General features: G+C 64.7%; 41 protein-coding genes, 4 pseudogenes and 1 riboswitch (2 of these 46 running past the window's edge). Of the genes and pseudogenes, 26 read left to right on the plus strand and 19 right to left on the minus strand.

What is annotated here, in order from left to right; translation table 11 throughout:
• The 3 genes and pseudogenes from C6A87_RS04420 to C6A87_RS04430 form a co-directional block, all read left to right on the plus strand.
• Positions 1-3799, plus strand: the 3' portion of a protein-coding gene (locus C6A87_RS04420; RefSeq protein WP_311116157.1) for a DEAD/DEAH box helicase. It extends 1463 nt beyond the left edge of the window; 3799 of the gene's 5262 nt are visible here — the last part of the coding sequence; its start codon lies beyond the left edge, outside the window; the stop codon is at positions 3797-3799.
• Positions 3800-4226: 427 nt separating this feature from the next.
• A pseudogene (locus C6A87_RS04425) lies at positions 4227-4508 on the plus strand (IS21 family transposase); the annotation flags it as partial.
• 41 nt (positions 4509-4549) lie between these two features.
• Positions 4550-4985 (plus strand): annotated as a pseudogene (locus C6A87_RS04430) (ATP-binding protein); the annotation flags it as partial.
• Positions 4986-5117: 132 nt separating this feature from the next.
• Here C6A87_RS04430 and C6A87_RS04435 read toward each other — a convergent pair.
• The 4 genes from C6A87_RS04435 to C6A87_RS04450 all read right to left on the minus strand — a co-directional run bounded on the left by C6A87_RS04435 (position 5118) and on the right by C6A87_RS04450 (position 10425).
• Positions 5118-6125, minus strand: coding sequence for a hypothetical protein (locus C6A87_RS04435; RefSeq protein ID WP_311116158.1), 1008 nt, complete (start codon positions 6123-6125; stop codon positions 5118-5120).
• 240 nt (positions 6126-6365) lie between these two features.
• Positions 6366-7001 carry a protein NO VEIN domain-containing protein gene (locus C6A87_RS04440; protein WP_311116159.1) on the minus strand — a complete coding sequence of 212 codons (636 nt, stop codon included), beginning with the start codon at positions 6999-7001 and terminating at the stop codon, positions 6366-6368.
• Between the two features lie 226 nt (positions 7002-7227).
• Positions 7228-9033, minus strand: coding sequence for a DEAD/DEAH box helicase (locus C6A87_RS04445; protein ID WP_311116160.1), 1806 nt, complete (start codon positions 9031-9033; stop codon positions 7228-7230).
• 3 nt (positions 9034-9036) lie between these two features.
• Entirely contained in the window at positions 9037-10425 is a 1389-nt protein-coding gene (locus C6A87_RS04450; RefSeq protein ID WP_311116161.1) for a hypothetical protein, read from the minus strand.
• A gap of 253 nt (positions 10426-10678) precedes the next feature.
• Here C6A87_RS04450 and C6A87_RS04455 point away from each other — a divergent pair, with 253 nt between their 5' ends.
• The 3 genes from C6A87_RS04455 (at position 10679) to C6A87_RS04465 (ending at position 13923) form a co-directional block, all read left to right on the plus strand.
• Positions 10679-11284 carry a hypothetical protein gene (locus C6A87_RS04455; RefSeq protein ID WP_311116162.1) on the plus strand — a complete coding sequence of 202 codons (606 nt, stop codon included), beginning with the start codon at positions 10679-10681 and terminating at the stop codon, positions 11282-11284.
• Positions 11285-11319: 35 nt separating this feature from the next.
• The gene (locus C6A87_RS04460) at positions 11320-13026 is read left to right on the plus strand and encodes an AAA family ATPase (RefSeq protein WP_311116163.1); all 1707 of its coding nucleotides are present in this window, start codon (positions 11320-11322) and stop codon (positions 13024-13026) included.
• A 480-nt stretch (positions 13027-13506) separates the two neighbouring features.
• Positions 13507-13923: a hypothetical protein gene (locus C6A87_RS04465; RefSeq protein ID WP_311116164.1), complete on the plus strand. Its 417-nt coding sequence runs from the start codon at positions 13507-13509 to the stop codon at positions 13921-13923.
• A 640-nt stretch (positions 13924-14563) separates the two neighbouring features.
• Here the strand turns inward: C6A87_RS04465 and C6A87_RS04470 are convergent.
• On the minus strand, positions 14564-15184 hold the full coding sequence (locus tag C6A87_RS04470) for a hypothetical protein (RefSeq protein ID WP_311116165.1): 621 nt from the start codon (positions 15182-15184) through the stop codon (positions 14564-14566).
• Between the two features lie 299 nt (positions 15185-15483).
• On the opposite strand from C6A87_RS04470, the gene C6A87_RS04475 reads away from it, so the two are divergent.
• From C6A87_RS04475 to C6A87_RS04495, 5 genes are all read left to right on the plus strand, one after another.
• Positions 15484-21201 (plus strand): DUF4011 domain-containing protein, encoded by a 5718-nt coding sequence (locus tag C6A87_RS04475; RefSeq protein ID WP_311116166.1) that lies wholly within the window; start codon positions 15484-15486, stop codon positions 21199-21201.
• 26 nt (positions 21202-21227) lie between these two features.
• Positions 21228-21806, plus strand: coding sequence for a DUF3320 domain-containing protein (locus C6A87_RS04480; protein ID WP_311116167.1), 579 nt, complete (start codon positions 21228-21230; stop codon positions 21804-21806).
• Positions 21807-22369: 563 nt separating this feature from the next.
• Positions 22370-22990, plus strand: coding sequence for a hypothetical protein (locus tag C6A87_RS04485; protein ID WP_311116168.1), 621 nt, complete (start codon positions 22370-22372; stop codon positions 22988-22990).
• Positions 22991-23038: 48 nt separating this feature from the next.
• Positions 23039-23179, plus strand: coding sequence for a hypothetical protein (locus tag C6A87_RS04490; RefSeq protein WP_311116169.1), 141 nt, complete (start codon positions 23039-23041; stop codon positions 23177-23179).
• A 194-nt stretch (positions 23180-23373) separates the two neighbouring features.
• Positions 23374-24756 (plus strand): endonuclease/exonuclease/phosphatase family protein, encoded by a 1383-nt coding sequence (locus C6A87_RS04495; RefSeq protein ID WP_311116170.1) that lies wholly within the window; start codon positions 23374-23376, stop codon positions 24754-24756.
• 207 nt (positions 24757-24963) lie between these two features.
• Here C6A87_RS04495 and C6A87_RS04500 read toward each other — a convergent pair whose 3' ends face one another.
• The 3 genes from C6A87_RS04500 to C6A87_RS04510 all read right to left on the minus strand — a co-directional run bounded on the left by C6A87_RS04500 (position 24964) and on the right by C6A87_RS04510 (position 28508).
• The gene (locus tag C6A87_RS04500; protein WP_311116171.1) at positions 24964-26514 is read right to left on the minus strand and encodes an SIR2 family protein; all 1551 of its coding nucleotides are present in this window, start codon (positions 26512-26514) and stop codon (positions 24964-24966) included.
• Between the two features lie 179 nt (positions 26515-26693).
• Positions 26694-26990: a hypothetical protein gene (locus tag C6A87_RS04505; RefSeq protein ID WP_311116172.1), complete on the minus strand. Its 297-nt coding sequence runs from the start codon at positions 26988-26990 to the stop codon at positions 26694-26696.
• A 66-nt stretch (positions 26991-27056) separates the two neighbouring features.
• The gene (locus tag C6A87_RS04510; protein WP_311116173.1) at positions 27057-28508 is read right to left on the minus strand and encodes an ADP-ribosylglycohydrolase family protein; all 1452 of its coding nucleotides are present in this window, start codon (positions 28506-28508) and stop codon (positions 27057-27059) included.
• 70 nt (positions 28509-28578) lie between these two features.
• On the opposite strand from C6A87_RS04510, the gene C6A87_RS04515 reads away from it, so the two are divergent.
• The 4 genes from C6A87_RS04515 to C6A87_RS04530 all read left to right on the plus strand — a co-directional run bounded on the left by C6A87_RS04515 (position 28579) and on the right by C6A87_RS04530 (position 33571).
• The gene (locus C6A87_RS04515) at positions 28579-29238 is read left to right on the plus strand and encodes an NrtR DNA-binding winged helix domain-containing protein (protein WP_311116174.1); all 660 of its coding nucleotides are present in this window, start codon (positions 28579-28581) and stop codon (positions 29236-29238) included.
• A gap of 5 nt (positions 29239-29243) precedes the next feature.
• Positions 29244-29356: riboswitch (SAM riboswitch) on the plus strand.
• Positions 29357-29385: 29 nt separating this feature from the next.
• Positions 29386-31071, plus strand: coding sequence for an ADP-ribosylglycohydrolase family protein (locus C6A87_RS04520; protein WP_311116175.1), 1686 nt, complete (start codon positions 29386-29388; stop codon positions 31069-31071).
• A 337-nt stretch (positions 31072-31408) separates the two neighbouring features.
• The gene (locus tag C6A87_RS04525) at positions 31409-32413 is read left to right on the plus strand and encodes a metallophosphoesterase (protein ID WP_311116176.1); all 1005 of its coding nucleotides are present in this window, start codon (positions 31409-31411) and stop codon (positions 32411-32413) included.
• 396 nt (positions 32414-32809) lie between these two features.
• On the plus strand, positions 32810-33571 hold the full coding sequence (locus tag C6A87_RS04530; protein WP_311116177.1) for a hypothetical protein: 762 nt from the start codon (positions 32810-32812) through the stop codon (positions 33569-33571).
• Positions 33572-33944: 373 nt separating this feature from the next.
• On the opposite strand, the gene C6A87_RS04535 is transcribed toward C6A87_RS04530, so the two are convergent.
• Positions 33945-35300 carry a hypothetical protein gene (locus C6A87_RS04535; RefSeq protein ID WP_311116178.1) on the minus strand — a complete coding sequence of 452 codons (1356 nt, stop codon included), beginning with the start codon at positions 35298-35300 and terminating at the stop codon, positions 33945-33947.
• A gap of 476 nt (positions 35301-35776) precedes the next feature.
• Between C6A87_RS04535 and C6A87_RS04540 the strand changes: the two genes are divergently transcribed.
• The 3 genes and pseudogenes from C6A87_RS04540 (at position 35777) to C6A87_RS04550 (ending at position 38056) form a co-directional block, all read left to right on the plus strand.
• The gene (locus C6A87_RS04540) at positions 35777-36001 is read left to right on the plus strand and encodes a hypothetical protein (protein ID WP_396836998.1); all 225 of its coding nucleotides are present in this window, start codon (positions 35777-35779) and stop codon (positions 35999-36001) included.
• 89 nt (positions 36002-36090) lie between these two features.
• Entirely contained in the window at positions 36091-36765 is a 675-nt protein-coding gene (locus tag C6A87_RS04545; protein WP_311116179.1) for an SIMPL domain-containing protein, read from the plus strand.
• Between the two features lie 200 nt (positions 36766-36965).
• A pseudogene (locus tag C6A87_RS04550) lies at positions 36966-38056 on the plus strand (fatty acid desaturase family protein).
• Positions 38057-38450: 394 nt separating this feature from the next.
• Here the strand turns inward: C6A87_RS04550 and C6A87_RS04555 are convergent.
• Both C6A87_RS04555 and C6A87_RS04560 read right to left on the minus strand, forming a co-directional pair.
• Positions 38451-40976, minus strand: a complete 2526-nt coding sequence (locus tag C6A87_RS04555; protein WP_311116180.1) for an SEC-C metal-binding domain-containing protein — start codon at positions 40974-40976, stop codon at positions 38451-38453.
• Between the two features lie 253 nt (positions 40977-41229).
• Positions 41230-42219, minus strand: a complete 990-nt coding sequence (locus C6A87_RS04560; protein WP_311116181.1) for a hypothetical protein — start codon at positions 42217-42219, stop codon at positions 41230-41232.
• 216 nt (positions 42220-42435) lie between these two features.
• Between C6A87_RS04560 and C6A87_RS04565 the strand changes: the two genes are divergently transcribed.
• On the plus strand, positions 42436-44163 hold the full coding sequence (locus C6A87_RS04565) for a VanW family protein (protein ID WP_311116182.1): 1728 nt from the start codon (positions 42436-42438) through the stop codon (positions 44161-44163).
• Here the strand turns inward: C6A87_RS04565 and C6A87_RS04570 are convergent.
• The gene (locus tag C6A87_RS04570) at positions 44127-44702 is read right to left on the minus strand and encodes an RNase H family protein (protein WP_311116183.1); all 576 of its coding nucleotides are present in this window, start codon (positions 44700-44702) and stop codon (positions 44127-44129) included. The two genes, C6A87_RS04565 and C6A87_RS04570, sit on opposite strands and share 37 nt — an antisense overlap.
• Positions 44703-44836: 134 nt before the next feature.
• Between C6A87_RS04570 and C6A87_RS04575 the strand changes: the two genes are divergently transcribed.
• Together C6A87_RS04575 and C6A87_RS04580 are read left to right on the plus strand one after the other, a co-directional pair.
• On the plus strand, positions 44837-45931 hold the full coding sequence (locus C6A87_RS04575) for a hypothetical protein (RefSeq protein ID WP_311116184.1): 1095 nt from the start codon (positions 44837-44839) through the stop codon (positions 45929-45931).
• 57 nt (positions 45932-45988) lie between these two features.
• Positions 45989-47140 carry a CoA transferase gene (locus C6A87_RS04580; RefSeq protein ID WP_311116185.1) on the plus strand — a complete coding sequence of 384 codons (1152 nt, stop codon included), beginning with the start codon at positions 45989-45991 and terminating at the stop codon, positions 47138-47140.
• A gap of 81 nt (positions 47141-47221) precedes the next feature.
• Here C6A87_RS04580 and C6A87_RS04585 read toward each other — a convergent pair.
• The 4 genes and pseudogenes from C6A87_RS04585 to C6A87_RS04600 form a co-directional block, all read right to left on the minus strand.
• A pseudogene (locus tag C6A87_RS04585) lies at positions 47222-48273 on the minus strand (HNH endonuclease).
• A gap of 392 nt (positions 48274-48665) precedes the next feature.
• A complete protein-coding gene (locus tag C6A87_RS04590) occupies positions 48666-49235 on the minus strand; it encodes a zeta toxin family protein (protein WP_311116186.1) in 570 nt (189 codons plus the stop codon).
• A 37-nt stretch (positions 49236-49272) separates the two neighbouring features.
• On the minus strand, positions 49273-49662 hold the full coding sequence (locus tag C6A87_RS04595) for a TA system antitoxin ParD family protein (protein WP_311116187.1): 390 nt from the start codon (positions 49660-49662) through the stop codon (positions 49273-49275).
• Between the two features lie 81 nt (positions 49663-49743).
• Positions 49744-50661 (minus strand): RNase H family protein, encoded by a 918-nt coding sequence (locus C6A87_RS04600; RefSeq protein ID WP_311116188.1) that lies wholly within the window; start codon positions 50659-50661, stop codon positions 49744-49746.
• A 146-nt stretch (positions 50662-50807) separates the two neighbouring features.
• Between C6A87_RS04600 and C6A87_RS04605 the strand changes: the two genes are divergently transcribed.
• The 5 genes from C6A87_RS04605 (at position 50808) to C6A87_RS04625 (ending at position 56879) form a co-directional block, all read left to right on the plus strand.
• The gene (locus C6A87_RS04605) at positions 50808-51476 is read left to right on the plus strand and encodes a response regulator transcription factor (protein ID WP_311116189.1); all 669 of its coding nucleotides are present in this window, start codon (positions 50808-50810) and stop codon (positions 51474-51476) included.
• Between the two features lie 59 nt (positions 51477-51535).
• Positions 51536-51913: a response regulator transcription factor gene (locus C6A87_RS04610; RefSeq protein WP_311116190.1), complete on the plus strand. Its 378-nt coding sequence runs from the start codon at positions 51536-51538 to the stop codon at positions 51911-51913.
• Entirely contained in the window at positions 51895-53196 is a 1302-nt protein-coding gene (locus tag C6A87_RS04615; RefSeq protein ID WP_311116191.1) for a sensor histidine kinase, read from the plus strand. Before C6A87_RS04610 ends, C6A87_RS04615 begins: the two co-directional genes overlap by 19 nt.
• Before the next feature lie 113 nt (positions 53197-53309).
• A complete protein-coding gene (locus C6A87_RS04620) occupies positions 53310-54866 on the plus strand; it encodes an adenylate/guanylate cyclase domain-containing protein (protein ID WP_311116192.1) in 1557 nt (518 codons plus the stop codon).
• Between the two features lie 357 nt (positions 54867-55223).
• On the plus strand, positions 55224-56879 hold the full coding sequence (locus C6A87_RS04625; protein ID WP_311116193.1) for an NERD domain-containing protein: 1656 nt from the start codon (positions 55224-55226) through the stop codon (positions 56877-56879).
• A gap of 12 nt (positions 56880-56891) precedes the next feature.
• On the opposite strand, the gene C6A87_RS04630 is transcribed toward C6A87_RS04625, so the two are convergent.
• The 3 genes in view from C6A87_RS04630 to C6A87_RS04640 are tightly spaced (at most 30 nt apart) and all read right to left on the minus strand, a layout consistent with a single transcriptional unit that may run on beyond the window.
• Positions 56892-57329, minus strand: a complete 438-nt coding sequence (locus C6A87_RS04630; RefSeq protein WP_311116194.1) for a hypothetical protein — start codon at positions 57327-57329, stop codon at positions 56892-56894.
• Between the two features lie 30 nt (positions 57330-57359).
• Positions 57360-57626 carry a hypothetical protein gene (locus C6A87_RS04635; protein ID WP_311116195.1) on the minus strand — a complete coding sequence of 89 codons (267 nt, stop codon included), beginning with the start codon at positions 57624-57626 and terminating at the stop codon, positions 57360-57362.
• Positions 57623-57671, minus strand: the final stretch of a protein-coding gene (locus tag C6A87_RS04640; protein ID WP_311116196.1) for a hypothetical protein. It continues 242 nt past the right edge of the window; the window shows 49 of its 291 coding nt (coding positions 243-291); the start codon falls outside the window, past its right edge; its stop codon occupies positions 57623-57625. Before C6A87_RS04640 ends, C6A87_RS04635 begins: the two co-directional genes overlap by 4 nt.

Below are 57671 nucleotides of genomic sequence, written 5' to 3' on the forward strand. Positions count from 1 at the left end.
TCGCGGAGTTTGGGCGTGCAGCAATCCCCAGTGCAAAGGTGTCGCGCAGCGCGGACCACATCGTGGAGTGGGCCGTATCTACAGCACCCCCCTCACCTCCTGCACGGACTGCGGCTCACGCGTTTTGGAGCTCCTCTACTGCTACGAATGCGGCGACGTGAGCCTCGGCGGCTTCGTGGTGGCTCGTATGGGAAGCGAGGTGTTACTGTCACCGACCGCCGTCAATGAATCGCAGGGCGGTAAGCCTGTCTTTCTCCGACCCGCAGCAGACTTTGTCTGGTATCGGCCCGGGATCCCCACCGAACTCGCCACGTGGACCAAGGACAAGATCGAGCTAGCGTTCGCCCCCACGAACTGGAACCCCGCGCTGGGAATGGCAACGGTTAACGGGCCAAACCCATCTGGGGTGACTCTGGTTTTCAAGGGCGCGAATGCCGAGGACCAGATCCCGGGTCTGCCTGATCGCTGCCCCGCCTGTGGCTACGCGCCCAGAAACCCAATGCGTAGGGGTGCGTTCCGCGCCGGCCAGGTGTCCTCGACGATCCGCGCACATACCTCGGGTGCCGCGGCCGCCACTCAGTTGTATCTGTCGCAACTGATCCGATCCCTGGCCGAGGGAAGGTCCGGATCCGGGCGAGTTGCCGATGCGAAGACCATTGTCTTCACCGACAGCCGCGATGACGCGGCACGGACAGCTGCAGGAGTAGCAAGGAATCATCACCGTGACCTGGTAAGACAGGTACTTCGCCGCGAGATCGCCGCTGGCCCAGATGTTTACGACAAACTTGACGCGCTTGTTTTCGATGCGTCGGGTGGCGCTGCCGAGAAGGGGTTTGGGCAGGCGGCCATGGCGCGGTTCAAACAGAAGAACGGCATGCCCCTCGATGATGCCGACAATGCCGCGCTGGAGGAGGCTTTGGCGAAGCTCGGCAGCGTCAGATCGGTCGGTTTTGTCGATATGTGCCAGAAAATCTCCGACGTCCTCATTTCGCTTGGTGCGAATCCTGGCGGCCCCGATCCTGACAACCAGTGGCTGGAGGACTCCCCGAATGCGCAAACGCCGTGGTACCGGGCATTCGAGCCGCCGCGGCCGGGGCTATGGGCGTCACCGCCGCTTGTTCAAGGGCAGGCCAAACTGAAGTCCGCTCTCCGCGACTCCGTTATCGATGCCACGTTCGACAGAGCGCGCCGTGACTTGGAGTCTGTAGGTATCGCGCTGTTGCATGTCGACGGATGGGAACCGGTCGACGGCCCCTTGAATGAAGACGCCCAGTATCAACTCGTGGGCAGCATTCTGCGAATCCTTGGATTGATGGGCAGGACGGAAGGCAGCAGCCGTCCAGGCGTGCAGGAGACGGCGGTGACGCCGTCGGCGATTCGCCGATTCGTCGAAACAGTCGCCGCCCGAAATGGAATCGACTTAGGTGATTTGCAGCAACAGGTGAATGCGATGATGAACGGTGAGGCGTTGCGGCGCGCGGTCGCCGGCTGGCTGTTGCGCACCACTGCGGTGGACACATCTTTAGTGTTTCAGCCAGCTGAAGGCCGAGTCTGGCGATGTAACCGGTGCAACTTCGCTCACCTCCACGAGAGTCTGGGGGTGTGCGCGAATCGGCAGTGTCATGCGACGGACTTGACCGTCATGCCGGCGACAGATGAGGCCGATTACTACGCCTGGCTGGCAAACCAAGAGCCGCGCCGACTGACAATTGCCGAGCTCACAGGGCAGACCAAACCGCTTGGTGTGCAACGTGACCGCCAGCGATGGTTCAAGGGCGCCTTTACGCCGGCTGAGAACGAGTTGACGCACGAGCTCGATGTTCTGTCCGTCACGACCACGATGGAGGTGGGCGTCGACATTGGGTCGCTGCGATCCACACTGATGGCCAACATGCCGCCCCAGCGGTTCAACTATCAACAACGTGTCGGCCGCGCGGGACGTGCAGGCCAGGCCCTAAGTTACGCGGTGACGATCTGCCGCGACCGAACTCACGACGAGTACTACTTCAATCGCCCGGAGCGGATTACAGGAGATATTCCTCCTCAACCGTTTCTGGACCTGGGCCGCAGGCGCATCGTTGAACGTGTTGTTGCGAGCGAATGTCTCTACGAAGCCTTCGCATCGTTGAGGCCTGGACCCAAGTGGACGCCAAACAGCAATCATGGGACGTTCGGGCAGACCAACGAGTGGGCTGACTACCGTGCTGAAATTGCGGGATGGCTTCTGGCTGCCGGTCAGGTCGATGCCATCGCGGATCGGCTCACCGCACACACTCCATTGCCCCGGGAGGAAGTTGTGGCTCTCAAAGAAGGTGTTCGACAGCAGCTGGTGGCTCAGGTCGATTTGGTTGTCGAGAAAGAGAAGGACTCGACGGACACAGAGCTGAGCGCGGCGCTGGCCAGATACGGTGTTGTACCGATGTTCGGATTCCCGACACGCGTGAGAACCCTCTGGGGACGTTCGATCACGAGCAGATCGGGCATGCAGGACTATGCAATTAGCGATCGGTCACTCGAACTGGCTGTTCGAAGTTTTGCGCCGACAGCTGAGGTGGTGAAGGACGGACTGGTCCACACGGTGGCGGGCTTCGCGGCTTACAAGCCGATGGGCAATACCGTCCGCGCCATGGACCCCCTGGGCGTTCCTAAGACAGTTGGCCGCTGCGAGAACTGCGAGAGGATGGAACTCACTTCGGACTTGATCTGCTCGGTCTGCGGCAGTCCCGAACATCGCATCGAATTGTATGAGCCACGGGGTTTCCGTACGAACTATCAACCGCGAGCTTTCGATGACGACCAAGAGGTGCTGAGCAGCGTGTCGCCGCCAAGCCTGGTCCCCGCCGGAATACCGACAAGTACAGGCGATGCGATGAACCTCAGGCTGGAGCTCTACTCCCAGAGCCAGCTCATCTCAATCAATGACAACTTTGGCCGCGGCTATGTGTTCCGGCCACAAGTAGACAACACCGTCCTGGCCGACACAGCGCCGCCCGGCGCCATCCCTATGAAGACAATCGGTGAGGTGCGCGTGACAGACGCACTCCTCATCACCCCCACGCGGCTGGAGATCGGGACCGGCTCCGTCGCGCTGTATGACGTCCCGTCAGGTCGCGCCGCCTACGCCTCCTTTTCAGAGGTGCTAAAGCGGGCCGCACAGGCGTGCCTAGACCTCGACCCCCTCGAGATCACTGCTGGTGTCCTCCCGTTGCGTCTGCCGATTTACCTTGAGGACGGCACTCAGCAGGATACGCAGGTGGGAGGAGCGGTATTCCTGGCAGACACCGCCGAGAACGGAGCGGGGTACGCCGTCGAGCTTGGTCGCCCGGAGCTGTTCACCACCATGCTGAAGAGCGCTTTGAATGAGCTGCGGTCGGCGTGGGAGCAGAAGGAGCATGGGGAGAACTGCGACACGTCCTGCCCAGACTGTCTGCGTTCGTACAACAACGCGCAGCGGCATGCGCTTCTTGACTGGCGTCTTGCGCTCGACATACTCGAGCTGGTGGTTGGGGATCCACTCACCGTATTTCGGTCTCTCCCGGCGAGTGGCGAATGGATGGACGCTGCAGCGGCAGCTCTCAATGGTTCTTCGCGGATTGAGTTCGATGGTGTTCCCGCGATCGTTCGCCAGGACAAGTGTGTCGTCCTCCGCCATCCCCTCTGGAGGTCCGAAGAGCACTTCTTCAGCAAGTTGCAGAGCTCCGCGGTGGAAGCAGCACGACAGCGGTACGCACAGGTTTTTACTCACGATCTGCGGGAGTTTCGCCGCAATCCCATCGCGATTCTGAAATATCTTCAGTGAAGATGGAGACGGTTAATCGGCGCGATAGCGACCGTGCTCTTGCGCTAATTGTACGAAATGCATACTAGATATGGTCTTTCAGGTAGTCATAATATGATCTTGAAGATTGACGCGTCGGGATATATGAAGGGCGGTCGAAGCGACCCATGACCGCGCCGACGCTGCACTGGTCGACACCATCGCTGCGATCCACGTCGGCTCGTGCCAAACCTACAGCGTGCGCTGGGAAGCGGAGTTGCATCACGGCTGCGGCATAGCGGTTAGTCGCAAGCGGGTCTGACAGTGTATGAGATCCTGGGCGCGCAGGGCGTGCACCGACGTTGCTGCTGCCGGCCCCGACCGGCTGCGGCCCGCTAGCTGAGGTAACGGCCCACCCAACGACAGACAGTGGTTACCGACGCCAGGAACCGTTCGGCCGCGCGCCGACGCGGAGGCGTTCCTGGTCTGTGCTACGGCGATCGGCAACACCCGGCTCGGGTCGGAGTTGGTGATCCTGCTCGCCCTGGGCGCGGCCCACGGCGAGGCGGCGTTGGTCGCCGCCGTGCACCCGGCGGTGGCGTTCCGGAGGTTCCGCGCCGCCGATGTGCGCTCCATCCTGGCCGCCGACACCGGAGCGCCGCAGCCCCGCCCCGTCGGCGATGCGCTGATCCTGGATCTACCGGTGGCACCAACCCGATCTCTGGCCGCCTACAAGATCACACCAGCCGACGCCGACGGCGAGGTGATCCCATCGCCAAGGCCCAACCCATCATGGGCTCTGAACCCGTTGCACCACCGTCAGATTCACCACTTGCCACCGATCTCGATGCGGTTTGCGGCGGTTGAAACTCGCTGCCGTGCGGCGCACCGCACCCGAAGTACTCGTTACCGCCAAGACCCAACGCTGGACGCCCGAAGAGGTCCTGCGGACCCTCCTCGAAACCGAGTTGGCAGCACGAGATGTCTCCAGCATCGTCAACCGCGCTCAGAGCCGCGGCGTTTCCCGTCCCCAAAACGTTCGACAGCTTCGACGTGGCCGCCTCCTCGATCCCACCGAAGACCTTTGGCTACCTCTCGAGTCTGGAATGGACTCGGGCTCAACAGAACCTGGCCAGCATCGGACGCGCCGGCACCGGCAAGTCCCACACCCTTCGGGTTCGGGACCGCAGCGATCCACGCCGGACACAAGGTCCGCTACGTCACCGCCGGGTTGGTTGCATAAGAAGTGCGTGGGGAACAATCCAGCAGGGTTAGGGTTGAACAACCGCTCAACTTCACAGTTCCGACTCATGGCGTACAGGCCGAGGATTCGTACCGAATAGCCTCGCCGCCGGATGGCCTATTCCGTTCGGACGATGCGAAATCTCGCCTCTTTGAACCCCGGGAAGGCGACGTCCATAGCGATTCGGGCGAGCCCTACGTCGGTGTACTGGGAGGGCTCGCCGTCGATGCTTGGCGGCGGGTCGTTGGCTTCAGCCTGCTCCGCGACACGCTTCCCTCGTGACAGCAGCCGTCTAAGGTCGTTGATGCCGCTGACATCTGATTTTGTCAACTCTTCGACGAAGTCCGAATAGGTTGCATCGTCACTGGGCCTGCGGTCTGGGAATGTCTGGCGCAGAAACGCTTTAAGCGTGCTCCTATTGATCGCGACGTCGGAGACATTGCCGACCGATCCCTCCTGCGACCCATGTTCGGCTACCTCCTTCACCGCGACTTCAGCATCTCTGTCAAGTTGAGCCGATGCGTGCTTAATCTGCTGGAACGTCTTGTCGGCCAGGTGGAAGAGTCCGACTAGGGCACCGAAGTCGCGCTTGGATTCGATGGGAACGCTGTTACTACCCTTGTATCCGAGATAGTGCTCGACGCTCGCCCACGCGTCCTGCAGAATCGTGCGCACCTGAATCTCGAAGGTGATCGCCTTGATTGGCTCGTAGATTCTGCCGCGCTGATTGGGTAAAATTTGGCAGTCGTAGTGCACAGCACGATAGCCAAATACTTCGGTCGATGAGCTGTTGGTCTTGTCCTCGTGGCTAACGACTAAAAAAGTCTTGCGGATGAGTCCGTCCACGATTGCCAAGTCGTCCAGGAACAAGCACACCACCCGAGCCGCCACGAAATCGTGCATGTCGCGAAATGGGTCGGCGTATCCCTTTCGGGTCACCTTCTCCAGGAAGCTGCGCCGTTCCTTAAGTCGGCTCGTGTAGTAGTGGATCTTGAGTCCTTGTCCGTCAAGAGCCTCCTGCATGGCGCTGTCGACCTCGCTGCGGAGCCTCGCGTAGACCGGCTGGCGATCGTCGAACGTGGCGGCCCAGGTGTCCAAATCGCCGTCTGGCAGCTGTGCGCTCATTACCCCATCATGCAGGGTGGCTGGTTGCGGCGCTGAACATCCGCCGACCGATCCACGTTCGATAAGTTCCGCCTGTTCGCGCTTCGGAGACGGAACAACGATCAGCTAGCCGCGTCGGCTTCTTGCCCGCAGCGGTGCGTTATCAATCGACTGGCTGACATGTGTTCCTGGCCGGCCGCTAGTTTCGGTCCGGCGCCCGGTGTCGCCACATACCCCGGACATCGTGACAAACCCCAGACATTAGGGTAGCCAAGCAAATTTAGGTGATGCGCTGTCCTCAGACAGCAAGTCGTCGACGGCGGTGTCCAGTGCAAGACCTCGGATGAGATCACTCGGGCCCAGATCGATCGCCGCAGAATCCCAGCGACCGCGCGGACTATTGTCCCGTGGCACCCTCTCGCTTAGGGCGTCCGCACGAAGGGTGGCTAGCGCGGCCAGATTGTCGGCGTGATCGAGTCCGACGAGAATTAGGGCCCAGCTGTTGTCAGTTTGACTCACGCGATACTCGTTGCGGGTCAGATGGATCGTCAGGCGCCCGCGTCGGACCGTCGTCTTGACTTCGAGGTTCCACCGCCGGGCCGTCGAGGTGAACTGCACGTCGTACCCGGCACTGTCGTCGTACTGCGAAACGTGGATCGTCGATCCGGGCCACCGAGCCTCGAGTTTTTGGATCAACGCCAACTCTCCGGCCAGCCCAATACGGTTGCGCGCCTCTAGGTCGACTTTGCGCTGAACGGTCAAGATCGCTGCCAAGGCGGTATCGGCGTCCAGGCCGAAGGTCTGGGCAAGCACGTCGGCGTCGAACGGTAGGTCATCGGCGCTGCCGACGAGGATGTCCGCGTCGGCTAACCACGGTGGGGCCAGCGAGTCGATCATGTGAGCGAATAGCGTCGACGGTGGCACCGTACGTCCGTCGGCGGATCGTATGAGGTGGTTATCTTCCACGAGCCCGTGTTCGGTAAGCCAGTCGAGCGCGGACGCGTACTGGGTAACCGAGATGTCGCCGAGGCGGGGACTGCTGCGGACCACGGCCCAGGCATGCCTTACCGAATCGCCGCTGGACAGTAGGCTGAGCCAGCGCTTTGCGGCGCGCAACACGCCATCAGCTGGGACCATGCGGATTCATCACGTATTCGGCAACCGCTTGGGCGTCCGCGGCACTCATGCCTCCGGCTACGGCTGGTTCTTCATCAAGGTCCGTGAGCGCCAGCACCGCTGGGTCATCCAGTATCCCGCCCATGAAGGCGAGCTTCGCGGCAAGTCTCTGCTCGATGACTTCGTCAATCGTCGCGTCTGCGACCAGCACGGTGATGCGCGTCTCGACATCGGGGGCGAGGCCGAGCCGGTGGATTCTGTCGAGGCTTTGCATGAATCTGCCGGCCGCGAAGTCGCGGTCCACGTAGACGGCGTCATGACAGTCGTGGTGCAGGCTGACGCCCTCACCCAGGGTCGCCGGATTGGAGAGTAAGACGAAGCATCCTTCGTCCTTTCGGAACTTCCGCAGCTCGGCTTCACGGTCCTCGGTGCCGCCGTGTATTAATGCCGGGTTGAAATCACCGAGGACGACGCCGAGCGAAGTGAGGTTGCGGACGAAAGTGGACCAGACGAGCGTCTTGCGACCCTTATTTGCATTGTCACGGACAATTTGCGCGACCTCCGCGTACTTCGGCGAAAGCTCGTGATGAGGCAGGTCGCGCATCAGCGCTTCCATGGTTGATCCGATCGCGGGCTGTAATGGGGGTACTCGGTAGGGCAGTGGCTCGTACCTCGATGCGCCCACCGATAACAGAGCAGGACTCGTCGCTGCCATGAGGAGGTACATCAGCACACGCCCAAGCGTTTCCATCCGGGTGGTCTCTCCAGAGAGGCGTCCCGACGCCTGACCGAGCAGCGCGTCGTAGAGCTCTCGGTGGTAGAAGGGCAGAGTCACCCGGCGCACAACTCTAGTCACAGGTGGCAAGTCGAGCTCGTGCTTGGTTGTCCGAACGAACAACGGGCTAAGCAATTTGCTGGCCGTGCGCAGGTCGTTCCCCTCGACCGCGTTTAGCACTGCCCGGCGACCCTGACCGGGCCAAACGAACGATAGGAGGTTCGCGAGGTCGGTGACGCCGTTGGGCGCCGGGGTGCCGGTGAGGATGAGTCGGCTCGCGGCGTATGGACCCAGCGCCAGACATGCCGAGCCCCAAGCTCCTAGGCCACCGAGTTTCATACGATGAGCCTCGTCGAGCACCATTAGCGTGGGTTCCGCCTGAACCCACCGCTGCAGGGCGGAGACGGCATCGGGAAGGCGCTCGTAGTTGACGAGCAGGATTGCGCCTGGCGGCGGGACGGGTCCCGACATGATCGCGATGTCAAAACCGTCGGCGAGGCATTCTTCCACCTCAAATTGCCAGCTCTCGAATGCAGACTTTGGGGACACGACGAGCATGCGCCGCACCTGTCCGGCTTTTCGGCGGGCTTGAAACACAGCTAACGCCGCGCGCGTCTTTCCCGCGCCGGGCACACTGAAATTTGCGCCATGCGCCAATCCCAGAAGCTTCCCGACATCGCGCTGCTGGAACCCGGTCAGGGGTGCATCCCAGTCCGTTCCGAGTGCTGCGGTCTCCAGCGGCGGTGAGATGCTGGACGGGTTGGCCAGGTGGCCCTCGGCGACGGTGCTGTCGCCTGCGTTGGTCTCGACGATCGCCAAGAGCTCCGGTTGCCAGCGAATGTCCTCGTCCCAAACCGGCCACGTCGCCAGTTCGACGATGTTGCTTAGGAAGTCGTCAAGATTAACCTCGAAGCTCAGGTTCGAGGTACTGCTGCTATTCGGGAAGCGAGTTCGTAGTGCAGCCAACACCGAAGCTAGGTCGGCGTTCGCGGAGACCTCGACCATGCTGGAACGCACGGCGAGCCGAAGTTCCAGCATTGGCTACGAGCCTGCATGCGGCAGGCGAGCAACTTGAACGAGCCAGTTCACGCCGTCGGTATCTGAATCGGCTCCCCTGGAGACCAACTGCGAGAGCTTGAGCAGGTTGGTTCTAAGGGCGGCGAGCTCGTCGTCCAGGTCTTCCGCGCGGAAGTTCGCGGTCGCGCGCGCTCCTGCGACGGCCTCGATACACAGCTGCAGGTTATCGTTGGCATCGGACAATCGTTCGCCGGGACCGAAACGTTTCTTGACGACGCGGCCGGTCTTCCCCGCCTTGTCCAAGGCTTCATTGACTGCCGCACGGGTCGAGGCTAGTGATTCGCCTGCCTCGGCGAGTTCGTTGGGCGTGACGGTAGCGCCGGCCTTCTCTATTGCCTTAGCTCGCAGCACCTTGGTCGTAAACTCGCGCAGAACCTGGACCTTCGCGCTCGGCGCCGGTGCCGGAATGCTGGTGCCCGGGATCGTCCGCTTAGGTTCGGAACTCGGCGGATCTTGCGGCACGATGTTCTTCAGGTAAAGGTCGGCGAAGTCATGATCGATCAATCGCAAATCAGTCTTGGACTTGTCCAATATCAGTGCCAACAGCCGCTGCTCGCGCAGCGCCTCGGCTTCATCAGCGGCTTTGATCTTCCGGGATTTATAGGTCCGGTACAGCTCTTCGAGCTTGCCCTGGTCGCCTTCGAAGTCGATCAGGTGCAACGAAGCTTCCTCCCCTCCAGCGGTTTTGACCCTGCTCCGTTCGATGACGTCTTCGATGAAATTCAGAATCCAAACCGACCGCTCGAACGTGGTGGCCTTGATTCGGAAGTCCTTCTGAATCTCCGCAGCTGGGCGACCGGCGGCCCTGCGCTCGTCAATTGCCAGCAGAAAGTTCATGAACGAGTAATCGCGCTTGAGGTCTTTTCGAAGCTGCAGTGATAGTTCGATCGACTGCAGGTCGTCGAGCCCCGCGTCCGGCGGGAGCACTCCTACGCGAATGTGCTCCTCGTTGAGATCCCGCAGCGCGGCGCAACGGGTATTTCCGTTGATCAGCACCCCGTCTTCGGTGATGATGCCAGGATCGGTCTGCCCGTGGTCTTTCAGGTCTTGCTTGAGCGCCGCAAACGTCGGGTCTTCCTTTGACGGGTCCATGGGGTCGCCAGCTAGCAGTGCGTGTAAATAGCGTTGTGCGCTGTCGCCGTAGGGGTCACGTTCTAGTTCAGAATTTCGCGCAGGGTCCAACGTGCGCTGCGCCCGAATTCGGTGAGTCAGGGGGTTGTAGCTGAGCAAACTTGTCGGCATCGTGATGACCGGGATGGCCTTCTGCTGATTGCGCCACTCAACGTTGACCGTCTCGAGGATGCCGTCCCCGTTCTTGGCAGACTTGAGCCGCGAGTCCACCACCTCACGCACGTGACGGTAATTGGCCGGTCGTTTAACGTCTGCCTCTGGCACTTTCACCCCTCGTACAGCACAATTCGTCAGTGGCCTGAGTAAAGCACAACACACTGAGTTTGTTCGCCACAAAGACTCTGAAGCCCGGTTGCCGTGGGCGCGGGGCAGCATCTAATACCCGAGAGGGGGTACGTCCGGGGTGAATGTTCCCGATTGGCGTCACGTAAATGCCGGTTCACGAACACGGGTTGCCCTCTGGCTCCACTCGGAGGTGGGCGAAGGTGGGGTCTTCACTAAGTCCGACCTGCGGGCGGCGTTTCCTTCAGTCGAACAGATCGACCGGCGTATGCGCGACCTCCGCGCGGAAGGTTGGATCATTGCGACCTATCGTGAGGACCGCTCCTTAGATCCCGATGAACTGCGGCTACGCACAATTGGCGGGCATGTCTGGGAACGCGGCTACCGGTCCCGGCAGGAGGGAGCGATCTCCGACATCGAACGCCGCAAAGTCTTCGCCGTCGACGGCTATGCCTGCCGAATATGTGGTGTTGCCGCCGGGGAGACCTACCCGGACGACCTGACGAAGGTTGCGCGACTCGCGGTGCAGCGCATCGCGACGCCGGGCAGTCCTGACGTGCGACTCCGGACGCTATGCGATCGATGCCGGGCAGGGGAGCGGCCTTCGGCCGGGTCGGGCGACGAGCAGACGGTGCTCGCCGAAATATCCGAGCTCGACGCTGATGGACTGGCGCAGCTGCGGAGCTGGATCGCCGCCGGGAACCGGACGGTGCCACCAGAGCAACGGATTTGGGCCCGCTACCTAACACTGCCCGCCGCGTCGAGAAGCGAGATCGCGCAAGAGCTTGGGCTTGATTGAACCCTCCGGCGGATGGCGATACTGTAAACACAACTATGATCGCGCAAATCGAATTGTCGAAGTTCCGGGGTTACTCGCGTTTTCACGCGACCTTAACGCCGCATGCGTTTCTGGTCGGCCCCAATAGCGCTGGCAAGTCCACGATTATCGAGGCTCTGGCGCTGGCCGAGAAGTGTCTGCGGTTGGCGCGGCGGCGGTCCCCGTCGATTCGGGTGCAAAGCGGCCAAGGTTCCCGCCGTGCGTATCCCATTCCCTCGCCCCCAGCCGATGAACTCGAAGACCCCGTGCGATACGAGTTCGGGGCGTCCGAGGCAAGCGTAGTCGTCACGTGGACTTCGGGTGCATCGCTGCACATGCTGTGGCCCGAAGAGGATGAGTACGGGCGCACGGAAGGAGTTTTTTGGCTCGAATCGGTTCCCGGTACACAAGCGGAATTCAAGTCGATCGCTGACAGATTTACGCCCATCTTCGTCGTACCCGTAGTCACGCCGCTCGATCAAATCGAAGAACTGAAGAGCATCGGCTACGTCAAGGACAAGGTCGGTAGCAGGCTTTCGAGCAAGCACTTCCGGAACAATCTCCGAATCATGAAGGCGGATGGCAATTTCGATGACTTCAAGGATTTCATCGGCCCCTGGTTACCCGAAATCGACCTTCAGGACATCGAATTCGTCGCCGCTGCGAACAGGTTAGCGCTGTTCTATACCGAGCGGCAGAGTCGCGTCCCGAAGGAAATTGCGTGGGCCGGTGATGGCATGCAGATATGGCTCCAACTGCTCTGGCACCTGCACCGTGCACGTGGCTCGTCGACCATCGTGCTCGACGAGCCCGAGGTGTACTTGCACCCAGATCTTCAACGGCGCCTAGTGCGGCTACTCGAGGATTTGGACTCACAGGTCATCATGGCCAGTCACTCCTCCGAGGTGATTACCGAGGCGCTGCCCGAATCGATTGCGTGGATCGATCGCAGGACCACTGCGGCTCGCCGGACCGGAGCGGCCAAGATGGTCGCAGCGATGTCGGACTCGCTCGGAAGCAACTACAACCTCTCGCTAGTGAGGACACTGCGCAGTCGGACGGTGCTGGCCGTCGAAGGCGCGACTGCCCGCACTCTCCGTGCAGTTGCTCGAACCGTGAGCGCGAGGTCGGTTGCAACCGAGACCGACATCTCGATCGTTCCCATTCGCTCATTTTCAAGCTGGGCTAGCGCGGAACCTTTGAAATGGATTGCTAAGGACATGCTGACCGGTGCCACCAAGCTGGCGGTGCTGCTAAACATGGATCTGCGGCCGGAATCCTTCAATAGGCAGATCATCGACGAGCTGCGCGGCGACGGCATATACGTACACATCTGGTCAGCCCGCGAAATGCTGAACTTCCTGCTGACTCCGCAAGTGCTCGCCCGGTCGTCCGGAACCGATGAGTACGCCATGGCCGACCACCTGCTCGGAGCATTCGAGCAAGCCAGGACTGAGGCGAGCGCGTGGTGGTCAAGACAGGACCGGCGATTCGGCGACGTGCGGCCTGAAGTGGATGTTATCGCAGAGTTCGACGACCGGTGGGGGCAAAGAGACGGACCGCTGAATCTCGTTTCTCCTGAGCGGGTAATCTCCGAGTTGAACCGATGGCTGGATGCAGAGGGGTACCGCACACTATCGAGTGAAAGCATCGCTCGCAGTGCAAAGTTGGACGATCTCCCGCTCGAATTGGTATCGACTCTGCTAGACGTGGAGGAGCTCTAGCACCTCCTCGCCGCGTCAGGCTTCGAGCATTGGAAGAGTCTGCTGCAGGATTAGGTGGCAGATTGACCTGCCCTACGTTTAAGTTCCAGGTTCGGTTACTAACTGACGGCCTGATACGAAAGGCTGACAGCCATGCCCCGCCCCTATCCGGCTGAGTTCCGGGCCCGTGCGATCGCGCTCGTGCCCGCCGATAAGCCCCAGAACAGCTGATGGTCTCGGCATTCATCCCGTCATGTTGTCCAAGTGGATCAAGCAGGACGACAATCGACCGCGGCTCACGACCCGGGGTTCAATCGAGTGAATCGACTGAGCTGCGCGCGGCCCGCCGTCGGATCCGAGAATTAGGATCCGAACTCGCGATCGTGCGCCAGGCCGCGAGTTTTCTCGGCGAGGACAAGCCTCACCCAAAAGGGTGTATCCGGTGATCGACCGAGTCGTCGACACCGGGCGCCCGTGCATCGCTGCTGTGTCATTCTCGGCTTGACGCGGCAGAATTACTACAAACACAAGCGGGCCGACCTGCTGCTCGATGACGCCTACGCCATCGCGATCGACGCCGCGGTCCCGGGGGACGTCGAGAAGAAGGCGGTCCCCATGCTGTGCCGCGAGGCGCTGGAAGTCGTTGCCTGGGACGTCTTCTCGGCGCGTCATGTCGCAGCCGGGCATTCCCGAGTGGACGCCGAGGAGGCGTGGGTCGCGACCACGACGCGTCTGCGCGTCGGCTTGGTGGTGGATCCGTCCAGCGACGCGGCGATCGACAGGCGGCTGTCCGGCGGCTCGGCGCGACGCGCAACGATGACGGTGGCGACCAAAGGAGTGCACGCCGGCGTGGACGACTATGTCGACGCCGTCAGGTATGCCCGCCTGGCCACCGCGGACCTGGCGAAGCTGACGTGATGACCGGCCGCGCTTGCTCGCTCGACCACGCCGACCGACTGCTCGACGGAGCGTCCGGGCTGGGAACGCGGAGGACCACGGATAGCGGCCTTGCTGGCGCGATCTGCGCTCGAAGACTGGCTGGACGAACAGAACGCGTCGTGGGTGCAACAGGCATCCGGTTTCCGACGACTCGGTCCAAACGCGTGGCGCTTAAGCCAATTCGGGGCCCACAGCTGGTGGAATGCGCCAAACGTGTCTGGTAGGGACTGAGCCGCGCCGTGCACCGGCATCCCTACGAACTGCAACCCTCCGTCACCCAGGTCAGGCACCTGGTCGAAGCCGTCCGCGATCTCGGTTGACAGGCCTCAAACTGGAAGTGTTTGTCCATAGTTGTTCGCGGCCGACTGTTGCAACCCTTTCGACGCGCGACCTGGGACGATGGCTGTTGAAGGCTCGGACGTGCGTTGCACAACTGCGCCAAACGGGTCGCCGAACTTGCAGCGGCGGTTCAGGTTCAAGCAGTGCATCGATCCCTGCGTCTGGGGCGCGCGGCGGCGCCGCCACGCAGGTGTCCGACTGCCTGCCTCCACGCAGTGCGGGAGCGGTAACTTCTCCTCGCCGGTGCGGGGCGACCTCGCCCAGTCGACACAAGGCGGTTTCAGGTTGGTCTGGTCGCTCCCAGACTTTCAAGGAAACGCCTTACCAGGAAGCCGACGCTGCCGGGAACTGACTCTTCGGTGGACGCCGTTAGGCGAATGAGCGCGTCTCGTAGGTCCTTCTCGTCCTCCGACAAGCTCGCATAGCTGGCCGTCTTGAGCGCCAACTGCACGGCGACCATCTGCAGCGACATCATGCGCGTCGGGTTCAGGTTCGCCTGCTTCCATTGAAGCTGGCTGACGAACTTCTTGTCGGCACCCCGGGTCATCATCCGGTAGAAGCCGTCGGTACCCGGGATGAGCTGACCCCTCTGTATCGCCTTGACGCTGTCAGGGTGCAGCTGGACGAACTTCGCGGACTGGCCGAGGAATGCTCCGGCACCGGCGGCCAAACCGACCGCCTTGCCGACCGACGCCTTGTCGGCGTCGATCACGTCGACCGCGTTGCCGGCCAGACCGCGAATGCGTGCGACATACGTGTCGACCTCGGTGGGGTCGCCGGCAACCAAGAGCCCTTCAGATTGCACGCACACCGCCATCTCGCCGTCCTGAAGGATCGACGGAGAGTCGTCCGAAGTATTTGCCAGTTCGTGCGTCGACGACCTGTCGATTTCGTCGGTCATTGTCATCCCCCTGTGCTCCCGTTGGGCATTCTAGAGGCGCATACCCCCTGATGAGCGACTGCTACCGTCCCTGCCTGCTCGTGAAAGCGGTTCGCGGCTTGCGCCGCCCATCGAAGAGTCGTCCCGAGAGCCGCTCCGACCTCCGGTAATCGTCACTTCCGTCAGTACTGCCGAGAGAGATCGCGGAAGCCGTGCTTTGATGGCCTAGCAATATGTCGGACGGTCCGGCTAGCCTTCGCCAGGATTACGTCAGGGGTGCGGGCAGTATGCGCAGCCGGGTGGGGACGAAGGGTTGGGTCATGGAGCAGGTTGACTATCGAACGCATGTCGAGGACATGCTCGACATCCTGATCGACGGGTTAGGGCCCTTCGTTGCCAGGGTGCTGGCAATGCACGTGCCGGACGGCTCGCAGTGGCCGGAAGTCGTGCGTCGCGCCGACGTCGCAGCCGGGCGGCGCGGCGGTGAGTACCGCACCGGCGATCTCTCGCTGATTCTGCGGGCGATGACGGAGCGACTCGGCACCGTCGGCTACCCGTTCGCCCGGCAGATGCCTCGTCAGGCGGAGATCTATGCGAACGAGCTGCGGGAGGTTCGCGACCAGTGGGCTCGCAAGGAGCCTTTCGCTTCCGCGCAGGCGCTGCGCGCGATGGACTCGGCCGAGTTGTTGCTTCGGGCGGTGGGCGCCGACGCGCAAGCGGATTCTGTGGCGGCGATGAAATCCGGCGCAGACGTGCAGCTAGCTCGAACCCAGACACAAACCGTGGTCGACCACAGCAAGTCGGGGTCAGCCGTGCGGCAGACGAGCGCAACTGGCTCGTCCCCCTCGATCGAGGTCTCGGCCGTCAGCGATCTGAGTTACGCGATGGCGCACTGCCGAATCCCGGTCATCGAGCACATCACTGTCACCAATCCTGGCAGCGACATCCACGGCGCGACCGTCGAGGTCGACGTCGTCAGCGCCGACGGTTCTCATGGGGGACCCCGTGAGTTCCACCTCGACCTCGCCGCCGACAAGCCGACTGTGCTCCGCGACGTCGACCTGCAACTCGATCCTGCGTCGATGCTGGCCGTCGATGAACAGCGCCCGGGTAGCATCCGCGTCGTCCTGCGCTCGGCCGAGGGCCAGGTCCTTTCCGAGTGCCGGCAGGACGTCAACATCCTTGCCGCCAAGCAGTGGAAGGCCACACCGCCGCAGCTCGCCCTGGAGATGTTGGCCGCCTACGTGCAGCCCAACTCGCTGGCGGTCGCGGCGGTGCTCCCGCAGGTATCCGACCGGCTCCAGTCATTGACTGGCAATTCGGCCATCGACGGTTACCAGAGCGACAACCCTGACCGGGTGGACGCGATCGCTCGCGCGGTCTTCGACACGATGCGGGCCCGCGACATTCGATACGCGGAGCCGCCGGCAAGCTGGGGCGACCAGGGGCAGAAGGTGCGCACACCGGCCGAGGTCCTCGACAGCCGCCTCGGCACCTGCCTCGATACCACCCTGGCCATGGCCGCGATTCTGGAGCAGGCTGGCATCAACTCCACAGTGTGGGTCCTCAAAGGACACGCTTTCCTGGGATATTGGCGCAATGACTCTGCGCTGACCACAGTGTCGACCACCGAGGTCATCGATGTCGTCAACCAGGTCGACCTGAGAAACATCGGATTGATCGAGACGACGCTCGTCACGCAGAGCGCCACAGACACGACCTTCGACGATGCGTTGCGCGCGCCGCGGATCAAACACCTCGGCGACGATCTCACCGATCTCATCGGTATTACCGATATACGGCAAGCGCGCGAGGCGCGGATCTTCCCCCTCCCCAGCCGCGACGTCGACAAGGACGGCAACGTCGTCGTCACGACATATGAGCCCGGCAGTCGGGTGATCGAGCCCTACGTCGTCCGGACAGGACAACAGCGCACCACTGATGGCGAGATCGTGCCAGCGCGGGTGGCGCAGTGGAAGAACGCGCTGCTGGACCTCAGCCTACGTAACAAACTGATCAACTACACCGATCGGGCAGGCTACCGAATCGACGTGCCGGCAATGGGTCTCGGGCGCCTTGAAGATGCGATCAACGCCGGTGCACCGATTGCACTCACGCCGTCTGACGAGGTCAAAAGCGTCGACCAGGCTCGCGGAATCCGCTTCGGACGCGACCTTCCCGAGCAGGAGCGGATGCTGCTGCTCGCCGACAAGAACGCCGCCTATATCGACATCACCGAGGCCGCCTACCAGAGCAAGCTCCGCTACCTGGCGAACAAGGCCAAGACCATTGTGGAGGAGACTGGCGCCAACAACCTCTACCTTGCGTTCGGGATGCTGCACTGGCGGTTCAACGACCGCGATCTCCGCTCCCCGCTGGTCCTGGTGCCAGTCAGGATGACGACCAAGAATCGCGGTGAACGCTACGTGCTCAGTCTCGATGAGGCCGGCACGTCCACGCCGAACTTCTGTCTTCTGGAGAAACTCCGCGTCGCGTTGAATCTGCAGATCCCCGGTCTGGCCAACCCCGTCGAAGATGCCTCCGGCATCGACCTCGGAGCGGCTTTCACGGCGGTGCGGCAAGCTGTGGCGGATGCCGGGCTGCACTTCCGGGTCGAAGACAGCGTCCACCTGTCGATTCTTCAGTTCGCCAAGTTCCCGCTCTGGAAGGATCTCGACGAATCCTGGAAAGAGCTGTCCCACAACAGCTTGGTAACGCATCTGATCGATTCGCCACAGCAGCCGTTTGTCGATCCCGCGGCGGCCACGACGGATGTCACCCTCGACGACTTGGGTGCCTCGGTTCCGGTGCCGGCCGACTCGTCGCAGCTCCGCGCCGTCGCGGATGCGGTCGCGGGCAAGACCTTTGTTCTCGAGGGACCGCCGGGAACCGGCAAATCCCAGACCATCACAAACCTCCTGGCCCACGCGATGGCCTCCGGACGACGCGTCCTGTTCGTCGCGGAGAAGCGCGCCGCCCTCGACGTCGTGAAGAAGCGTTTGGAGGCAGTGGGTCTCGGCGAGCTGTCGCTGGATCTGCACGACAAGTCGGCCCGCCCCTCAGCGGTCCGTACCCAGATCAAGGAGGCGCTGGAACTCCGTATCAGCCACGACGAGGACCTGCTGCGAACCCAACTCCAAGTTGCGGAATCGAGCCGACGCAGCCTGGCGCGGTACGCCGGCCGCCTCCACGAGAGGAACGCGGTTCAGCAGTCGCTGTACAGCGCCCGCTCGCGAGAACTGGCGATGGACAGGCAGATCGAGCCGTTCGAGGTCCCCAAGGAACTGGTGGCAGGAATTACTCCCGACGCCTTTGACGGACTCCGGGCGAGCCTGCGGTCGCTGCCGGAGTATGCGGACCCGGCCCGACCGCGGCCGGGTCACCCCTGGGGGTTCATCGACGTGCCGCCCGCCAGCGGCCTGAACGCTGCTGAGATCTACGCCGTAGCCATACAGTTCGACACTGCCCTCAACGCGATCCACAAGGGCGGCGTGGACATTGCCGCGATCGCTCGGGCGGGGAACCCGTCGCGGCTTGCGGCGTGGGTCCAGCTCGCGGCGCAGACACGATTCCCACTGCCTGCTGTCGACGCGCTGCACGCCCCTGCGGGTCAGGCGGAACTCTCGGCCATCGAGGGGTTGCTTGCGGCCATCGCCGCCTCGTCGGGGGACTGGTTGTCGACCGTGACGCCCGCCGCGATGGATGTCGACATGCCGGCGATACACGAAGCGGCAATCGAAGCCGACGAATCAGGCTTCTTCGGCCGCAAGAAGCGCCGCCGTGCCGTCTTGTCCCAGATGACCGACGTGCTGGCAGTCGACGGCTCAACCGTGCACCTGAAGACGTTGTCCGAGCTGACGGCGAAGGTCGCGGCCACCCACTCCCTTGTTGCCGATGTGCGGTCCCGGGTTTCGGGACTGCCGGTGGCGGTGTTCGACCGGCCGTGGAGTCCGCTGGTTCCCCAGGACCTCGCTCATCTTGAACAGACGATCGCCGCGCTGCGACGCGTCGGCTCGACGCTGTCTGCCGCGACGGCCGAGGCCCATGTTCAAGACCTGCGTGCGTTCTACGCCGGCACCGCGCAGGGGCACCTTGCCGAACCGCTGCAGACGGTCGCGACGTCGTGGCCGCGATTGGTCGAGCTTACCGGCGCGACCGCAGCCCAGCAGAGTGCGTGGGTTGGCGACGGCACGTTCATCGACAAGTGGTGGGCGACACGAATCGAACGCCGCCTGGAAAGCTCTGCCTCGATCGAGTGCTGGGTCGCGCTGATCAACCACCTCGAGCCACTACGGCGCATGGGTATGGCGGCTGCGCGGATAGGAATACTGCAGGGGCGCAGTGATGCCAACGACGCGGCCATGGCGTTCGACCGCGGTGTGGCGCAAGCGTCGATCTCGGAACGACTCCTCGCCAGCGACCTGGTCGATTTCGACGTGCCAGCACACACCAAGGCGATCGAACGGTTCACCTCGAGCGCCGCGGTGATTCGCTCGGAGCTTCGTCGATCGATTCCGGCAAAGCTGTTGAGCAAGCGCAGCTTCAACGTCGACTCGATGAACGGTCAGGTCGGCGGATTGCGTCGGCAGCTGGACAAGAAGCGTGGCGGCATGAGTGTTCGTGCGTTGATGGAAAACTACGGAGAACTGATCACCCAGATTCTCCCGTGCACGTTGATGAGTCCCGACTCCGTCGCGCGGTTCTTCCCCGCCCGACGCGAGCTCTTCGACGTCGTCGTCTTCGACGAAGCGTCCCAGATCCGCGTGGCCGATGCCGTCGGAGCGATGGGTCGGGCGAAATCGGTTGTGGTGGTTGGTGACAGCAAGCAGATGCCGCCCACCAGCTTCGCCGAGACCAGCGCTGCCCTGGATGACGAGGAAGAATATGACCCCGACGTGGTCGTGGACGAAGAGTCGATCCTCACCGAGTGCGTCCACGGATTGGTACCTCAGCAGTGGCTGTCCTGGCACTACCGCAGCCAGGACGAAGCGCTCATCGCCTTCAGCAATCTCCACTACTACGGCGGTGCCCTGGCGTCATTTCCCGCACCGCTGCCCGCCCACGGTGACCACGGCATCTCCTTCGTCCGGGTCAACGGCCACTTCGAGCGCACCGGCCGCGGAAAGACACTGCGGACCAACCGTGTCGAAGCGGAAGCAATCGTCGCCGACGTCCGCCGCCGGTTCGACGAATCCGGCGACGGCGCACCGTCACTGGGCGTGATCACGTTCAACGCCCCCCAGCGTGACCTGATCGAGAACCTGCTCCGCGATGCCGGCGACGACAGGTTGCTGCAAGCGCTCGACGCACCCGATGGGTTGTTCGTGAAGAACCTGGAGAACGTCCAGGGTGACGAGCGCGACACGATCCTGTTCTCGGTGGCGTTCAGCAAGAACGACAAGGGTGTCTTGCCGCTGAACTTCGGCCCGCTGTCTCGTCCAGGTGGCGAGCGGCGGCTGAACGTCGCGGTCACCCGTGCCCGGCGGGAAGTGGTGTTGTACGCCAGTTTCGATCCGTCGGAACTGCGCGCCGAAGAGACCTTCCAGATCGGCACCAAACACCTGAAGGCCTACCTGGAGATGGCTGCTCGAGGGGTCGAAGTGATCACGGAAGGCGGCAGACGCCAACCGGTGATCGACCGGCACCGCGACGACGTCGCGGACGCGTTGCGTGACGCCGGCTTCACCGTATCCACCGACGTGGGCCTGTCCGAGTTTCGCGTCGACATCGTCATCGCTGATCCTGACGACCCCGACCAGCCACTGGTCGCGGTGCTCCTCGACGGTGAGGAATGGTTCGGCCGCGAGACCGTCGCCGACCGCGACGGCTTGCCGGTGGACGTGTTGTCCAACCTGATGAACTGGCCCGCGGTGGAGCGTGTCTGGCTTCCTGAGTGGTTGCACAGCCGTGAGGAGACGGTCGCGCGCCTGGCCGCGGCGGTACAGCGTGCGAAGGAGCTACCCAGCGAAGCAGCCCTCACGTTGCCGGTACAGCCCACGGAACTCCGTGTCGAGAAGGCGGTCCGGCCCTTTCGGTGATGAGGTCAGCGCCATCGGCCCCGCCGGTGCCCGCGGCGCGCGCCCAACATCTGGACATCGCGCCGTACCGCGAGTGGACCGTCCGTGTGTCCGGTGACATCAGCGTCTTGGACCGCTTGCCGGCGCCGTCGGCAAGATCCCAGGTGGCGATGATCGCCAAAGATGTGATCGAGGCGGAGGCGCCGATCCAGCCGGAGCGTCTCGCGAAGCTCATTGCGGCAGCGTTTGGGCTGAATCGCGTGAACGATGATCGGCGACAGGCGATCCTCCGTGCCGTACCGCTCGAGTATCGGCGCGAAGGAGATGACTTCTTCTGGCCGGCAGACGTCAACCCGATTTCGTGGCGCGCGGTGCGCAGCCCTGATGCTGGTGCCAGCAGGCCGATCGAGGAGATCGGCCTCATCGAGATCGGCAACGCCATGCGCGTGGTCGCAGAAGACTCGGGTGGCGCGGACAGGACGGAACTGAAGCGCGAGGCGCTGGCGCTGTTCGGCGGCAAGCGAATGACCGCGGCGGTGACCGCAAGGCTCGACGCCGCGCTGGAGCGTGCGTTTGCCAGGGGAGTGTTGCGCGAGTCGCCGTCTGGGCTCGTAGTGGCTGACTAAAGCTGCGTGACAGCAGGTCGATGAAGGTCGGACGTCTGTCGTCGCAATTTCACCGAAGTGACCTAGACCTGTGACACCCCGTCCGGGCTGAACTCTTCACCCAAGTGCCTTCGTCATCCCGATCCGACTCTGGTTGGCCGGCCGGTCACGTCGAAGTCCCACTCGTTCGCGGCGCGGGGCCTCACGGTTGGGCCCGGCTCATGCACCAATTTCTTTGGACGCAACCCTATTCGGCAGCCCGCGTTGACCAGGAATTGCCGCACCGCCCAAGTGTGGAGTGCAGATAGAATTTGAAGGACTCGCAATAATTTCTTTGGGGGGAGACATGCGCCAACCGTTATCTGTCTGCGGGGACGGGCTGTCCGCCGCATCGGCAAGTCTCGGCGAATATGCTGGTGAGGTCGAAATGGTTGGCAGGGTTGTGCCGACTGATGACAAGGCTTCTACTGCAGGAGTCGCAGAAGTCGGGGCAGCCATCGAGTCTTTCAGCGCCGCGTACGCGGGGCGTCTTCGCAGTCACGCGCAATCATTAGAACAGGCTGGCGCCAACTACACAGCTGTTGATGAGTTCGCGGCAACCAACATCGACTCTGTGGTGCCGTGAGCGCCTGAGCGCCACGTTCGCCCTTAGGTTGCTAATGCCATCCGTCGGCGCGACTGCCGCCCGCCCCGCTATGCCCAGCCGATCGGAAATAGACGGCTGGGTTCTTGCGATTGATGGCCTGTCGGCATCGGCTGAAGATTTCCGAGCGGCGGCCAACAGGCTCGAGTCGAGCGCGGACTCTCATGTCCAGCAGATGTTGGTTCCCGGCGGTACTGCCTGGGAAGGTGATGCGGCCGACGCCGCACACGAATCCGCCTATGCCGACCGCGGCGTGATCTATCGAGCAGCGGGTCACTTACGGGAGATGGCTCGTGTGGCCAACTCTGGTGCGCAGGACCTCAATCTCCTTCGAGATCGCGCGCTCGATGCGATCTCCGAAGCCGAAATGGATAGCTTCAAGGTCACCGATCAATTGGCAGTCATCGATACCGGCGATACATGCCCGGCGAGGCCGCGCTCTTGGCGGCACGCACTGTTAGGGCGGGGGAACATCAGGAATACATCGCAACGCGCGCTATTGCACTTGCTTCCGAAGACGCGAAGGTCGGAGCCGGTCTCCGTGCCGGTGCAGCTGCGCTAGTGGGCATGACCCCTCTGGAGGAACGCTCAGCCGCGACTGTCCTATGAATTGAAGACGGCGATCGCCGAGTACGGCTACTTCATGTACCGGTTGGGCAAGCACACCGTCGAGGACATCGACAAGGTGAAGTACGACGGTCGTCTGGTCATTCTCGACGACGGGAGGCAGTGGGAAGTGGATATCCCTTGACACCAGCACGGTGGATTTGTGGTCGCCCGGCACCAAGGTCGCCGTCATCGACTACGTGATGTACAACTGGACGACGCGGAGCACGCGGAGGTTTCTGAGGAGAGTTGATATGCCCGGCTCTGCGTCGAAGTCATCGACCAGGGTAAGGGGCCAAGCCTGCGCCGCGGTCCCGCAGACGCTTACAGGGGGATGCTGTGCCGACCAGGAGCGGACTCACGGTCGCGACGTGGAATACCAACTGGGCCACGCTGAGGGCCGATCGTGGGCGGCGGGTCGCCGCGCGGCTCAGCGGTCTCGACGCGGACATCATTGTCGTCACAGAGGGGACGCATGAGGTGCTACCTGCCGGCGGCTACTCGGTGGATGCCGGCACGGACTGGGGCTATGCCAACCAGCCAACCGACCGTCGCAAGGTCATTGTGTGGTCTCGATTTCCGGTTTCCCTGCAGTCGGTGGGGAACCGGGGAGGGAGCCTGGGGCGGCTTGTGGTGACGAATGTCGCGACCCCGGCGGGAGTTTGGCGTGTCATCGGAGTCTGCATTCCCTGGAGCGCTGCGCACGTGAGTACAGGCCGCTGTGACGCGCGGCCGTGGTCAGAACACCTGGATCATCTCGACCATCTTGAACTGTTGCTCACGGGCCTCGACGATGGTGTGCCCACGGTCGTCGCGGGTGATTTCAATCAGCGGACTCCGCGGGTCCAGCAGCCGATGATTGTCGCAGACAGAATTGGCGCAGTGTTCAGGAACTGGTCGGTGCATACCGCAGGAAAGCTCGAGCATGGGCCGCTGATCGATCACATCGTCACCAACTCTCAATTGCGGTGCACCTCGATCAAGACGTGGCCAGGCCAAGATGCCAGCGGCAGTCTCAGCGACCACTCCGCTGTCCGGTGCGAATTTACGCTCAGCACGGAGCGGACGCGCGACTCTGTTACGGGTGAGTTCACCGACGATGACGCACTGAGTCTCGTCCAAGACCCAGTGGGCGGCGACATCGACGGGGTAGCGAAGTCAAGCCCCGACGGCCATCACGAGGACATTCCGCCCGCGGCCGGTGGCGATGCCGACCTGGTTCGGTCTCGCGTGATTGGTAGTAGCGCCGGCGCCGTCAAGCCACCAACTCGCCCCACGAAGATTCGGACCGATTTTCGGCAGAAGCCCTCGGATTGGACTCGTGACGAGTTCGTCGGTTCTGTCGGAGCATCCGAAGACCGTGGGTTTCTCTCGCGGCTTCTGGAGTTGGTGGATGCAGACGCCCTACTACCGGCGCTTGGGCCCGCTCCACGGCTGTACTTCGGTACGCGTGGCGGCGGGGCGATGTTTGTCTACCCGCGTGGCCGAAGATTCCCGCCGTATAAGTTCCTTTCCAGAAACGGCCGGCTCATGATCGCCGGTTGCTGGAGAGGCGGTTTCGGAACCGCGGGTGATCCGGGATATGCCGCGATTGCATCGCTCCTGGGGCAACAACACACTGGTCCGGCGCGGTCGATCGCCGTTGCAGAGTTCGATCCGGCCGAGGTTTGGCGAATTGGGGAGGACGTCTCCCGTGCGGTCAACGACTCAATCGGCAGTTGACTGCTTTAAGGGACAAGTCATTCGCTTGCTTGTTCGCCCTGGCGGCCACTCGGCATCCGGCTCGATGTGCTGAGCCAGGAGGCTGCTATCAGTCGCGCTGGTGGCGGGAGGCTGCCGAGCGCGTTGTGACGGCGGATAGTTCTAGTAGTTGAGCCAAGGAAGCTGCTGCGCGGTGGCGTTGGAAGCGAAGGCGATTGCGGACAGACACTACGCCCCGAGAGTTTTCAGAAACTTCTCCACCAGGTGACTCACCGTGTCCAGATCACTTCCAGCGGTATCCTTCGCCAAAGCGCGCAGCGCTTCCCGCAGCCCCTTCTCATCATCGGACAGGTCGTCATAGGCTTCGTCGAGGAAGAAGTCGGCAGATGTGGTGGATAGATAGCCGACCAGATCTAAGAACAGTTCCAGTTCACGGGCTGCAGTAGGTATGTCGGTCTCGCCCCCGGTGATCATGGGGATGATGTCGAGGTCGTTCTCCCAGAGCTGCTCCTCCAACTGATCGCGTTGCAGCGTGAGTACGACGCCTCGCCCCACACCGCTGGCACCGTCGCCGCGCGCGGCGCGGACCTCGTCGATGAGTTCGTGAAAGTCTTCGTCTGTCAATGAATAACCCACAAACACCATGCGGCGCATCAGTAAGAGTCCCTGAACCAACCCCATAAGTGCGCCATAGTCGCGGGGCATCTTCAGGTAGTCGGCGCGCGTGAGGACCATTCGATCAGGGTGTGAAACGCTGCCATGCAATTTCAGTAGTAAACGACCGCCGGTAGTGCGTGGATCCTCTGGCAGGACGGCAACATCCCTTCCGCGGACCTTGGAAGCCAGCTCGAACAGCGTGTCAAAATTGGTGGTCACGGCTTCGGTGCTGGGCAATGAAGCCAGGAGACCGTGTGCCAGTGCGTACCGCGTCGAAACCTTCAGTGCCGCAGCTACTCGTGACTTCAGTGCTTCGCCGGTTCTTTCTAAGCGACGCTCGATCAGCGTTGCCTGGTCCCGTAGATCCTTGTTCTCCAGTCGCGCCCTCTCGGATTCTTCGAAACCGGCTTGCTTCGCGACGTCATTCATCAGCGAACGCCATGTAGGCAAACCCGCGCCTGCGCTCACGCCGGCACCGATGAACAACACCAAGTGGCGGTCAATCGCATCTTCGGCGAGCTTGCGTGCCTTCTCGATGAGTTTCGGATTCGCGTCCTTGGTGAAGCGCCATGTGCCGGAGAGCTCATTCGATCCGATGCATTTGCGGCGTGCCCGTTGCGCAGCGGCGTACGGTTTGTCGCCGTAGGTGACCAAGACGATGTCCACGTCGTTCTCGCTGGCAAGCGTCGTAAGGGCTTGGACGAGACCTTGGACCAGGTCCCCCTTCTTCGCCGCGCCGCCACCGAGTCCTGAGCCGACCAAGTTGACAGCTAACCGCGGCTTCGGCCACGCACATATTCGCTTGCGGTCCTGGAAGGCCTCAGAATTGAGCTCTTTGAGCGCACGGAGGACAAAGTCTCGTACCACGGGCTCGAATGCATCGAATCCCGATCGGTCTCCGTGTTGCCCTACATTCCCGAGGATCACTAAAGGCTCACCGGGCCTGTAAGTCAGTGTGGCCACCCGATCGACACCCCAAGGCCGGGGAATCTTTGTATCTCGGCTGTCGACCACGTCATGCCAGTGCGCTTCCACCTTGGAGGCACCGTCAGTCGGAATGAGCACCGCATCGCACGCAATCTTGGTGAGGTCGCCGTTGATGATGAAAAGGTGCCCGCCCATACTCAGCACCATAGATCACAGGAGTTGCCCTAGCGCGCTTCCTCTGATGTATGTGGCAAATTGAGTGATGGATTCGCGACCCACCCGAGCACGCTTCATGCGTGCTCCGCTGCGAGGCTCGCCTCACCGCGGCCGCTGGGACTGGGCGCTGGGTAGTGATAGCTGAGGCTACGCAACACTCACTCCTCTGTCGGCGGTATCCACCGGATGATCTTCTCTGGGAACCCGCATACCGCGGACCACGGCGTCCGAAGTAGTCCTCCACCGATTCCGTTCCAGTGCTGCCCAGCGTTGAAGAAAGAAGCGCTGCGGTGGAACTCGGTTACCCGAGTGTCTCCGTCATATCGTTCGGCTTCAATCCGCCATCCGGTCATGTCGAAGTCGCGCTCATCGACGAGGACGAAGTTCGTGCCGTCCCAGTCGGCGCAGAAGTAGAACGGGATGTCCGTGCCGGGAATCTTGTGTGAAGCTGCCATCAGTCACCTCGTGTCCGTCAGTTCGAAAGTGCTCCGCTACCTCGGTTTCGACCGCGAGCGAGTGCGTCACCTCACCGCTGCCTGCACAGAATCAAACCGCGCCAACGTCTCTCGGAATGCCGAATTAGGGGAGGCGTCCGGCAGCGCGCCGCAGACCGCGTGCAGCGCCTCACCGGTACCTACGCCACGCAGCCGTGCCCCATACAGCGCCGCGACGCTGGGGGTGCGGCTGTGTGCTTCCACGCAGTGCAGCAACACCGTCTTTCCTTCGCTGCGGAACCGCTCGACTGCCCGCACCGCCTCCAGCATCACGAAGTCCAGGTGCGGGTTGTCGTCGGCACCCGGCCGGTCGATCAGCCGCACCTCGACATGCGGGATGTCGTGGCGGACAGCGTCGTCGCCGACGCGACACAGCGACACCACAGCGCCGACATCGGCGGGCAGATTATGCAGCGCGCCGATCCCCGCCAGCAGCACCCCGTCGTCATAGGGATGCGGAACCAGCGCGCCGACCCGGTATCCCGGATACCTCGGGTCGAAGCGATCGGCCACGCCGCGCCGCGCGCTACGTCCGCTGAGTTCCACCAATCCGCGTGCCCGCAGCCCCGGCCACCCGTGCAGCAGCATTCGCCATTCCAGCGGAACCGCCGACGCCCCGTACGCCGCGCCCAGCAGCCCGCCGGCAATGGCGGCGACGGTGTCGGTGTCGAACCCGCCCCGCACCGCCGCATCGAGCCCGTGGCGCAGATGATCGGCGCGGAACGTCCCGGCCACCGGATCGTCTGCCGGAACCGCCGTCGTCGCGATCGCCGACCACGCCGCCTGCAGCGCCTGCACCACCCAGCCGTTCTTCGGAAAGTCCGACGGCCGCGACGCCTCGGCGGTATCTAGCCGCGTCGCCCATACATCGCGGCGCTCGACAGCGATATGGCCCAACCCGGTCCGAATGTCGATCTCGCCGGTGACCACCGCGTGCCGGATCGCGCTGCACCACAACACGCACGCGTCGCCGGCCTCGGGATCGAAGTGCGTCAGTTCACTGAGCGCCCGCGCGGCCTGCACCATCGCGTCCTCGTCGTCGAGATACGCCAGCGCGACCGGGGCAGTGCGCATCAACGACCCGTTGCCCCCACTGCGGCCCGTGGACTCGTGATGCAGCTGCGCCTCCTGGCGTGCGCGCTGCGCGGTGATGTCTCCACCTCGCGCAGCGGCACTCAAGACCGCGCGGGTCTGAATGCCGACATCCTTGGCGCTGCGCGACCACTCGTGCCAGCGCGCCACGATCGCATCCTGGGGCGCGTCGTCGCGCAGGTCCGCTCCCGTCGCTGCGACCTCGGCGATCGCCACCGCCATCGCGGTGTCGTCAGTCCACTCACCCGGCGCCCACGGTCCACCCCCGGCCATCACGACCTCGAGCTCCGGGCCGCGCGGCGGCTGGAACTCATACGGTGCGCCCAGCGCGTCGCCGGCGGCGGTGCCCAGCAGCACCCCTTCGATGCGATCATCCCGTGCGGTCATCGGTACCCCCTCGATTCCGAATTAGCGCATATATGCGCTAATGGCTAAAACTGTAGCATCGACGCCTGACATGAGCGAGCGGCGCTACCGAGACAGCAGCGACAAGACATTGGCGGACTACCCCCGTCCGTCGGTGGCGGTCGACACTGCGGTGCTGACCCTCGACGAGCAACACGGTCTGGTCGTGCTGCAGGTACGCCGGCCCAATGCCGACGGCTGGGCGTTGCCGGGCACCTTCCTGCACGAGGGGGAGACCCTCGCAATGGCGGTCGCGCGGTCGCTGCAGGTCAAGGCCAACGTCGAAGGGCTGCTGCCGCACCAATTGCACGTGTTCGACGCACTCGACCGGGACCCGCGCGGCTGGGTGCTGTCGGTCGCGCATGTCGACGTCGTGCAGCCTGCTCGACTGGAAGCACGGTTCGCGACCTCGACGCGGTTGATGCCGGTGGGTGCGCCGGGTCGGCTGCCGTTCGACCATCCGGAAATCGTCAAGCGGGCGGTCAACTACCTGCAGTCGCGGTATTCCGACCGGCCCGACCCCGATGCGCTGCTCGGCGAGGAGTTCACCATCCTCCAATTGCGTCGTGCCCATGAGCAGATCGCCGGCCGGCCGCTGCAGCGCGATTGGTTCCGCCGCACCATGGAACCGCAACTGGAACCCACGGGGCAGTTCGCCGGCGGGGTCCGGGGCCGCCCCGCTGAACTGTTCCGGCGGCGCGACGTAGACTGAAGCGGCTTCACGAGACACCGTCGCTAAGCTCCGACTGGGCGGTGCGCCAACCCCACGCTCGTGGGTGGCTCGGATGACGAAGCGACCCGCACCGACCGGTGCAGGGTAAGAGCGCCCATCGTGGGCCCGGAATATCCGGGAGTGCACATGACCGACGCCATCGCGGGACTGGACCACGTTCAGCGTGACCGTGCTGCGGGTGCCCTCGTCGGTGCCGCAGCCGGCGACGCATTCGGTACGGAATCGAGGCCGTCGCAGCCCTGGCAGTGGACTGGGGACACCGCAACGGCCATCGCGATCGCCGAAATCGCGGGCACCGCAGCTGATCTGCGTGCCGGCGAATCACTCGATTACCTTCGCGAACGTTGGCGCTGGTGGGCGCGAACTGCCAAGGACCTCGGGCGCCAACCCTTGCCCGCGACCACTGCCACCGCGAGTGCACGCCTTATCGCCGCCGCACCCGTCGCGCTGGCCTACTTGAATGATGAGGCCGCGCTGGTGCAGGCCGTCCGCACGGTCAGCGAGCTGATAGATGCCGACGTCAACGCCGGCGACGCATGCGTGCTGTGGTCACTCGCGATCAGGCACGCCGTGCTCACCGGCGAGCTCGACGTGCGAGTCGGACTGCGGCATATCGACATTGCGCGGCAAAGTGTGTGGTTGTCGGTAATCCGGCAGGCCGAACGGTCGCAGGCCTCGGTGATCACCCCTGACAACGGTTCGGCGGCCGCGACTTTGCAGGCCGCCTGGTCGGCCATCGTCAACACACCGGTTCCGGTCGAGAATCCCGCAGCGGGAGTGTTCCGCGTCGACCACCTGCGAGTGGCTCTCGAGGCATCAACGCGCGCGGGCGGGGCAACCGTCTCCACCGCCGGCGCCGCGGGTGCGTTGCTCGGGGCCGCCTATGGTGTTTCGGCGGTGCCGTACCGCTGGCGGCGGGCACTCAAGGGCCCGCCCGGGCTGAGCACGCGAGGCCTGGTGCGGCTGGCTGACAAGATCATCGACCGCGGCGAACCCGGCGGCGTCGACTACACCTACCAGGCGTGGCGCGGGTTCCCGAAACCGAGGCGCCACCCCCGCGATGACGAGATCTGGATCGGCGCGGCGCCGTCCCTGCACAGGCTGCCGGCCGGCGTCGACGCGGTGGTGTCGTTGCGCCCGGTCGCCGAAGCGGACATCCCCCATGGCGCTGAGCATCTGGAGGCGCGGCTCATCGACGAGGTCGGTGCCAACGCCAACGTCGACTTCGTCCTGCTCGACACCGTGCGCGCGATCGAAGCGTTCCGCGCAGAGGGTCGCACGGTTTTCGTGCACTGCGCCGACGGCACGAGCGTCACCCCTAGTGTCGCGGCCCTCTACAGCGCCCGCCGACGCGATCAAGATGTGTTCCAAGCGCTGTTCGAACTTTGTGACGTCGGCCCCGGCACCGGACCTCACCGCGAACTGCGCGCGGCGTTACGGCGTTTGCGGCCGGCTGACCCGGCTCAGACGGCACAGCCGACGGCGGGTACCGAAGCGGACGGTTGGTCGGCGTATTGGACCACATTGTTCCCGCCCCGTCCCACAACCCCGTTCCTGCAATGGAAGCGCAGTACCTCGGGGGCCGACATTGCGCGTCGGCTGTGGCAGCAACGGGAATACCTGCGTCGTACTTATGAATCCGTGTATGGCGAGGATGGCGTGGACTGGCCGGTCCGGCACCCCGGCGTCGTACTCGATGCCGTTCCGAGGGCCCGATACGCCGCGTGCCTGGGCTGTGCGTGGATAGAAGCCCTCAGTCGGGACCCGCTTCGAAGCGCGCAGCGGCACGAGATGTCCGGCGAGACGGTTTAGATCGCGTGGCGGCGTTGGCGCCATTCGGGGCAGCACCGCTCTTGGGCGTCCATCGCCTACACGCCTACGGTCCGGCTCTTCCATGACCATCGTGCGATTGCTGGGATGCAGTGTCAGGGCGGTTGAACAGCCGTCGGTTCGTGAGCTATGTCGGCATTCCGCAGCGGCAGCAAAGACTTGTCAGTGCGGTTTGCTACGGTGCAGTTGTCGGACCGGTGCGAACGTGGGAGGCGCTTCCGCCCCACAGATCGAGGTCGGGCATGTTCGCCCCGCACAGCGAATGCCCCACGCGAGAATGCCACGCCTCCACACGTGAGGCCGATGAAATGGGGGACACATGTCCACACAACTCGAGTCCGCGGGTTATGACGTGATCGGTGACATCCACGGTTGCGCGGATGAGCTCCATGAGCTGCTCGACGCCATGGGTTACCGGTCCGCCGGGCTGGGCGGTGCGTATGCGCATCCGACCCGTACTGCGGTGTTCGTGGGCGATCTGATCGACCGCGGAGGGCAGCAGCTGCGGGTCCTGGAGACCATTAAGGCGATGGTCAACGCCGGCAGTGCGCGAATGGTGTTGGGAAATCACGAGTTCAACGCCATGGCGTATGCCACCGAATGGCCGGGCAAGCCGGGCAAGTTCCTGCGCCCGCACGACGACCCGACCGACAAACGGTCGGAGAAGAACGCGCGTCAGCACGCAGCGTTCCTTGAGCAGCTGAGCCGGGACGAGCGCGACTTCTACCTGGGGTGGTTCTGGACGCAGCCGCTGTGGCTCGACCTGGGGGACATCCGCGTGGTGCACGCCTGCTGGCACGAGCCCTCGATCGCGGTGCTCCAGCGGGAGTTGGGCGGCAACCGCTTCACGTCGATTGAGCAGTTGGCGCGGGCGTCCACCAAGGGCGATCCGCTCTACGTCGCGGTCGAGACGTTGCTGAAGGGGCCCGAGATCAGCCTGGCCGATCACGGTCAACAGTCCTACCTCGACAAGGACGGACACCTGCGCGATCGGGCCCGGCTGAGTTGGTGGAAATCCGATGCGACCACCCTGCGGGGCCTGGCCGAGATCGGTCACAACTTCACCGCCCACGACGGCGCCCCGTATCCGGATCTCCCGGATCTCGAAGTGTCCGAGGAGCACCGGTCATACGTCTACGCCGATCAGGTTCCGGTGTTCTACGGCCACTACTGGCGATCCGGCGACCCGCGCCGGTTACTCGACTGGACCGACCACACGGCGTGCGTGGACTTCAGCGCGGTCAAAGGTGGCACGCTGACGGCCTACCGTTGGTCTGGCGAAAGTCAGATTCAGCCGGACCATTACTTCGTCGCCGTTTCGTAGCTGCCCGTTGACCGGGTTCGGGCCCGCATGTCGGCGGGCCCGTTTACCATCGAGCTCGACTGACGGGGGATGTCGACGTGATCATGCTGTTGCCGACCGGCGGCGACTGTATCTGGTCGGCGAGACGGGCTGCTGTTGGCAGTCGGGCAGCTGGCAAGCGGGTGTCGTCGTGATGGTTGACGCACCCGCGAAGACATCACCAGGGGAGTGGAGTTTCTGGTCTCCCGCGACCGGCTTAACGTCGCCGTCAGCCGGGCCTGGTGCCTGGCCTACCTCGCCTGCACCGACGCCTTGCTTGATACTCGTGCCCGCACGGTCCGAGGACATGCGGCTGATCCCCGCGCTTAATGCGTTCGTGAACACGGCAGCGCTACAGGAAAGACGGGCCGGCTACACATGAGCACCGACCACAGTGCGATTTCAGTCGAATGGGACTTCGACACAATGGCTTTCGTGTGGGATCCCAGGACCAACGCCATCAGTGCCGGTGCCGATCGTCTGGCTAACCTATCTGAGCCCGAGCGGTCGCAATCGCTGGCAAATCTGCGGAAACGGGTCACGGCGCTGGCAGAAGCTCTTGACGACGGATGGCTCGTGACGACTGCACTTTTCATGGTTGACGACCTGTACAAATCCTCCTTCTGCGATGCCGGATGGTCTTCTGCGGTCGGACAGTACATCGAGGCCAGCGCGGGCGCTGTCCTGCAGGAACTGACCCGCCGCGGATACGCACTCCACGACGTCATCGACAACACGCAACCCGCAGATCGCCAGCTCAACACGCTTGCCGGGGCGGACGCGTTCCTTCGGGCAGCGGGCCTGCTGGTGACCGGACCGCAATTGATGACGCTGCAACTGATGCAGCGCGACGGTGTACCAATCCGTGACGCCGCCACCGTGGCGCGATACCGCGACGAAGGACACTTCCTGGCCGACAGGATGATTGAGCGTTGTCACGTCGAGCGCCTCCACTCGGCGTATGTGAACATCGACCTCGACGACGACACCCCGGGCCTGGCCCTCGATGTGGCCCTGTCGCAAGCCTCCAACCCCGGAACCATCGTCGTCTTCCGAAGCCAGCCGCCGCGAGTAGGTTCCGTCGCTCAGATCGCTGTGCCGCCAGGGGTGACGCTGCCGAATCTCGATCGCTCGGAGTAGCTAGGCGGTGTCTCGCGTTCAGCCCTTACCGAGCGTTCGGCGAGTCCGTGAGCATGATGCTGAGCTCGCTTGAGTTGGTGACGGCTGATCATTCAAATCCAGGCTATTGAAGACGTCGGTGAAGTCGACGATGGCCACGCGGTTACTCAGGGAGGACTGTCAGGTCAAACTGTCACCTGATCGTGCACCAGACCGTCTCGCCATGCGGCGGTATCAGAATGTGTTCGACCTGTCCGAGGGGCCAGACTCGCGGCAAGCCAACCACTTTCTCGGCGATTCTAGTGTCAGTTTGGTCCGCGAGGCGTCTTCGAATCATCCCAGTCGGGATTCGCTGAGTGACATCCTCAAGCATGCTCGACTGCGTCGAACAGAGCTAAAGAACGGCAAAAGGGTCTTCGCGTGGTTCGTATAGCTGGTAGTCCGGGTCTCCCCGGTAGTACCGCTTTGCATGTTCCACGGTGAGCGGTCCAGGATTGATGAGTTGCCAGTCGCTGTAGGAGTCGTCGTAATGGAGCGCTCTGGAAAATAGTTTGCCGTCTTCTCGAAGAAGAATTTGACCCCAGCTGGTGAAGCTGGGCCAAGTGTCAGATTCATCGGTTTCCAGCTTGTAGCCCGACAGCCAAAGAACAGATTGCCCTTCGCGGGGATCTGCGAAGGTATCGCCGACGTTGTAGTCCGTTGGTTCTTGCCGCCGCCTCTGCGACTCGTAGTATTTCGACCACTTCTCACTGAACTGCTCAGACCATTCTTGGAGTGCGTCACGTTGAGCGATGCCTGCGGGGGAGGATGGATCTCGAGCAGCGGTCACTATGTCACGGATCCGCGGACCGCGATTAGCGAGCACGTCGAGTACCGCGTCGATCACCTCAGGCGGTAAATCGAGTTCTAGCGTCCACTCCGAACTATCGGAGTCGAGGAGGCCAAGCGCCGTGCCGGCGCCTGCGGCAAGCTGACTACCAGGCACGCCAAACCCGTTGGAGTTGCCCGTGCTGGCCTGGACGAACAACTGGGCGAGCATGGCTTTCAGATCGTCGTCTGCCGAGTAATGCGGGACAAGTCCACCGTCGAGCAACCATCGCACAAACATCTGGGCGTCATCCATGGGGGTGGTGCCGCGTCGCCGTAAGACAACATCGTCCACACCTCCTCCGTTATGTGGATCCATGAGCGTGGCACACGCGACCGCCACGGGGCTGACCTCCCCGATCGCGGTCTCATCCACGCCGGACGTCATGCTGTCGTTCTCGCAGAAACTAAGGCTTGCCCATCGCGGCTTCAGCCGCACCAGCGGCCAATCCTCAGGAAGCATTCGGTCGCCCTGGGTCGTGGGCCACGCGCTCCAACGTTCCCCGTTCGCGTACAGCACTCGGAACAAACCTGGCTGGACTTCCCATTCTTTTGTGACGTGTTCGTCGAACATCGACTCGGACCACAGCTCATCGTCAAACTCGTCCCGATCGCCCACCACCCGGAGCAGGAATGGCAACTCCTGCAGAACAGCTGGTTTGGCGGTGATACGAGTAACTTGATTCGCGCGGATCTCGCTGAGTGCAGCATTCGACCCAATCACCACGCCGGTATCGGAAACCGAGCAGTCGATTGCCGGACCATTGCCCAACGAATACCGCAGACGCCCGTCCGCCCTGAACAATTGGGCGCGCTCGATCAACACCTCTTCGTCGGTACTGACGCTGAAGCGGGCGATCTCGTATTCCGAATCAGGCGTCATTCCCGCCCCTTCTGAGTTATCGGTGTCTATGCCGGACCGGTCGTGATTTGGTATCCGACATCGACCAGTGACCTATCGAGCGCAACGGCGCAGCCGAGTACGTGGCCGATGATGGCGTAACCTTTCACGCCATCGTTGCACGTAGCTCCGATATTTTTGCCGCCTTGCGCTTAACTGTCCGCTGGCGGGGAGGTGCACATCAGCCCAGGCCATGCAGGTCCGCAGCAAACGCCACGAGCGGAGGGTGATAGTCCATCACGCAGTGCGCGACGTGCGTGACGGCCTCTGCGTCGCCGGTCAGCTCACGTCGCTCTGCGCCTTACGTACGAGTGCCCGGCGGACGAAGAACAGCGCGCCGAGATTGCTCACACGGTCGTGTCGATCGACGAATCACAGCCGCTCGCGCAGTCTCGGCGAGTCCACGACTGACTGGACTCATCCGCGATCACAACCTCAAGAAGGCTGACCAAGCAGCGATGGCCGAAGCCGGCCGTGCGCTGGAGTCGGCCGCGGCTCAGCCCGGCCTGTCCTCGCTCGCCACCGAGGATCCCTACGCCGGAGTCGATGACACCCGCCTGCGCGCCGCCGACCACGCTGGTGCCCGCACCGAGGTGCTCGAAGGCCTGGTCCATTGGTCGATGATCGACGCTCCGGACCGCGGCGCCCCTGTGCTCACCGCATCTTGGGAACCGCTCGCGTAGTTGCGGCTCATCCCATTTCCTGGCAGTAGTTTCGACGCCTGAGCATGGCGCTCCATGATGCTGTCAGTGCTCCCCGCTAGCTTGCCCGCATGTCAACTGAGATCACGGTCCGAGGTTCGTACTCTGCGTTCCGGCCGCCCGAGCGGGCCACGGTGCACGCCTCCATCAGCTACCACGGCCCCGAGATGGACTGGGTCTACGACCAGGTGGCGCGTGACGTCGACGTCGTGAAGGAATCAGTCCTCCGGCTCAAAGACGGCGACAGCGGCGCCGTCACGTGGTGGTCAGCGGCACAGTTGCGTACCTGGACGCGTCGACCCATTAACGACGACGGTGAGGAGCTCCCGCTGGTCCATGTCGCGAGCATCGGTGTCGAAGTCAAGTTCCGGGACTTCACCACGCTGTCGCAGTGGGTGGGAGGGCACGTCACCGGAACCGAAGGATTCGAACTCTCGTACGTCAAGTGGGCGCTCACAACGACAAGCCGGGACGAACTGGTCACGCAAGTCCGCACCGGCGCCGTTCGGGATGCGGCAGCCCGTGCGCAGCTCTACGCCGACGCCCTCGATCTCGGAACGGTCCGTCCCGTTGCGATCGCCGATGCCGGGATGCTCGGTGCCCAATCGCATTCTCAGGGCGATGGCGGGATCGGACCGCTGCACGCGGCACCGGAGTCGTCTGGCGGCGGCCCCGCCGTAGCACTCGTGCCCGAAGACATCAGAGTGTCGGCGACAGTCGACGCCCGATTCGTGACTGCCTCCTAGGTACTCCAGCACGCAGGGGGGCGGCCGGATACTTCGGACCCTGTGGGTGGTGTCGTGGTTCAACCGCTGGTCGCGCGGCCATTTCGGCCACCCCGTCGAACCTGGATGCCTGCTGTGAAGTCCGAGGCCTTAGGGTGCTTTGTTGATACCGACGGTGGCTGGACTGCCGATCTACGCAACCCACCCGAGGACACCCCCTGATGGCGATCGCCGATGTCTCCACCTACACCCATCTCAGCAGGCACGACATCGAAGCGATCGCGGACGAACTCGATGCGATTCGCCGTGACGTCGAGGAGTCCCTCGGGGAAGCGGATGCGAACTACATCCGCCGGACGATCGCGTTCCAGCGGGCACTTGAGGTCGGTGCGCGTCTGGTGATCGCCGGCAGCCGGTCGAAGGCCGGGTGGGTACTGGGCACCGCGTCGTTGGCGTTCGCGAAATCCATCGAGAATATGGAGCTCGGCCACAACATCTCCCACGGACAATGGGATTGGATGAACGACCCCGAGATCCACTCCAGTAACTGGGAGTGGGACATGGTGGGGCCCTCAGCACAGTGGCGGTACTCCCACAACTATCGGCATCACATCTTCAGCAATGTGCTCGGAATGGACGAGGACATCGGCTATCGCTGGCTGCGGGTGACGACGGAACAGCCGTGGCGCCGGGTCTACCTGTCGACTCCTGTGCGAAACCTGGTGCTGGCAGCGATGTTCGAGTGGGGTATCGCCCTGCACGGGCTGCGCTCGGAGCGGGATCGGGGGAGACGCCCGCTGCTGTGGCAGCGGAGAAGCGGAAGTTCCTCGGCAAGGTCGCCCGGCAGTTGAGCAAGGACTATGTGGTGCTGCCGGCCCTGAGTCTGCGACGGTGGCGTCGAACGCTCGCGGCCAACCTCAGCGCGAATCTTCTCCGGAACGTGTGGGTGTACGTGAACATCATCTGCGGCCACATCCCCGACGGCGCCGAGACGTTCGACCCGGCAGTGCTCGAGGGCGAGACCAAAGGCGAGTGGTATCTGCGGCAGATGCTCGGGGCGGCGAACTTCAAAGCCGGCCCGCTGCTGGCATTCTCGGGTGGGCACCTGTGCTATCAGATCGAACACCACCTGTTTCCCGACCTGCCGAGCAACCGCCTCGCGCAGGTTAGTGTCCGCGTACGGGAACTGTGCGAGAAGTACGACCTGCCGTACAACACCGGGTCGTTCCCGAGCCAGTACTTCCGGACCCAGCGGACCATCCACAAACTGGCAGTCCCGGACGGCTTCCTGCGCGCCGCCGACACCGCGTAGCGCTCAACGTTCTCGTCTGTCGCCGGTGGCGTCAGGGCTGTTCACGGGCTAGTGCCAGGCTGGGTTTGCCATTCGGAACGCCGTGGCCGCTGCGCGGTTTGTGGCAGCCGCGGCGTCAGACCGCTGGAGGGCGCAAGTCCGCCCGCTGCGAGAAGCCTGCCGAATCGTCTCACCCGCTCGACGCCATCTGCTCGAAAGGGACATGCCGCAAACGTTCTCACTGGGCATCAGATCATCCTCGACGCCGTTCGGCTGTTGAACCGCGGGGAGATCAGGTGTGGCGGGGGAAGAGGCAAGACATTTTCGCCATGGAGCCCGCCGGCTTGCCCGCGCCAACGCGTCACCTTGGTCTGCCGCGCGACCTGGCGTCCTAGGCGCCGCAACCGCTCTCGCCTTACTCCAATCCCAACGCCGCCCGCAGCCGGTCCGCATTCATCCCATGGCGACCCGCGTCGGTGGGGAAGGAGTCGAGAAGCCGGATCAGATCTGGCCGGCGGGTTGGGTCATCGGCTGCCTGGCGCGGAGTGTGCCCGTCGAGCGCCGGAATCGCTTCATCGAGCCACTTCGCCTCGTAGTCCAGGATCATCGCGTCCAGTAGCGCGGCCACCTGCGGGTCATCCGGGTCCACCCCACCCTGAGCAGTTGCCGGCATCTTCGCCGCCATCTCGCGCAGGTCGTCCATCGGTTCGCGGGTCTCGTCGACAACGCGCATCGCTGGGTCCAGCCGCTGCACAGTGGCCAACACCCGGTCCATCCGCTCCTCGCTGTTGGCCTCCACCCGCAACGTGTCACCGTCGAGCACCATCGTCGCGCGGATGCGGTCCATGCCCTGGGTGGTGACATGCTCGAACCACTGCGGCGGTTCCACGCCCTCGACCCTGTCGTACGTGTCATCGAGCGCCGATTCGATGCGCGCCGAATCGCTCACGCGGACAACCGCTTCGCAGATCATCAGCGGGTCACCCTCTGTGTTGGTCAGTGTCGGCGGAGCGAACCGACGACTCAGGAACGCGACGATCTCGACGGGGTCAGGTCCCTCGTCGAGCAGCGCGATCAGCGTGCTGCGGTCATGCAGCGCAACGGGTTCCACCCCGCCGAAGAACTGCGTGGTGCCATCGCCGGTGGGCAGCGCCCGGGTGCAGATCAGCTGTCCGGCCTTGAGCTGTCGGCTGGCGGTGCGCTCCTGCACCTCGAGGACGTCACCGGTGCGCACGTCGCGCACCGTGAGACCGCGGCCGGGCCGCACCTGCTCGACTTCGAACAGCGATCGGTCGATCAGCAGCCACTGCTCGGCCAACGACCGCTCGTCGTCAGGCAACAGCGGTCCGCGAATGGCCAGGAAGTCCGCGAACGCCTCGCCCTCGAACAGTGCCGCGTCGATCACCAGCGGGTCGATCATGTCGTCGGGCGCATCCTGATGCCGGGTGCGTTCATAGTTCAGCTCGGCGACCACGCCGCGCCACCCGCTGGCCAGCGCGTGCTGCGCGGCCTTGGCGTAGAGCCACCCCACCCGCTCCGGCAGCGACAACTGCTCCTTTCCGAGATGGCACTTCTTGTACTTGCGACCCGAACCGCACCAGCACGGCTCGTTGCGGCCCACATCGGGGCGCGCCTCGGCCCGATGGCTACGTAGCAACGTGAGCAGCGGATCGTCGGGTGCGGCACCCGCGCGATGGAGCAAGGCCAACCCGCGCTCGACGTCACCGCGGTCGGACGCAATCCGGGCAAGGTCATACAGCGGCAACGGCCAGTCGGTATCCATCGTCTCGGCGGCCAGCAGCTCCCGTTCGGCCGCCTCGATGTCGCCGATGCGCTCCAGTGCCACCGCCCGCAGCCAGCGAAACGCGACCCGCGCGCGGTGCGGCACCTGGGGCTCCAGCGTCTCGGCGAACAACCCCAGCGCCGCGGCGCCGTCGGGATTGCGGCCCAGGGTTTCGGCTACCAGCACCTCCGCCAGATGCGGATCGGCGAGCTCGGCTCCGAACTCGGCGACCAGCTCGCGGTAGCCCTCGGTGGTCGGCGCCGGCGCATCGTCGTCGGGCGCCTCTTCGTCATCAGGAAGAGGCATCGTGATCAGCTGCGACATCTGCTCGTAGATCGACACCAGCGTGCGCAGGGCGAGCGCCGCGTCCTCGTCGATGTCATACCGCTTGCTCATCACCTCGCAATCCAGGTCGAAGCGCCATCGGTCGTAGTCGAAATCTGCGGGTGCGAGCAGGTCGAGGCGGCGCACCAGGTTGTGGTCGTCGGCGATCTCGGACAGTGGTGGCACGGGCTCGGTGAACAGAGTCGAATCGGCCACACATGCGGCCCACACCGCGGAATCGAAAGGCGTCGGCTCGTCAGGGTCCAGGGCGGCCGCCAGCGCGGCCCCCACCGGCGGCGACGGGGCCGCAGTGACTTTTGACAGGGTGAGCCCCTCGGGCGTCAACCGCAGACCGACCAGATCGCCGGCGGCAACGTCCAGGTCGCGCAGTGTGCCCGGCGGCAGGACCAACGCGCCGCCGTCGTCGACCATGTCCAGCGGGACGCCCCGCTGGTCGAGCACATCCTCGTCGAAACCCGGTACCGCGACGTTGATCGGGGTGCCGTCGGACAGCTGCGTGTACTCCTCGAACTCGCACAGGTGGGTGATCGCATCGAGATCCGGAGTCACGATCAGGACGTCATGAGCTATCTCCTCGGCGCCGACCCGGTGGGTGAACACCCTTCCTGCGATCACCGAGGGTAGCCAGACCCAGCTCTCATCCACCAACGGCACAGCTGCACAGTCGATCTCGTTCAACAAGCGCGGGAGGAGATCCTCCGGGTCCACGAAACCCATTTCGCCCAGGCGGTGGGCGATGTCGTCCTCACCCAGGGGACCGTGCTCGATGAGGATCCGCGCGAGGGCCTCGGTCGGGTCAAACTGTGCTGCCACGCAACCACGGTATGCGATCACGCCTGCTCGCCACGAGGTGAGCCTGCGGGCAACGCTCTGCGCACGGGGTACATCCCTGACCGACCCCGGTGCAGATTCAATCCGCCGGTGTGTGCGCGGGTGAAGCTGACTTTCGTCGTCGAGGGACGCGACTGCGACGTGCTGAATGCCACGTCGGGGTCGACTTCCAGGTTGTCCATAGCTTCCCCCGGGTCCTGTCGCCAATTTTCGAGGGAGTCGCGAAGACCGCCGCTTAAGCCGTCGTGATCGCGTCCAGCCGCTTGAGGATTCGCGAGTGTCGCTTGTCGTCGATCTTCAAATACAGTCCGAGCGAGCCCATGTCGACGGGGCCCGCGGCGTGCTTGAGTACCTTCGGCAGTGCCTCGATGATGTCGACGAAGTCGGCGATGAACTCGCGGTAGCTCGCCAACGGATCGTCGAGCATGCGCGCGCAGTCGGCGACGATGTCGACGCACCCGGAGCGCACCGGCAGCGTCCTGCAGCGTTCCGAGAGCTCTAGGAACCGCTCCAGGTAGTCCATCGTGCGATGCGCGATGTGTTTGATCGCCTCCGGATCCGCCCCCGTATCGTCCTTACCGGTGAACGCCGCCATGAACGCGGGTGCCGCCATGAATCCCTGCAATTGCTCTGCGGTAGTGATCATTTCGTCGATCAGTGTCACGACCGTGGAGGCCAGATGCGCCGGCGACAGCGCGCCGGTCGACGTCGGCGCGGTGAAGCCGAGCTCGCTGTCACGCAACCGTGACTGCAGGGGAGCAACCCGCTGCACCAGGACCGAGACGTACAGCGCCTGCTCCCACGCCTTCGGTTTGTCCCGCACCAGAGCGTCCAACTCCTGCGGCGTGGTCGCCACCCGCGCGACCGCAGACGCATCCGGTCCCGGTTCAGCGTCCATCTCCGGACCGTCGGTGATCTTGCGCATCGCTGCGGCGCCGTCCTGCCCGTAGATGGCCCGCTGGTCTCCGATCAGCGTCCACCGCTTCTGCCGCTCGGCTCGCCGGATCCCCTCGAACTCCCTGTCGGCCGCCTCGTCCGCCTCCAGCCGGCGCTGCTCTTCCCTCTTCTGCGCGAGCCGGTAGGCGGCGACGGACACCCCCACCAGCACCGCGCCGCCGACGAACCACCAGATGTACTTGATGACGAAGCCGACTGCGAGGAGCAGCAGCAGGATGGCGCAGAACACCGAGCCGTCACTCGGCTGTGAATACCGCCGCGCCGCCATCTCCGTCTCCTCCCCAGGCCGGAGCCGTCACTGTAGAAGCGAGGTCCGACATGTCCGAGGCCGCGCCATCAGCAAAGGCCGCAGGGGCGGCGTGGTCACGCCCGTCGCCAGGTTGCGGCACGGCACCTCCGCTTTCCAATCGCTAGGCTGGCTGCAGTGCGCTGCGGGCCGACGTGTGCCCATGCAGCGCGAGCGACTGTTTAAGGAACGAACGCCATGCGCGCCGACAGAGCGCAACCGCAGGTCATCGCCGGGACCGCCCCTGCGCTGCCCCCGAAACCCCGCCGCCGACTGCTGCTGCTCCTCCTTGCCGCACCCTTTGCCTTGCTGGTGGCCGCCTACCTCGGTGACCTGCTGTACAGCAAAGACAGAGTGGTCCGGGGGACCACCGCCGCGGGCGTGCACATCGGCGGCCTGACGTTGACCGACGCCGAGGCTCGCCTGCGCGCCGAGGTCACCCCGCGCGCAACGCGGCCGGTCCCCGTCACCGCCGGCCCCGAGCGAAGCGAGATCGATCCGACGTCGGCCGGTCTGGCCGTCGATTGGCGCGCCACCGTCGACCAGGCCGGTGCCCAGCCGCTGAACCCGATCACCCGCCTGTCGTCGCTGTTCACCACCCGCGAGATCGGCGTCGTCTCCACCGTCGACGATGCGGCGCTGGCCGCCGCCCTCGATGAACTGGGCACCACAGTCGCCCAGGACCCGGTCGAGGGCACCGTGCGATTCAACGGAAGCCAACCCGTAGCGGTCAACCCCGAGAACGGTCGCCGGCTCGACGTCGACGCGTCCGCTGAACTACTCAAGCGCGACTGGGCAACCGGCACCGTCGTCGACCTTCCCGTCATCGAGTTACAGACCAGCACAACCTCTTCCGATGTCCAGGCTGCCATCGACGACGTCGCCGCGCCGGCAGTCTCCGCGCCCCTGGCCATCGTCGGTGACGACGACTCCCGCGCGCGCATCACGCCGAGCGTCATCGCCTCGGCACTGACTTTCGACATCGAGGACGGCGACATCGTGGCCGCCATCGACGAGACCGTCATCGCCGACGCGGCCCGGCCCCAGCTCGCCGCCTCCGAGACGCCGCTGCGCGAAGCCACCATCGACTTCACGGCGTCACCGCCGGCGAAGGTGCCGTCGCAGGACGGCCGCCGCATCGACTACGACGAGACCCTCGCCGATCTGCTCGACGTGCTGACCGACACCGGCGACCGTGAGATCGCGGCCGTCTACGTCGACGAGCCGGCGACGTTCACCACCGAAGACCTCAACGCGCTCGGTCGCGTCCAGGTCATCGGCGAGTTCCAGACGTCGGGCTTTGCCGGTGACTCCGGCGTGAACATCAAACGCGCTGCGGGCGCCATCGACGGCATCGTCGTCGCCCCCGGGGAGACGTTCAGCCTCAACGGCGCCACCAACCCGCGCAGCAAGGCCAACGGCTACGTCGAGGCCGGCATCATCATGCACGGCAGACCGGACCGCGGGGTCGGGGGCGGGGTGTCCCAGGTGGCCACCACGCTGTTCAACGCGGCGTACTTCGCGGGCATGGAGCTCGTCGAGCATCAGGAGCACAGCTACTACATCAGCCGCTATCCGGCGGGCCGGGAGGCCACCGTGTCCGGCAACGACATCGACGTCAAGTTCCGCAACGACGGACCCACCCCGGTGCAGATCCAGACCACCTGGACGTCGTCGTCCATCACTGTCCAGATCGTCGGGATCAAACGATACGAGGTGACGTCGGCGCAGAGCCCGCGGTCGAAGCCGACCCAGCCCCAGACCATCACCATCCCCGACGGTGAATCATGCAGCGCCAGTAGCGGCGCACCAGGATTCACCATCACCGACACCCGCACGCTGCGCGACCTTGACACCGGGGAGACACGGAGGGAGTCGCACACTGTGCGCTACGACCCGATCCCGAAAGTGGTGTGCGGAGGCTGACCTCCGATGGGGGAGTACCCCATTGCCTGCTGGCGGCGGAACTCCCGTGAGAACGATGCGGCCAACTCCTCAGCACGGCGACGGTATTCGGCATTATCGAGGGTGCTGCGGTTGAGCTTGTAGCGCGAAGCCAGTCGGGCCAGGGCATGGGCGCCCTCGTTGAGCGGCTCGCCCTGGTGGCCCTTCGCCCATACTGGCGTGATCGTCTCGCGGTGGTCGTAGATCATCTGCCGCGCACGAACCAGCCCAGGCATGTTCCCGCTCGCGCGGTACGTCGAGTACCCCTTGGGTAGCACGTCCTCGCCGTCCATCCAGCGCTTCACGATCGACACCGCGCCCATATTGTCGCTGAACACCGTGATCTCCCGACCACGGAACTCACGCACGGCGGCATCGATAGCGCGCAACTCGGTAACCAGTACCACGTCGGACCCGCTGGCTCTCCTCGAATGTCGAGAGCCGTGCAAGCCGAACTCGCCCGATGACGCCAGCCACGCGAAGCCGGTGGTCCGTCCCCGTACCGAGCCGTCCGTTGCCACCCACAGAGCGCCCGACGTCGTCAATGTCTGCCGCCCCGGACACGCTCGGTCACAAGTATCTCCTCCCCAGACACTGGAATGTGACGATAGAGCGCGGGCCCGACATGTCACTGCTCCTGAGTAGCGTCCGCGCCATGACCGACGGACGAATGCGACGCAAGGCCAAGCAAATGCGACGTGACCGACGGCGGGCGCGGAAGCGCAGCGTCGACACTGTCGCAGAATTACCTCCCGAGGATCCGCCACCGGAACCACCGAACATATTGGACCCGTGGACATTTTTGCTGTTCGCCAGCAAGCAGGTCGAGGCGGCCAAACCCGACCCGTTGGCGAAGTTCCGTTCCCGCCAGGAAGATCCAATCGACGTCGACTACCTCATCAAGAGTCTTGTCGATGACCCCAATCCCGGATCCGCGTCCGCCGTTGCGTTGTTCGCCGAACTGGTGGACGGCGAATTGCAGCTGCGCTGCCGGGAGGCGCTGAACACCTACAACGGGCCGTTGGTGCCGTGGGTCACCGCACTGCGGGAGGTCGACGTGTACCGCGCCGTGCGCCTTTCGTACGTGCTCGGAGACTTCGACCAGATCTTGCTCGGCGCCCGGCTGGCCGACGGGCAGGAAGCGACGTGCGCGGTATGGGTCGATCACCTCGACGATTCCGAGATCGCCGATGCTGCCCTGTTTGTCGTCACGATCGACGATGTCGTGGACGAGTTGTCCGGTCCTGACCTCACGGCCACCGGCATGAGTCTCGCCGATGCGCGGGCCTGGATTGACTATGGGTTACGGCGAACCTCCGTCTTCCGGGAGACCGCCACGTGGCCTGATTGCCGACCGCTCGTGCGGTGGCTGGTCGGTCGCTTGCCAGACGGCGGCGACTTCTATCAGCTGCCCATGTGGGGACGTGACGGGAGCAAGGCGCTGCTCGATGAGTTCTTTGCGTCCGAGGCAGGCGCGGTTTTCGACGGTCGCGACCATCGATACCTGTTGCAGGAAATCGTGGAATCGGGGACGGGCGACCCACTGCGGTGGAGTGCGGCGCGGGTCGAGCAGGTGCTGGAGTCGTCGCTATTGGAAGGCGGTCACCCGCTGAAGGTCCTGCTGGATGTGCCCGATCTGCTGCGGGCGTTCATCCCGTTCGCGCATGAGCGAAGCGGAATCCGCGAGGGATTGACCGCACGTGCCCTCAACGCCCTCGACTGGGCAGGTCCGGAGCGTCGATCGGCCTAAACCGCCCGATGCCGAGCGTGGTCTATGGCTGAGATGTGGTGGCGTAAGGTTCCCGCCATGTCTTCTGCGGGACCGTTGTCCGGTGTCAAAGTCGTCGACCTGACCGCTGTGGTCGCGGGGCCGTACTGCACCCAGATGATGGCCGACATGGGTGCCGATGTCGTCAAAGTCGAGCCACCGCAGGGGGATAACGCCCGATATAACTCCGTCGGGCCCGAGCCTGGGCTGAGCGGGGTATTCACGAATGTCAACCGGGGCAAGCGCAGCGCCGTCCTCGACCTCCAGACTGCCGAGGGCAAGAGGGCCCTGCGCGCGCTCGTCGGTCAGGCCGACGTGTTCATCCACTCGATGCGCGCCGCCGCGATCGCCAAACTCGGCTTCGACTATCAGGCAGTGGCCTCGCTCAACCCGTCGATCGTCTATACGAACTGCTACGGCTACGGCCGGACCGGGCCTTACGCGCCCCGGCCGGCCTACGACGACATCATCCAGGCCGAGTGTGGACTGGCCGCTGTGCAGGAAGAGCTCACGGGCACAGCCGGTTACGTCGGTTCCATCATTGCCGACAAGGTGTGCGGACTCACCGCGCTGAACGCGACGATGATGGCCCTTTTCCACCGGTCCCGCACCGGCGAGGGCCAGGAAGTCGAAGTGCCTATGTTCGAGACGATGGCGGCGTTCATGTTGGTCGAGCATGCCAACGGCGCGATGTTCGAGCCACCGCTGGGACCCGCGCTGTATCCGCGCACGGTGGCCCGCAACCGTCGCCCGTACCAGACGCTCGACGGGCACATCGCGGTGCTGATCTACAACGACAAGCAGTGGCAGGCCTTCATCGACGCCGTCAAGCCGGCCTGGGCCAGCGACCGGTATGCGACGATGGCCGACCGCGCCGCCGACATCGACACGGTCTACGGCCTGGTGGGTGACACGCTGCGCGAGCAGACCACCGCGGACTGGCTGGCGCTGTTCGACAAGCTCGGTATCCCGGCCTCCCCGCTGCGCACCACCGACGAGCTGTTCACCGACGCTCATCTAGAAGCGGTCGGCTTCTTCCAGCCGGTGCAGACCGTACACGGACCGGTGCGTTATCCCGGGGTGCCGACAGGCTTTTCGCGCACACCCGGGCGGGTGCGCGGTGGTGCGCCACGATTGGGCGAGCACACGGCCGAGGTACTCGCGGAGGTCGGCATCGCGCCGCCGGATTAGGTTGCGCGCTTTCGAGTCGCGGTGTACGCAGGAGGGCAGTGGTCCTGGGATGAGAGGACTTGCCGCGACGGGCGGTAGCGTCTACGCCCACCACGGCGGAAAGCTGACCTCCAAACGCTGCCGCCGCTTGTACCCCGACCACGTCGGCACGCCGGGAGGCTGGCCGCGATAGATGCCTCGGGCGGCGGCAACAACGCGCTGGTGCTGTGTCGGCCACTGCAACGCCGTAGCGATGTCCTCCAGAACTTCTTGGTCCCGCCGCAAAACGCGGTCTACCACGGGGACCGCGGGGAGAGCCCCGCCCTTGTCGCCATTGCATCGCGCGCACGCCAGCACCAGGTTCGACAGTCCGTCGATGCCGACGAGCGACCAGGGCAGGACGTGGTCGATGGGGTTGTTCGCCGGTAGATGGGTGCGGCAGTAGAAGCAGTGTGGTCCGAAAGCTTCCTTGAACGGTTCGCGCACCGCCGACAGGGTCGTCCGCTCGCGGCCGAAAAGGTGACCGGCGACGTCGGGTATCTCCGCGTCGAGGAACTTGTTCATCCGGCGCACGTCCTCGACCCACATGATCTCCAGGGCCGGTTTCAACAGGCCGGCCAGCCGTGCCAGTCCGGCCGCGACCCCGGGCCGCAGTTCGATCGCATCCCCGTGCGCGCGCAGCGTGGAGCGCGACACCTGGTCGTGCAGAAACCCGTCGTCGTAGAGGAACGGGTCGCTGCCCGTCGCGCCGGGCAGTCTCTGCAATCGGTGTAACGGCTGCTGCGCCAGGCACAGCACGATCGTGTCGATCGCCTGTTGGTAGGCGACCGGTGCCCGCACCCGCGCGATCTCGACCGAGCCGGCCCGGTGGCAGCGGTGCGGAACTCGTTGGTGGCGATCAGTATCCGGGCGCGTGGTTGCGTCGACTGCCGCAGCTCGTGCCCGTCGAACGGTCGCACCTGCCGCCAATAGGTCTCCAGCACCCGGTGCGCCAGCTCGGGCAACGGCACACGAAGAGTGTGGTCAGGGTTGTCGGGCAGGTTCTCGATGCAGTGCTCGATGAGGGCCATCAGCGTCGCCAGCTTGTACGTCGCCGTCCGCAGGCCGGTCTCGAGGATCGCGACCACCCGCTGGCCGAGCATCAGCGGGTCCATTGTCTCAGAGGTCACCGACCAACCCCCGTTACAACCTGCATCAACGCATTATGACGAGCACGGGACACAAAGACAGACAAACTCATAGCCGCAGGCCCAATGTCAGTCGACGCCGGCCATTTCAGCCTGGAGCTTATGACCTCAGCGATACTCGCCGTGAGTGCGTTCAGCCTCGAATGGTCGCCTCAGGTACTCCGGCCGCGACAGCCCATGTGTCGCGGCAGCGGCATCGATATGTGCCGCAGGACTACGGTCGCCGGCCGTCACTGATGAAGGCGCTCAAGGCCAAAGGCCTGTGATGAACATTCACTCGGTCTCCGCGAATGAAGCTGATGTGGTGACCCAGACAGCACGTGCGCCGTCTACGGCCGAATCCTCCCTCACCCGCCAGGCTAACGGTTGGCGAGCGAGGTCGGTGTCCAAGCCGGCCACCTGGGGGAACCCAGGACGATTCCGCCGGCAAGTTGAGCCACGATGAGTGGACCCCGGATCGCGCTGTTGTCGTAGAACGTCGCCTCGTCCGCACGTCCGGCCGCGGTGGCGACCAGATCCCATAGCCGTTGATAGCGCTGCCGGATCTTGGATTCGGGGACGTCATGGCCTCCGGCTCGCACGCGGTATCGGACACGTTGCACGGCGAGCTCTTCCGGGATCAACACCGCGTGCAGGATCACCGTGAAGTCCGCTGCGTGAGCGGCATCGAGGAGCTCAAGTTTCGAGGGATGTGAGAAGACAGTCTCGGCGATGAAGGACTCGCCGAGTTCGATGAGCTTTGCGCGAGTGTCCGCGGCCATCCGCGCCGCCTCGTAGCTGTGTCCGGCTGGATCGTTGGGCCAGCGCCGCTTGGCGATCTCGTCGGCGTTCACGTAGACGCTGCGCGGCAACAGCGGCGCGAGGGTCAGCTCGATGAAGGTCGACTTGCCGGCGCCGTTGGAACCGACGACGAGATCGAGACGCTTCACCGAACCGAAGTGTTCAGCATTTCAGCGAGAAGCTGCCTCACGCGCCGCGGCCCAGCCGTACCGAACTGCCGTCTGGTGCGTACTGAACGATCTCGCCATCCTCGTCGAGCGCCACCGTGGTGACTCCTCGCGCGCCCAGTACCGCCCCGTAGTCGGCGCTCGCGAGGCGTTCCTGGATCGCCGCGGAGATCTCGGCGTTGAATACGACACCTTCCTCGTCGGTCAGATCCCGTAGAGGAACATCACCGGCGAGGGCAGCTTCCACCCTGCGGCGCGCCACGCTGTGCTGATTGGACACTGCCCGCCCGACCCGCGCCCAGTGGTCCAACTGCTGTTTCGCCGACCGGCTCTGACGTGCGCCTTCGGCGGCAGCGCTGTCCATCAGATCCGCGGCGATCCTGGTCACCCGGTCGGCTGTGTCCGACATGGAGCCCTCCGCTGTAGCAATGTGATACGGCCGTAGCAGAATGCTACACCTCTGTGCCGATGGGCGGGCTGGTGCGAGTCTTCAAGCGGTCTGCTTGGTGAACTCCCGCGAGAACGTCTCGGCCAGGTCCTGGGCCCGGTGGTGATACTCGGCGCCGTCAAGAGCGCTGTCGCCCAACGCGTATCGCGACGCCAGCCGGGCGAGCGCATCCGCACCTTCGTTGAGCGGCTCGCCGCGGTGGCCCTTCACCCACACCGGGGTGATCCGGTCACGCTCCTCGTAGATCATCTGCCGGGCGCGCACCAGCCCCGGCGTCTTACCGCTCTCCCGGTAGACGGCATAGCCCTCGGGCAGCACGTCGTCACCGGCCAACCACCGCTGCACCATCGCGATCGCGCCCCTACTGTCGCTGAGCACGGTGATGTCACGGCCACGGAGCTTCTGCACCGCCGCGCCGATCGCCCGCAGTTCGGCGACCAACACCACCTCCGGGCCGATCAGCTTGGTCGAATGCCGGAAGCCCTGCAGCCCGTACTCGCCCGAGGACGCGAGCCAGCCGTAGCCGGTGAACCGACCCCGCACCGAGCCGTCGGTGGCCACGTACACCGGATCGGCCGGCGCCACCTCCCGCAGCCCCGCGCACGCCTGCCGCACCAGCGTCTCGTCGGAGAGTCTCGGCCGTTCGATCCACACCCCCGGCATCAGCAGGGCGATCTCGTCGCGCAGCGCCCACAGCGTGCTGCGCGCCGGCACCTGAACCAGGAACCGGATGCGCTCCGCGTCGGAGGCCTCGCGAACAAGCCGGATGACATCGAGCGCTGCGGTATCGGCCGACTCGGCCTCCACGGTTCCGGCCCAGCGGCGCTCGTTCGCGCGCGCCGAATACCGGTACAGCGACTCACCGCGCCGGGCCAGCGCGATCGCGACCGAGGTCATCGGGCGCGGCCGTGCCGGCACGATGTTGACCGGTCGTGCAGTGGCTACGGGCTTCGGTGCCATCTCCGTCTCCTCCCCAGGTGGATAGCGGTGACCGGACTGTATTGGGCACCTCCGACAAGTCCGGCCCAAAAAGGCCTCCACCAGCGGATAATCACCTGGTAGTCGCCGCGAGACGGGGGGCTCGGCGGGGAGGGGGTGCCGGCCAGGTGAGTGATCAGATCTCGATCGTCATCGCCGAAGATAGCCTGCTGGTGCGCGACAGCGTCGCCCGTGCGCTGTCGACGAGCCCCGACACCACCGTCGTCGGGGTCGCCGAGGACTACGACTCCGCCGCCGAGCTCGTCGCGACGCATCGACCCACCGTGCTGGTCACCGACGTGCGCATGCCGCCGACGTCCACCGACGAGGGCATCCGGCTGGCCACCTGGCTGCGCACCGCACACCCTGACATCGGCGTGATCGTGTTGTCCCAGTACGTCGACCACACCTACGCATCGGCGTTGCTGGACGGCGGATCGGCCGGCCGTGGGTACTTGCTCAAGGAACGGGTCGCGCACTTCGACGAACTCGGCGAGGCCGTCCGCCAGGTCGCCGCCGGCGGCACCGTGCTCGACCCGCTGGTCGTCGAGGCCCTGCTCGCCCAGCCCCGCCAGGCCGCCGCGCTGAGCCGCCTGACCGCCCGCGAGCGCGAGGTGCTCGGTGAGCTGGCGACCGGCTTCAGCAACCGCACCGTCGCACGGCGGCTCGTACTCTCCCAACGCGCCGTCGAAAAGCACATCAACTCGATCTTCGCGAAGCTGGAACTCACGGTCGACGACTCGGTGGACCGGCGCGTCAAAGCTGTGCTGATGTTCCTCGACGGCGGACCGCCATGACCGCCGAGAGTGGTGTGTACACCCTGGTGCGGCCACTCCGCGGCGACCACGCTGGGACAGTGGTGAACCAGCAGGTCCGAGTCTGGGTGGTTGACGACCAAGCCAGCTTCCGGCTGGCCAGCACGGCGACGCTGGCGGCCACCGACGGCTTCGTACTGGCCGGCCAGAGCGCCACCGGGGAGTCCGCGCTGGAACGGCTGGGCGGTGCCGATGCCGACGCCGACCTCGTCCTGATGGACATCCACATGCCCGGCATCGGCGGCATCGAAGCCGCGCGGCAGCTCCGCGCCCGGCGCCCGGACCTCGTCGTCGTCCTCATGTCCACCTACGACGCCGACGAGCTTCCCGCCGAGGCGACCGAAAACGGTGCCACCTATCTGCAGAAGCAACGCCTGAGTCCCGAAGTGCTGAGCGACATATGGCGAACGGCAAGCTGACCCTACCGCCCGCGGCGGGATCCGTCCCAGACTGGCGGGTCCCCAAACTCCTTCTCACTGCGGCCTTTCACTCGTCGTCGTGGTTCGGCCACGATCTGATCCACCGTTTCCGCTCGGAACGCTTCGAGGTGTTCCTGTCCGGCCACTTCGGCCTGTGGCTCGGGGCCGGCATCGTGCTGCCGCTGTGGGAGTACTTCTGGATCTTCCGCTCGCCCTGGATGCTCGGCTTCGTCGCCGTGGCCTGCTTCCAGTGCGTCGTACTGGCGATAGCCTTCAATCTGGCCCGCCGCAACATGTTCGAGCAGTCCATCAGCCTCGTCTGCATCGGGAACTGGCTGGCCGTGCTCGGCGTGACGTTCGTGTCGCCGCCGTTGCTGCCCGCGATGGCGCTGCTCGCTCTGGTCCCCGTTGTCTTCGCCGAGCCCTACATCAGCCTGCGGCGCGGGCTGGCGTTCACGGTCGTCACCGCCGGCTGTGTCCTCGCCGCGGCCGCCATCGCGCTGTTCACGCCGTTCACCGACCATGTCGAACAGGCGCCGCAGTGGATGGCGACTGCGTTCGTCCTCATCGCGGTTCCGGTGAACGCGCTGCATCTGATGATCATCGTGTGGAACAACGCTGCGGCGCTACGCACCTCGGAAGCCCAACTCGCCGAGCGCGCCACCGAACTGGCCGCGTCTCGCACCCGCCTGATCACCGCGGCTGACGAAGAACGGCGCCGGCTCGAACGCGACCTGCACGACGGTGCACAGCAACACCTCGTGGCGCTGTCGGTGCTGATCGGCCTGGCGCGCAACAGTAATGGTGACACACGCGCAGAACTGCTCGCCGAAGCGTCCGAGCTGGTGGACAGCGCCATCGACGAGATCCGGCGCCTGGCCCACGGCATCTATCCGCCGCTGCTCGTCAGCGGAGGGCTGAGCCAGGCGCTGCCCGCACTGACCGCGCGGGCGGTGACACCGGTGCACCTCGACGTGCAGGACCTCGGGCGCTACCCGCCGACAACCGAAGCGGCCCTGTACTACTGCTGCAGCGAGGCGCTGCAGAACGCCGCCAAGCACGGCGGCCCCGGCACCACGGTCCGCCTCACCGGCCGCGTCGACGCAGGACTGCTGACCCTGCAAATCAGTGACACCGGCCGCGGCTTCCGGCCGGGAACCGTCGGCGCCGGACTGACCAACATGACCGACCGCCTGTCCGCCATCGGCGGAAACCTGACCATCGACACCGCGCCCGGGCGCGGCACCCGCGTCACCGCGACCGTCGACGCCGCACCGTCCTGACGGTCGGTGGTGTGTACACCACCGCGGATTGTGTTGCATGCACCGTCGAACACCGGAGGCGCCGCCACCAGGATGGAAGCATCTGAACGACTTCTCAATCCGGTGGAGATCGCATGTCAGCCGTCAAGCCCGCAGGACAGTTCGGACCGACGCGTCCCGACCTGTCGTGGACGGGCGAGCAGAACCGTTGCCTTCCTACGGGAACCGTCACGCTGCTGCTGGCCGACATCGAAGGTTCCACCCGGCTGTGGGACACCCAGCCCGCGCAGATGGCCGCCGCACTGGCGACCATGGACCGCGTCGTCGACGAGTTGGCCTACCTCAACAACGGGGTGTGCCCGGTCCAGCAGGGGGAGGGCGACAGCTTCGTCATTGCGTTCACCCGTGTCGGCGACGCAGTGGCATGCGCATTGGATCTGCAGCTCGCCGCACTGTCGCCGATCCGGCTACGCATCGGCATCCACACCGGCGCCGCCGATCTGCGCGACGAAGGCAACTACATGGGACCGCTGATGAACCGCGCGGCCCGGCTGCGCGACCTCGGCCACGGCGGACAGATCCTGTTGTCCGCAGCGACAACGCATCTCGCCTATGACGTGCTGCCGCCGCAGGCGTGGCTCGAAGACCAGGGTAGCTATCGGCTTCGCGGCCTGACCCGTCCCGAACGTGTCACGCAGCTGTGCCATCCGGATGCCGGCAACGAGTTCCCGCCCCTACGCTCCGGGCAGATCGGCACGTTTCACCACCGACCAGTGTGCCTGACCGAATTCGTCGGGCGCACTGGCGAACTGGAGCAACTCGGCACGCTCCTCGACCGGCGCCGGATGATCACTGTGTGCGGACCCGGAGGCGCAGGCAAGACCCGGCTGGCGGTGGAATGCGCCGACCGTGCGCGCGACCAGTTCGACGACGGCGTGTGGTACGTCGACCTGGCCGGCGTCACGGCCCCGGCCGAGGTGCCGCACGCGGCAGCGCAGGCACTGGGGTTGGCGGGACCGGTCGACGCGACCGGGGTGGCCCGGCACATCGGGGACCGCAACCTGCTGGTGGTCGTGGACAACTGCGAGCACCTGCTCGACGCCGGCGCAGCGCTGATCGGTGCGGTGCTGGGTGCCTGCCCCGCGGCGACCGTGCTGGCCACCAGCCGGGAACCGTTGGCGATCAGCGGGGAGCAGCTCTACCGGGTGCCCCCGATGACGCCGGACGACGCGACCGCTCTGTTCGTCGAGTGCGCACGTCGAGCCGACGCGGCGTTCGCTCTCCGGTCTGACGACCGCGCGACGGTCGCGCAGATCTGCCGTCGGCTCGATGGGCTGCCGCTGGCGATCGAGATCGCGGCATCACGCAGCCGCACGCTGTCCCTCTGCGAGATCCGCGACGGCCTTCGTGCCCGGCTCGATGTGCTGCACCCGGGGTGCCGGACGGTGGCGCCCCGGCACCGGACACTGCGGGCCTGCCTCGACTGGTCGTACCGGCTGCTCGGCGATGCCGAGAAAGCAGTGCTGAGCGACCTCGCCGGTACCGACGGATTCGATGCCGACGGGGCGTCCGGCGTGGTCACTGCGCTGGTCGACAAGTCGCTGGTGATCTCGGGCAGCCACGACGGCCGCACGCCGTACCGGCTCAGCGAGGCCGTGCGGCAGTACGCCCTGGAGTGCCCGGGACGCTGAGCAACTCGCTGGGCTTGCGCTCTTGTCGCCGGTTCAGGTACCGGCCGGTGACCAGCACCACTACGAAGGGTCCGACCAGGATGGCCAGGGCCAGGAGATCGCTCATCGAAGACTCTCGGCTGCAGGTTCTTTCATGGCTTCGAGTCTCGGCGCCGCGATCGAGACCGCGCCACTGTCTTGACGGCGTCCTTACGGCTTTGCCGGGGATCTTTTGCGTCTCTTAACGCCTTGAGGCACGGACTCAGAGGCCGCTGGACTATCGGGCGCAGTCCGATCTGCCATCCCGCTGCGCCGACGTTCTGACCCCCGCTGTCGGTGTTGCTGGCTAACATCAGCGGCGACGAAGGGGGACGTCGCGTGACCATCACTGTCACCGAGACACCGAGGCTGGCCAACGGCGCCGAGCGCAAGGTCTGGCAGGCTCTGCTCGACCAGCTCGAACCCGAGGACCTGGTGATCCCGGGCAAGCGCGTCACCGACCATCTCAAAGACCACGAGATCGACTTCTTCGTCGCCATCGAGGGCGCAGGCATCGTGTGCCTGGAGGTCAAGGGCGGCGAGGTCTGGCACGACGGCGACACGTGGCGACAGAAACGCCGCGGCCGCGAAGTCGAGATCGATCCTGTGCGCCAGGCCCGCGAAGCCTGCTACGCGCTGCGCAGCTTCGTCGAAAACGATCCTCGCTGGAGCCATGGCCGGCTGCGCTGGGACCATGTCGTCGTCCTCCCCAACACCGATCTGCCCGACGACTTCGCGCTGCCGGAGTGCCCGCGCTGGAAGGTCGTCGACCGCACCGGCCTGTCCGACATCGGCGCTCAGCTGCGTCACGTCCTGCACGCCCAGGAACTCGACCGGCCGCTGCTGACCCGCGACGGCATCGCCCAGCTCGGCGAATCGCTCAGCGGCCGCGGGCTGCCGCAACGCAGCGTCGTGGCCCGTGCGCTCGAAAACGAGGACGCCGCCGACATTCTCACCGAGCACCAGTCGGTCATCCTCGACGCCATCCGGCTGCTCAACCGGGTCGAGATCCGCGGCGGGGCGGGCAGCGGCAAGACGTTCCTCGCGATGGAACAGGCCCGCCGGCTCGCCCGCGACGGGCAGCGCGTCGCGCTGGTCTGCTACTCGCACGGCCTCGCCTCCTACCTGGAACGCATCACCGCCACCTGGAACCGCCGCCACCAACCCGCCTACGTCGGCGAATTCCACGACCTCGGCAAGCGCTGGGGCGCCCCGGAAGGGCCCGACGAATCGCTGCGCACCGACGAGACTGTCCAGTTCTGGGAACACGACCTGCCCGCGCAGATGACCGACCTGGCAAGCGGATTGGAGGCGGGACACCGTTTCGACGCGATCGTCGTCGACGAGGCGCAGGACTTCGCCGACGCGTGGTGGGATCCGCTGCTGGCCGCGCTGAAAGACGACGAGACGGGCGGCCTGTACGTGTTCACCGACGAAGGCCAGCGCGTGTTCAGCCGGCACGGCTCACCACCCGTGCCGCTGGTTCCGCTGGTGCTCGACCACAATCTGCGCAACACCCGCCAGATCGCCAACGCGTTCCAGCCGCTCGTGGATCACCCGATGCGGTTCCTCGGCGGCGAGGGCCCGGCGGTCAAGTACGTGCCGTGCACGCGCGCGGACGCCATGGGCGCCGGGGACGACGAGATCGAGCTACTTCTCGAACAGGGCTGGCGCCCTGAGGACGTCGCGCTGCTGACCACAGGAACCCGGCATCCCGAACAGCGGGAACGCCAGGCCGCGGGCAGCGCCGCCTACTGGGACAGCTTCTGGGATGCCGATCAGGTGTTCTACGGCCACGTGCTCGGATTCAAGGGCCTGGAACGCCGCGCGGTCGTGCTCGTCGTCAACGAGGAGCACGCGTTCGAACGCTCCCGGGAACGACTGTATGTCGGATTGTCCAGGGCACGAGACCAACTCGTCGTCTGCGGCGATCCGGACTTCCTGCGCGAGGTCGGCGGACCGGACCTCGCCCGGCGACTGAACATCCCTGGCTAGGCTCTCGGCGAATCACTGATCCGCCGATTGTGGCTCCTCCGGGTCTTTGTCCGCCCAGTCGCCCAGGCGGAGTTCCTTCTCCTTACGTTCGATGTAGTCGAAGTCGATGAGGTGGAGGGCGTAGCTGACGCCTTGCACACACAGCGTCAGTGTTTCCAGATCACACCAATAGGTGTGCATATCGGCCGCACTGATCGCGGGCGTCGCCGAACCGGCCATGTGGGTGAATTCCCGGATGGTTCCGTCCGCATAGCGCGCGAGTTCGACGGCGGTTTCCCAGAAGCCGGCCCGACAGTCAATCGGAGTGGTGGTGATCCGTATGACGCCCACTCCCTCGATAGGCACCTTGGTGCGAAGTTCATTCGGTAGCTGCCGGATCTGGAGAGACTGTGGCCCGAAGTAGTCGCCGCAGCCGTGTTCGCAGACTTGTCCTGGCAGTTCGGCATGCATATGGCAATTCTATTGGGCCACAACGACAATTCAGCGAAGTCCAGCCCCCGCGAACATCAACACCACAAAGAGGATCTCGAACGCGATCACGCCCAGCATCGCGATGAGCGCGCCCTTCGCGAACTCGAAGTGCCCCTTCACCGGCGCCAGTGCGGCGACGCCGGCCACGAACAACGGAAACAGGGGTGCGAACGGCCAGAAGACCCCCATCGTCAGGCACACCGACGCGAACCCCACGAAGAACCCCGTCAGCAGGACGGCCGGCCGCTGGGCACGAACGACTTCCGGATTCGTCATACCGATGCTCCCAGATCCACCAGCAACCCGGCCGCGCTGAACACC

The organism is Mycobacterium sp. ITM-2016-00317, from assembly GCF_002968295.1.
Lineage (GTDB): Bacteria > Actinomycetota > Actinomycetes > Mycobacteriales > Mycobacteriaceae > Mycobacterium.

Bases quoted from the DNA above. Each gene is read 5' to 3' on its own strand.
- C6A87_RS04440 (WP_311116159.1), bottom strand. From the start codon at position 7,001: ATGATCGACTCGCTGGCCCCACCGTGGTTAGCCGACGCGGACATCCTC.
- C6A87_RS04545 (WP_311116179.1), top strand. From the start codon at position 36,091: ATGTCAACTGAGATCACGGTCCGAGGTTCGTACTCTGCGTTCCGGCCG.
- C6A87_RS04535 (WP_311116178.1), bottom strand. From the start codon at position 35,300: ATGACGCCTGATTCGGAATACGAGATCGCCCGCTTCAGCGTCAGTACC.
- C6A87_RS04520 (WP_311116175.1), top strand. From the start codon at position 29,386: ATGACCGACGCCATCGCGGGACTGGACCACGTTCAGCGTGACCGTGCT.
- C6A87_RS04565 (WP_311116182.1), top strand. From the start codon at position 42,436: ATGCGCGCCGACAGAGCGCAACCGCAGGTCATCGCCGGGACCGCCCCT.
- C6A87_RS04470 (WP_311116165.1), bottom strand. From the start codon at position 15,184: ATGACCGACGAAATCGACAGGTCGTCGACGCACGAACTGGCAAATACT.
- C6A87_RS04620 (WP_311116192.1), top strand. From the start codon at position 53,310: ATGTCAGCCGTCAAGCCCGCAGGACAGTTCGGACCGACGCGTCCCGAC.
- C6A87_RS04600 (WP_311116188.1), bottom strand. From the start codon at position 50,661: ATGGCACCGAAGCCCGTAGCCACTGCACGACCGGTCAACATCGTGCCG.
- C6A87_RS04485 (WP_311116168.1), top strand. From the start codon at position 22,370: ATGAGTTCGCGGCAACCAACATCGACTCTGTGGTGCCGTGAGCGCCTG.
- C6A87_RS04630 (WP_311116194.1), bottom strand. From the start codon at position 57,329: ATGCATGCCGAACTGCCAGGACAAGTCTGCGAACACGGCTGCGGCGAC.
- C6A87_RS04595 (WP_311116187.1), bottom strand. From the start codon at position 49,662: ATGTCGGACACAGCCGACCGGGTGACCAGGATCGCCGCGGATCTGATG.
- C6A87_RS04500 (WP_311116171.1), bottom strand. From the start codon at position 26,514: ATGGGCGGGCACCTTTTCATCATCAACGGCGACCTCACCAAGATTGCG.
- C6A87_RS04635 (WP_311116195.1), bottom strand. From the start codon at position 57,626: ATGACGAATCCGGAAGTCGTTCGTGCCCAGCGGCCGGCCGTCCTGCTG.
- C6A87_RS04445 (WP_311116160.1), bottom strand. From the start codon at position 9,033: ATGCTGGAACTTCGGCTCGCCGTGCGTTCCAGCATGGTCGAGGTCTCC.
- C6A87_RS04460 (WP_311116163.1), top strand. From the start codon at position 11,320: ATGATCGCGCAAATCGAATTGTCGAAGTTCCGGGGTTACTCGCGTTTT.
- C6A87_RS04530 (WP_311116177.1), top strand. From the start codon at position 32,810: ATGAGCACCGACCACAGTGCGATTTCAGTCGAATGGGACTTCGACACA.
- C6A87_RS04540 (WP_396836998.1), top strand. From the start codon at position 35,777: ATGGCCGAAGCCGGCCGTGCGCTGGAGTCGGCCGCGGCTCAGCCCGGC.
- C6A87_RS04435 (WP_311116158.1), bottom strand. From the start codon at position 6,125: ATGAGCGCACAGCTGCCAGACGGCGATTTGGACACCTGGGCCGCCACG.
- C6A87_RS04560 (WP_311116181.1), bottom strand. From the start codon at position 42,219: ATGGCGGCGCGGCGGTATTCACAGCCGAGTGACGGCTCGGTGTTCTGC.
- C6A87_RS04515 (WP_311116174.1), top strand. From the start codon at position 28,579: ATGAGCGAGCGGCGCTACCGAGACAGCAGCGACAAGACATTGGCGGAC.
- C6A87_RS04575 (WP_311116184.1), top strand. From the start codon at position 44,837: ATGACCGACGGACGAATGCGACGCAAGGCCAAGCAAATGCGACGTGAC.
- C6A87_RS04525 (WP_311116176.1), top strand. From the start codon at position 31,409: ATGTCCACACAACTCGAGTCCGCGGGTTATGACGTGATCGGTGACATC.
- C6A87_RS04505 (WP_311116172.1), bottom strand. From the start codon at position 26,990: ATGGCAGCTTCACACAAGATTCCCGGCACGGACATCCCGTTCTACTTC.
- C6A87_RS04615 (WP_311116191.1), top strand. From the start codon at position 51,895: ATGGCGAACGGCAAGCTGACCCTACCGCCCGCGGCGGGATCCGTCCCA.
- C6A87_RS04580 (WP_311116185.1), top strand. From the start codon at position 45,989: ATGTCTTCTGCGGGACCGTTGTCCGGTGTCAAAGTCGTCGACCTGACC.
- C6A87_RS04510 (WP_311116173.1), bottom strand. From the start codon at position 28,508: ATGACCGCACGGGATGATCGCATCGAAGGGGTGCTGCTGGGCACCGCC.
- C6A87_RS04475 (WP_311116166.1), top strand. From the start codon at position 15,484: ATGGAGCAGGTTGACTATCGAACGCATGTCGAGGACATGCTCGACATC.